Here is a 54,490-nt window from a genome sequence, read left to right as displayed (position 1 = left end):
TTGCCGCCACGCCGCCCACCACCCGCACGGATGTGTTGCTCGAACTCGCCGACCCACTCGACGACATCGTCGGCGCGGGTCATCCGCACGCTCGGATACAGCACGTCACCCGCGGGCCCGACACGGGCCGACGGCTCGAAGAAGCGGTGCGGGACTGGGGTGCTCGGCATGCCGGCGACTTCCGGGACACGCTCCCGGCCGCCTATGCCTGGATCGCCGGTGAATCGACCACGACGACCCGGATTCGTCGGTACCTCACACACGAACTCGGCATGGACAAGAACCACGTCGCGTTCCTCGGATACTGGAAACTCGGTGGGCCGCTGGTCGGATGAGGGGCGGGGTCGAGAACCAGATCGCCTCGCCGACCCTCCGAGTCACCGCCCCATGGAGTAGAACTCGTCGTTGGGTGCGACCGCCGTCAGGTGTGCGAGACGGTTGGATGCGGCGAAGAACGCCGTGATCGCACCGATGTCCCAGATCTCGTCGTCGGTGAGCCCCGCTGACCGAGCCCGGGCCATGTCACTGTCCGCGAACAATTCTGGTGTCCTGGTGAGGGCGAGACTGAGATCGACGATCGCGCGCTGGCGACCATCCAGGTTCGCGCCCGCCGGGTTGGTTGCGACGTGATCGGACAGGTGTGAGTCCTTGGACCGCACACGCAGAATGGCGCCGTGGGCGACGACGCAGTAGATGCACCGGTTCGCTCCGGACGAGGCGACCACGACCAGTTCGCGCTCGGCTTTCGACAGTGGCCCGGGTTGGTCCATCAGGACGTCGTGGTAGTCCAAGAAGGCTCGCAACTCGTTTGGTCGGTGCCCCAGTGCGCGGAAGATGTTGGGGACGAAACCCGACTTCGACACGATGGGTTCGATCCGTTCACGAAGGTCAGGTGGCAGGTCGGCAAGCTCGGTCAGGGGAAACCGACTCGTACTCATGGGCAACGCCTTCCGTCACAGGGGCAGACTCTGTTCGCTGCGCGACAAGCCAATGCTCGCGCCTGGTGACGTGACTCACCACCCCCGGAAGGAGGGGCGAAACCTTGCCAACGATCGATGTCACATATAGAGTCCCTGCCACTGGCAGTCTGAGTGTGGTCAGACCAGGGAAAGTCCAGGTCGAACCGCACGAGGGCTGATGTCGATGGGGGTCCGATGAAGAAATCCGGTGCACGTGGCGGCTCGCTGTGGATCGTTCTGGTGGTCATTGCCGTGATGGCGGTGTCGGCGTTCTATGTGGGCAAACTGCGTTTGAGTGAGATCCCGGACCGGGCGATCGGGCACTCACCCCCGGCGCCGCAGGCGGGCGTCGTGCGCGACAAGTCGATCGAGTACGTGGTGACCGGCCCGGCGGGATCATCCGCGCGGGTGTCCTACATCGAGCCCAGTGGGCGGGTCGTCGACGACAAGGTGTCCGTTCCGTGGCGGGTGGTGCTCCGAACGCGGGAACTGACGACATCCGTCGGGGTCCTGACCCAGTCATCGGGCCGCGGAACGGTGTCATGTGCGGTGCGGGTCAACGGATTCGAGCGCGCGCGGCAAGCCGGGTCGGGCGCCGACGGCAGCACGGTCGCCAACTGTCTGGTTCCGGTGGCGTAGATGAGCACCGACGACGGGGAACGGCAGATGGCCACCACACGCGGTCGGCTCGCGCGCCTTCGGCACGGGCTCTTCGAGGAGGTCCGGCGACCCGTGCACCACGAGGTGCTCCGTGACGGGGCATCGTCGCGTCCCCGGTTCGCGCGCTTCCTGTACGCCTGTTCGATCCCGGTCATCGCCATCTGGCTGCTCATCGCCGGTGGTCTCAACATCGTTGTACCGCAGCTGGAATCGACGGTCACCGAACACGCCCAGTCCTTCCTGCCCGACGAGGCGTCGTCGGTGCAGGCGCTGGTCAAGATGGGCGAGTACTTCGGCGGCGGGGGCAGCAACAACTTCGTCTACGTCCTGATGGAGGGTGACGAACCGCTGGGACCGGAAGCCCGCACCTACTACAACGAACTCCTGGCCGAGCTGACCGCGGACACCGAACACGTGAACTCCGCGATGGACCTGTGGTCGAATCCCGATCTCGCCCCGGCGGCGCAGAGTTCCGACGGTCATGTCGCCTATGTGCTGGTCAACCTCGCCGGCAACATGGGCACGGCGCTGGCCATGGAGTCGACCCAGTCCGCGCGCGACACGATCGCCGCGTCGACGCCGCCACCCGGCATCGACGTTCACGTCACCGGACCGTCGGCCGTCGTCAACGACGAGATGGTGGCCATCAACGACTCCATCATCCTGCTGGTGTCGGTGTGCGCGTTGCTGGTCGGCGCCGTGCTGCTGCTCGTCTACCGATCTGTGGTCACCGCGATGGTCCCCCTGTTGGGCGTGGGACTGGCCCTGGCGGTGGCCCGCGCGACCATCTCCTTCCTGGCCGAGAACGAGGTCATCAAGGTGTCGATCTTCGCCGCGGCGCTGTCGGCGGTGATCGTCCTGGGCGCAGGCACCAACTACGGGATCTTCCTGGTGGGCCGCTATCAAGAGGCCCGACGTAAGGGGCGCGACCGGGAGGACGCCTATTACGACGCGCTGGCCGGTGTGCAGCACATCGTCGTCGCATCGGCGCTGACCGTCGCGGGTGCGATGGCCTGCCTGGCGGCAACCCGACTCGCCATGTTCAGCACGTCGGGATTGCCCTGCACCATAGCAATTCTCATCACCCTCGCCGCTGCACTCACCCTCGGGCCGGCGGTCCTCGCGGTCGCGACCCGACTGGGTTTCGTGGAACCCCGGGAGTCGGCCTCACCGCGACGCTGGCGCCGCATCGGCACCACCGTCGCACGCTGGCCGGGTCCGGTACTCGCGGCGGCGCTCACCGTTCTCGCGGTCATGATCCTTCCGCTCGCCATGTACGCGCCGAGCTACAACGAACGCCGCGCGCAACCGGCGGACTCGCCCGCGAACGTGGGATTCGCTGCGGCAGACAGACATCTACCGCCCAACATCATGGCTCCGAGCGTACTCATCGTCGAATCCGACCACGACATGCGCAACTCGGCGGATCTGATCGCACTCGCGCAGATGACCGACGCGGTCGCCTCGATCGACGGTGTGAACGCGGTCCAGGGCATCACCCGCCCCCTCGGGCAGACCCTCGATCAGGGCACCCTCACCTCGCAGGCCGGGTACATCGGGAACCGCTTCGGGCAGATGACATCGCTTCTGCGCGATCGGATCACCGATCTCGACGCGATCGGCGCAACGGTCGACCGCCTGGACACCGCCATCGACGGCGTCGACGCCGCGCTGCGGCAAGGGGCGGCCGGCGCGGGGTCGCTGTCCGACGCCACCACGCAACTGCAGCAGACCAGCGACTCGACGCTGGCCAAGGTCGACGAACTCTCGGCGGGGATCGCACCGATGCGCGGGCTGGTCCGGTCGATCCCGCAGTGTGGGGATGTCGCCGCGTGCCGCACCGCCCTGACCGGGCTGTCCGTTCTCGACGACGTTCCCGCCCTCCGCGAATCGGTCCGGGATCTAGCCGACGGCACGCGGTCCCTGAGTGGCGCCTTGCCCACCGCCGCCGAGCAGATCCCGACGCTGCGCGCCACGGTCACACAGATCCGCGACCTGATCGGGCCGTTGCGCACGACCCTGGGGGCTCTCCTCCCGCAGGTGGGTGAGATCACCGACTTTCTCGACGAGGTCAGTGGCGCGTACTCGGCGGGCAGTCCCGCTGCCGGCGGATTCTTCCTTCCGAGCCAGGCGTTGGAGAGCCCGCTCTTCCAGAGCGGAATCCCGTACTACTTCTCCGACGACGGCAAGGCGACGCGGATGATCGTCACCCCGCAGCGTGAGGGATTCAGCCGTGACGCGATGGACGTGAGCGCGCACGTCATCCCGACTGCCCTGGGCGCGATCAAGGACACGTCCCTGGCCGGATCCACCGTCAGCATCGGCGGCCCCGGCGGGACCCTGCTGAACATCGAGTCGTTCGCGCACGAGGACTTCATCGCCATCGTCGTCGCCGCCTTCGCCTTCGTGTTCTGCGTCGTCCTGTTCCTGCTGCGCAGTCTGGTGGCGGCGCTCGCCGTGATCGGGACCGTCGGCCTGTCGTACCTGTCGGCAATGGGGGTGTCGGTGTTCCTGTGGCAGGGCATCATCGGCAATCCACTGCACTGGTCGGTCGCGCCGATCGCGTTCACCTTCCTGGTGGCCGTCGGCGCCGACTACAACATGCTGCTGGTCAGCCGCTTTCGGGAGGAGTACGGGGCCGGCGGCGGCACCGGACTGATTCGCGCCATGGTCGGCACGGGAAGTGTTGTCACGCAGGCAGGTCTGACGTTCGGGATCACGATGCTGGCCATGCTCGCCAGCTACGCCCACAATGTCGCGCAGATCGGCACGACCGTCGCCATCGGACTCCTGATCGACACTCTCATCGTGCGGACCCTGGTCATGCCGGCGATCGCACGTCTCTCCGGCCGGTGGTTCTGGTGGCCGACGCCGTTCGTGTCGCTACCTGCGCGACGGACCCGCCTGGAACCCGAACTCGACGAGCAGATGAGTCCGACCGTCGCGCAACGGCTCTGACGGTCGTTCGGATCCCGACCCGCTACTGCACCGGTTCGATGCGTAGCGAGCTGATGTGGCCGCCGGCGTCGACCGTGAACCGGTTGGCCAGATCCACTCTGCCGCCGGGGAAGTCGCCTTCGATGCGCTGGATGGCGATGACGGCGTCGCCGTCGCGCTCGATACGCATCAGTGTGGCCGTGTACGTGAACGCGTCGGCGACAGCCGCGCGCCACGAGGCGATCGCGGCACGCCCGTCGTAAGTGTGTCCGTCGTCGACGACGGTGGCGAACTCGGCGAACAGCGCGGAGATCTGGGTCGGATCTGTGCTCGGTGTCGCGTCGAGGTATGTCTCGACGGCCGGCGGGAGCGAGGGGATGGAAACCATCGTGATGATGCCTTTCGTTCGGTAGCTCGCGTCTCGTGTTCTTCTTCCGAACCCACACACTGGCCGTTCCCCCAAGGGGAAGGTCAAGCGCGGTCCATGAAGTCACCGACGAGTTGAGCTTCCCCCTGGGGGAAGGGGGAGGATGGCGAGGTGCCCAGCATGATGACCATCGGTGACTTCAGCCGAGCCACCCGTCTCAGCGCGAAAGCGTTGCGGTTCTACCACCGCGTCGGTCTGCTCGAGCCGGCTCGCATCGATGCCGCCACTCAGTATCGCTACTACACACCCGAGCAGATCGACGACGCACGTGTGATCCACCACCTCCGGTCACTCGACATGCCGGTCGAGGAGGTGCGCTGTGCGCTGACAGCGCCCTCCGCAGCTGCCAAGAACGAGATCATCGCCGATCATCTGCGTCGGATGGAGCAACGTCTCGCGGAGACGCAGTCCGCGGTGGAATCGCTGCGCCGACTGTTGACGGACTCGGCGCCCACGTCGGCGCCGATCGAGCGCCGTGTGGTCCCGGCAGTATCGGTCCTCGTCATTCGCGACACGATCGACCTGGTAGATCTCGGCGGATGGTTCACCCAGGCCAACGAGGACCTGGACGACGAGCTCGAGCGTTCGGCGCTCTCCGCTCAGGGACCTCGGGGTGGCCTGTGGTCGACGGAGCTGTTCCTCGACGAGCGCGGCGACTGCGCCGTCTTCTGGCCGGTGTCACCGACAGCCGCCGCAACGGGCGGCGGACGCGTGCGACGGGAGGTCCTGCCGCCGGTTCACATGGCTGTCGCCACTCACCACGGCGACGACGCGACCATCGGTGATGTCTACGCCGACCTCGGGGCCTACGTCAGCGAGCACGGGATCGGTGCGCCCGGGCCGGTCAGGGAGACGTATGTCGACGGCATCCCGGGCCAGAGCGGGACAACCGAGATCGCGTGGCCGGTCCACAGCTGACCCCGGTGGCGACAGGCCGCGGGTTTCACGGCCGTCGTCGAGGGGCACGCGGTGGACACAACCCGACGACAGGAGCCCGGCACATGAGTCACAAGCCTCCCAAGGACGTCCAGGAAGCAGCCCAGCGCGCGGTTCGATGGATCGACGACGGCAAGGCGGGCAAGGGATTCACCGACACCGGCCGCCATCGGGCCCACCAGTTGGCCGAGGGCAAGGACGTCGACGACGAGCAGATCCGCAAGATGCGCAACTACTTCTCCCGCCACGAGGTGGACAAGGACGCCACCGGGTTCAGCAACGGCGAGGACGGTTTTCCCTCGGCCGGACGTGTGGCCTGGGATGCATGGGGTGGCGACCCCGGACGCCGATGGGCGAACTCGCAGAAGATCGAGGGGGAGTGACCCAGGCCGCCAGGAGGACTCGGTGAAGATCACGGTGTTGGGGGCGCCGAGTAGTGCCGGTGCCTACTGCGTGGGCGTCGAACGTGCGCCCACCGCATTGCGGGATGCCGGCCTCATCGAGCAGCTGGCTGCCACCGGCGCGGAGGTCGTCGACGCGGGAGATCTCACGACCCGGTTGTGGTTTCCCGACCGGGAGAGCCCGTTCGCGCAGAACCTGGGTGACGAGACAGATGCACTCGAGGAACTCTCCGCAGCTGCTGCCGGCTTGCTCGCAGCCGGGCAGCGTCTGCTCGTGCTCGGCGGCAGCTGCACGGCTGCACCCGTCGGACCTGGTCTACCTCGGAGTGGATGTGACTCGGGAGACCACTCGGTGGGAACGCGATCAGGTTGCCGAGCTGGGACTCCCGATCGTCGATCAGCGAACGCTCTGCGACGACCCCGGAGATGCGGCCCGCACCGCCCGCAGCACTCTCGCCCCCGGTCCGTTCGTGGTGCACCTCGACGTCGACGTGCTCGACTTCCTGGACGCGCCGATCGCCGAGAACGTGAACGGACGCAACAGTGGCCCGACCATCGCGATCCTCGAACAGGCCCTGGTCACGCTGCTGCGAGACCCTGAGTGTCGGGGGATGTCGATCGGGCAGCTGGACCCCGCGCACGCCGCGGCGGATCGAACTGCGATACCGAGGCTCGTGTCGGCACTCGTGTCGGCACTGACCTTCACCTGAGCGGCCCGGGTCGGATCGGTGAGCCGGTCAGCCCAACGCGTCCACTCCCAGTACCGCGGCAGCGGCGTTGCGGCCCGGGATGCCGCTGACCCCGCCGCCGCGTCGAGCACCCGCCCCGCACAACAACACTCGCGGATGCGGGGTCTCGACGCCCCACTGGCCGACTTCGGCGGCGGTCTCGGCCCATGGCCACTGCAACGGCCGGTGGAAGATGTGCCCGCCGGGGAGTCCGATGGTGTCTTCGAGGTCTTGCGGCGTCTTCACCTCGATGCACGGACGACCGTTCAGGTCATGCGCGATGACCGACTGAACGGGTTCTCCGAGTACGGAGTTCAACGACGCGAAGGTTGCACCGACGGCGTGTTCGACGGCACCGGGTTCGTCGAACACCTCGGGCGGCATGTGCAGACCGAAGAGGGTCAGCGTGTGCTTGCCGGCCAGCTCCGGTCCCAGGATCGACGGATCGCTGAGGGTGTGGCAGTAGATCTCGCAGGGTGGGAGATCCGGCACCTCACCACGATTCGCCTGCCGCCACGCATCGCCTAGTTGGGTTGCGGTCTGGTTGATGTGGAACGTTCCGGCGAAGGCCGCCGCCGGCGAGACCGACCCGTCGCGGAGTCGCGGCAACCGGTCGAGCAGCAGATTGATCTTGAGCTGTGCACCCCGAACGTCGGGCTCGCAGGGGATCGGCACCCCGTCGAGAAACGTGTTGAAGACCTGCGGCGCGCACGCCGCATAGAGCATCGACCCGCGAAAGGTCCCGTTCGTCGTCTCGACGGTGCCGTCGTCGGGATCGACACCGGTGATCTCGACTCCCGTCACGAAGTCGGCGCCCGCCGAGTTCGCCGCCTGATACAGCGCTCCCGACACCGCGCCCATGCCGCCGACCGGCACATCCCAGTCCCCGGTTCCGCCGCCGATGACGTGGTAGAGGAAGCAGATGTTCTGGCGCAGGGACGGATCGTCGAGGTCGGCGAAGGTGCCGATGAGTCCGTCGGTCGCTGCGATGCCGCGGACGAGATCGTCGTCGAAGTACTGGCGCAGGAGCGTGCCCAGCGGCAGCGTCGTGAGCGCTTCCCACAGTTCGGCGGTCGAGGTGTCGGTGGTGAGCCCGTCTCGGCCGACGACGAGGTCGTGCATCTCGGCCGCGGTGCGTAGGGGTTGGGTCATGGTCGGGAACACGCGGTCGGCGACCACGCCGAGCCGACGGTAGAACGACCGCCATGCGGTGAAGCCGACGTCGGACCCGGTCACCTCCCGGAACGTCGCGGCCGTCGCGTCGTCGTCGAGGGTGTCGACCAGGATTCCGCGCGCCGGGTCCGAGGGCACCGGTGTGTACGACGAATAGCGTCGGCGGACGAGCGAGATGTCGAGGTCGAGGTCGGCGATGACCGCGCGCGGCATCAGCGAGACCAGGTAGGAGTACCGCGACAACCGCGCGGACAGACCGGCGAACGGTGTCGCGGACACGGTGGCGCCGCCGACGTGGTCCGCTTTCTCCAGGACCAGCACGCGGCGTCCGGCGCGGGCGAGGTACGCGGCGGCGGTCAGGCCGTTGTGGCCCGCGCCGATCACGATGTCGTCATACGACGAGTCGTCTGCGATGCCCATCGGTCCAGCGTTCCAGATCGACACACGACGCAGGATGCGGTTGTCGACATATCCTGATGCGGTGGACATCCCCTCGGTCGAGCTCAGCAACGGAAACTCGATCCCCCTGGTGGGGCTCGGCACCTACAACATGCTCGGCCGGCCGTGTGTGAGCGCCGTTGGGTCGGCCATCAAATCCGGCTACCGCCTCCTCGACACCGCGCCGCGGTACAGCAACGAGCTGAGCGTCGGAATGGGCCTGCACGGCACCGGTGTCCCCCGCGAGGACATCGTGGTGCAGACCAAGTTGGGTGGCGGCGACCAGGGTTTCGACGAGGCGATCAACGCCGCCAAAGAGAGCGCCCGGCGGCTGGGCGTCGCCCACATCGACGTCTACCTCATCCACTGGCCGTGCCCGAGCCTCGGCCGCACCGTCGACTCGTGGAAGGCCTTGCTGACGCTGGCCGACGAGGGATATGTCCGCACGCCGGGCGTGTCGAACTTCAAGCAGCATCACCTCCAGATGCTGTTCGACGAGACTGGGCGGTGGCCGGTGCTCAACCAGATCCAGTGCTCGCCGGTCCTGCCGCGCACCGAACTGCGAGAGTTCATGGCCGAGAAAGGCATTCACGCACAGGCATGGCATCCGACGGGCCGCAAGGAGGGGCTGCTCGCCGATCCGGTCATCCTCCGCATCGCGCGCAAGTACGGCAAGTCGCCGACCCAGATCGCGTTGCGGTGGTCGGTGCAGAACGGCATCAGCGTGGTTCCGAAGTCGTCGCACACCGGGCGACAGCTCGAGAACGCCGACCTCTTCGATTTTGCTCTCGACGACGCGGATCTCGCCGAACTCGCCACCCTCGACCGCGGCGAACGTGCCGCCCGCGACTCCGACGTCGACGAGGAGTTCTGACCCGCCTCGGCTAGGGTGTCAGCGTGTCTCGACCCGATCCCGGTGACCACGACGAGAACGCCGTCGGCGCTGACCACCATCTCCACGACGCCGATCACCCGCGTCACGAGGACTTCGCCACCCGGCATGCGCCGATGCCGATGGAGTTGCCGCTCGACGACGAAGAGGCATCGACCGACGTCGACCTGAAAACCCAGCTCATCCGGTTCGTCATCACGGGCGCGGGCTCAGCCGTCCTCGACTACGCCCTCACCATGTTCCTGCAGTACGTCGTCGGAGTGCCGGGGGGTGTGGCGAAGGCGGGCGGGTTCATCCTCGGCACCACCACGGCGTATCTCATCAACCGTCGCTGGACCTTCCGTGCCGAGCCGAGCACCGCGCGGTTCATCGCCGTTGTGTGCCTCTACCTCGTGACCTTCGTGGTGAACGTCGGGTTGTACGGCTGGTTGTCGCACCTGTGGGAGGAGACGGCCCTCTACTCCGCGATCGCCTTCGTCATCGCCCAGGGCACCGCGACCGTGATCAACTTCGTCGTCCAGCGGATGGTCATCTTCAAGATCCGCTGACCGACCGGGTTCGGCATGCAGGGTCCCGCGCCGCGTCTGCCGGTTACGGTGTCCGGATGAGAACAGCGGTCGTCGTCGGCAGCGGACCCAACGGACTCGCAGGCGCGGTGCGCCTCGCGCAGGCAGGTCTCGACGTCACGGTCTTCGAGGCTGCCGACGAGATCGGCGGCGGGACGCGGAGCGCAGAGTTCCTCGAACCCGGCATCGTGCACGACGTCTGCTCGGCCTTCCATCCGCTCGGCGCTGCCTCGCCCTACCTTCAGACCCTCTGACTCGAGCGGTACGGGCTACGGTTTCTCAATCCCGAGATCGACGCCGCGCACCCGCTCGACGACGGCACCGCCGGCCTGTTCTATCGATCCGTCGAGAAGACCGCAGCGGGGCTGGGTCCCGACGGTCGTCGGTGGCGGGCGATGTTCGGCTCGCTCGGCGAGCATTTCGGCACCATCGCCGACGATGCGCTCGGCCCGATGCTCAGGGTGCCGCGGCATCCGTTGCGCTTCGCCGGCTTCGCGGCCCGGTCGGCACTGCCCGCGACCACGCTGGCGAGAGCCTTCTCGACGCCCCAGGCGCGGGCCCTGTTCATCGGTATCGCGGCACATCCGTTCGTCCGCCTGAACCACATCGGCACGGCCGCGGGCGGAGTCATGCTCACCGCCGCCGGACATGTCGCGGGCTGGCCGGTCGCCGAGGGCGGTTCGGCGGCGATCTCCCGTGCGCTCGCGGCCCTCCTGGAAGATCTCGGGGGCAAGATCGTCACCGGCAACCCCGTGCACTCACGTGCGCAACTCGACGCCGACATCGTCCTCTTGGATGTCGATCCCACTGCCGCGCAGCGCATTCTCGGGACCCAACAGCCCGAGCGCGTTGCGCGGGGGTACCGGCATCATCAGGCCGGACCGGCAGCGTTCAAGGTCGACTATGTGATCGACGGCGAGGTCGGCTGGACCGCACCCGGTTGTGACCGGGCGGGCGTCGTGCATCTCGGCGGCACGATGGACCAGGTCGTGAGGTCGGAGAACGCTGTGCTCGGCGGTCGGATGCCCGACGATCCCTTCGTCCTCATCGGGCAGCAGTGGTTGGCCGACCCGGGCCGGGCAAAGGGTGACCTCAAGCCCTTGTGGGCGTATGCGCATGTGCCGCAGGGATTCAGCGGCGACGCGACGGAGGCGGTGACGGCCCAGATCGAACGCTTCGCCCCGGGGTTCCGATCGCGGATCCGGGCCACGCGGAGCGCAGGCCCAGCCGATCTGCAGGCCGAGAACGCCAACTACGTCTCGGGGGACATCGGCGGCGGCCGAAACGACCTGTGGCACCTCATCGCCCGTCCGCGCCTGACGCCGAATCCCTACGCCACGGGAGTCGAGGGCGTGTACCTGTGCTCGGCCTCGACCCCACCCGGCGGCGGCGTGCACGGCATGTGCGGATTCCGTGCGGCCGAGGCGGCGCTGGCTGCTCGCTGACGCACCGCAGGTCGGGTTCTGGTCGACGGGGTCGTCACGCCCGCTGCGGCACTTCGGGCGGGATCGCCGCGAGCAGCTTGCGGGTGTAGTCGGTCGCCGGGTCGTGCAGGATCTCCGACGCCGGTCCGCTCTCGACGACCTTCCCCTCCTGCATCACCGCGACGGTGTCGCTGATCTGCTCGACGACGGCCAGGTCGTGCGCGATGAACAGGTAGGTGAGGTTCTTCTCGCGCTGCAGCTCGGCGAGCAGGTCCAGCACGCTGGCCTGCACGGAGACATCGAGCGACGCGGTCGACTCGTCGAGGATCAGGATCTCGGGGTCCGAGGCCAGCGCACGCGCGATGCTCACCCGCTGCCGCTGTCCGCCGGACATCTCGTGCGGATAGCGGTCGAGGAACGACGCGTCCAGGCTGACGTCGGCGAGCAGCTGCTCGGCGCGTTGCCGCATCCCGTTGCGGCTGTCGGCCAGGCCGTGCGTCCGCAACGGTTCGGCGATCGACGCGGCCACGGTCATGCGGGGGTCGAGTGATGCAGCCGGGTCTTGGAAGACCATCGCGACCCGACGCCGGAGCAGGGCCTCGTCGGAGCCACCGACTCCGACGGCCTCCACCTGTCGGCCGTCGACGGTGACCGCGACGCTGCCCCGGACCGTCGTCCCCTGACCGGAGGTGATGAGTCCGGTGATGACACCCGCGATGGTCGATTTGCCCGAACCCGACTCACCGACGATGCCCAGGGTGCGACCGCGGGCGACGTCGAGATCGACACCGTCGACGGCGTGCACCACCTGCCGTCCCGACGGACCGCGGACCACGTAGTCGACGCCCAGCCCCGTGACACGTAACAGGGGGTCGGCATCGATCCGCTTCTCGAGGGCCGGGGCGTCGCCGCGCTCCACGACCTTGCTCAGCAGCGGACGCGAATCGAGCAGCGTGCGAGTGTAATCGTCCTGCGGATCGTCGAACAGCGTTGCGACGTCGCTGCTCTCGACGATCCGCCCCTCGCGCATGACCATCACGCGGTCGGCGATCCGACCGATGACGCCGAGGTCGTGGCTGATCCACAGGACCGCCATTCCGCGTTCGCGCTGGAGTTCGGCGACGAGGTCGACGATCTGCGCCTGCGTGGTGACGTCGAGTGCGGTGGTGGCCTCGTCGGCCATGAGCAGCTCGGGGTCACAGGCGAGCGCGATGGCGATCATCACGCGCTGCCGCTGGCCGCCGGACAACTGGTGGGGATAGGAACGCAGGCGGTTCTCGGGATCGGGGAGGTTCACGTCGCGCAGCAGCTTCAGCGCGCGCTCCCGCGCCTCGGCACGCGTGAGGCCGAGATGGCGGCGCGGGCCCTCGGTGAGCTGCTGCTCGACGGTGAGCAGGGGATTGAGACTCGACGACGGGTCCTGGAAGACGAATCCGACGCGCGAACCGTGCAGTGCTCGAAGTTTCGACGGTGTGGCGCCGACGATCTCGGTGTCACCGAGAACCGCCGAGCCGTGGACATAGGCGCTCGGCGCGTCGAACAGTCCGGTCGCCGACAGGACGCTCAGCGACTTGCCCGATCCGCTCTCCCCGACGATGCCGAGCGTCTCACCCGGCGCGACGGAGAAGCTGATGCCGTGCACGATCTCGCGCGGGCCGACACCGACGACGAGATCCTCGACGCGCAGCACCGAACCGTCGGGTTCGCGGCGCTTCCCGGTCGTGGGTCTTGTCACCGTCGGCGACCTGCGCTCGTGCCCCCGGTTGCGCAACAGCGTGCGCTGACGCGGGTCGAGTACGTCGCGGACCCCATCGCCCACGAGGTTGAACGCGAAGACCGTCACCAGGATGGCCAGACCGGGAAAGACGCCCATCCACCACGCGGTGGTGATGAATCCCTGTGCGTCGAAGAGCATCCGGCCCCACGACGGGTCGGGCGGTTGAACACCGAGGCCGAGGAACGACAGTGCCGCCTCCGACAGGATCGCGAACGCCAGCGAGATCGAGGTCTGGACGATGACCGGTCCGGAGATGTTCGGCAGCACATGGCGTGCCAGGATCGCCGGCGTTCGCACACCCATCGTGCGTGCCGCCTGGACGTACTGGGTCTGCCTCACCCGCAACGTGTCCGCCCGGGCGACGCGGGCGAAGATCGGTATGTACACGACGCCGATCGCGATCATCGCCGAGGTGACGCCTGGCCCCAGGACGGCGACGATGGCCAGCGCCAGCAGCAGGACCGGGAACGAGAACACGACGTCGACGATGCGCATGAGCGCCGTGTCGAGGACACCACCCGCGAAACCCGCGACCATGCCGAGGATCACGCCGACGGTGAGGGAGATGGCCACCGCGATGACCGCCACCCGCATGCTCACCGACGCGGCGAGCACGACCCGCGAGAAGACGTCGCGACCCAGGTCGTCGGTGCCGAACAGGTGCGACCAGCTCGGCGCCTGCAGCGCGTTCGGGACGTCGATCTCGTTGGCGCCGTAAGGAGCGATGAGTGGACCGAATACTGCACAGACCAGCACGACCGCGATGATGACGAGCCCGATCACCGATGTGCGATTGCGCAACAGCAGGCGCCAGGCCGAGTCGGTCGGCGCGCCGGAGCCCGATGCCCTGGTGGCCGACTCGTCGGCGGTGCCCGGCTCGGGAGGATCGGGTGAGGTGAGGGTCATGACAGTCGGATCCTGGGATCGATGACGGCGTAGAGGATGTCGACGACGAGGTTGACGACCAGGAAGATCACCGCGATGAGCAGGATCGCGCCCTGCAGGACCGGGTAGTCACGGGCGGCGACGGAGTCGTAGACCAGCAGGCCCAGCCCGGGCCAGGCGAACACGACCTCGACGACGATGACACCGCCCAAGAGGCCGGCGAATTGGATACCGGAGATCGTCAGGACGGGTACGAGCGCGTTGCGGCCGACGTGGTCGAGCATGACCTTTCTGGTGCTCAGACCCTTGGACTCCGCGGTGGTGACGAACTGCGCGTTGACCACGTCGAGCACGGACGAACGGACGTACCGGGTCATGATCGCCCCCGTGACCACCCCGACCGTGATCGCCGGGAGCACAAGGTGTTCGAGCCATCCGAGCGGGTCGTCGGCGAAGGGTTGATACCCGGCGGAGGGCAGCCAACCGAGCGCGGTGGAGAACAGCCCGATCAGCAGGATGCCCATCCAGAAGTCGGGCACGGAGATCCCGAACTGACTCACGACGCGAATGACGTTGTCGGCCATACGCCCTTCGCGCAGTGCGGCCCAGAATCCCAGCGGGACGGCGATGAGCAGCGCGACGACGATCGCCGCGGTCGCCAGTGTGATGGTGGCGGGGAGCCTTTCGAACAGCATCGTCGTCACCGGTTCGCTGTTGCGGAAGCTGACTCCGAGATCGCCGGTGAAGGCGTTTCCGACGTAGTTGACCAGCTGCGTGGCCAGTGGCTGGTCGAGACCCGACGCGCTGCGCAGCGCCTCATACGATTCCGGCGTGTAGCGGGTGCCCAGGGCGATGCGCACCGGATCGCCCGGGACGATCTGCATCAGGAAGAAGACCGCGACGATCACGCCGAGAAGCACTGCGACCGTGTAGAGAAGCCGCACGAGGATGAAACGCAGCAGCGGTGAATGCAGTGCTGTCACTCAGCTCCTCTCCAACCGGGCATCGCGGAACCGGATGGCCTTGTCGGGGCGGACGACGTATCCCTGCAGCTGTGTCACGAAGGCCTGTGTCGACGACGGGTTGTAGAGGTAGAGATAGCTGACGTCGTCGGCGATGATGCTCGCGGCGTCGGCATATGTCTGTTTGCGCGTCGCGACGTCGAGTTCGGTGCGGCCACGGTCCAACAGCGCGTCGACCTCGGGGTTCGAGTACTTCTGTGAGTTCGAGGTGCCCTCGGAATGGTGTTGGGCGTAGTAGAAATCGTCCGGGTCGATGTTGCCCAGCCAACCGAGTAGCAGAGCGTCGAAGTCGCCTGCCGCCTGACGGTCGAGCCACGCCCCGAAGTCGAGCTGTTCGATCTTGACCGTGATGCCCACGTCCTCCAGGTTCGAGGCGATCACCTGTGCCGCGGTCACCGTCTCGGGATACTCGGTGGTGACCATGAGCCGCATGTCGAGGCCGCGGATACCGGCCTGGCGCAACAGTTCTTTCGATTTCGCCACTGCGGCGTCGCGATCGAGGCCCGCGGTGTAGCGGTCATATGGGGCGAACCAGGGACTGGTCGACGGGATGGCGAGCTGATTCGGTGTCGCGGTCCCGTATCCCACGACCTGAGCGATGGACTCGCGATCGAGCGCGTAGGCCACGGCTTGCCGGACCCGGGTGTCCCCGAACGGTTCGGCGTCGAAGTTCATCGTGACGTACCAGTAGTCGTTGGCGACCACGGTGCCCACGTCGAGTGTGTCGTCGCGGCGCAGGATGCTCAGCTGCTGAGCGGGAATGGCGTCGGTCCAGTCGATCTCACCGGACCGCAGTGCCGATACCGCGGTGGTGCCCTGCGAGATGAAGCTGAAGTGGACGCCGTCGACGGCGGGTGCGCCACCCCAGTAGTCGGGGTTGGCCGCGAGGACGATCGAGGCGCCGGGGGAGCGGGAGACGAAGCGGAACGGGCCTGTTCCCACGGGTGTGGTGGCGATCTCGCCGGATTCGACGTTGCGGCGGTTCACGATGGCCAGGCCCTTGAACCCGCCGATGCTGGTGAGGAGATTGGGCGTGGGAGCGGTGACGGTGAACCTGACCCGGCGTTCGTCGAGCGCGGTGATCGAGGCGATGGCATCGAGTTTGTATGCGTTGGAGAGCTCTTCGTCGATGATCCGACGGAAGGAGTATTCGACGTCGGCCGCGGTGAGTGGGTCGCCGTTGTGGAACGTGACCCCGTCGCGCAGGGTGAAGTCCCAGTTCAACCCGTCGGCGTCGACCACCCAGCTCTCGGCCAGGGCAGGCCGCATCTGCAGCTTCTCGTCGGGCTCGACGAGGGTGTCGAAGACGTTCTCGAGAACTTCGAACGTGAAGTAGGAACTCGATTTCTGCGGATCGAGCTGATCGGGCTCACCCGCGATGGCTGCCTTGATCGTGTTGGCGGTGTCCGATGATCCACCACCGCATGCGGCCAGGAGTGACGCGCCGAGGATCGTCGTGCCCGCGACACCGGCGACCCGGAAGAATCCGCGCCTGCTCAGCGACGACGGCATCGACCCCGCGGCCGAATCGGTCATCGCTGTCCTCCCGCCCGAGGTGTTCACTCACCGGGGTGTGCGCACTTGTCCGTTCGTGCAGTCTGCCCCAGGGTCGGGGGTGGTGCAACAACGGTGGCGGTGGCGCGTCGGGTTCATGCGGTGCGTCGAGTCCGGTGGGCGGGCTCCAATTTCAGCCGTTGACCTTGGCGATCACGTTGTCGGCGTACCAGTTCAGGTGATCGATCTTGGTCTGCAGCGGCTCGGTGTCCTCGCCCATGACGTAGGGGAGCCGGAAGCCGACGATCACGTCGGTGATCCCCTTGTCTTCCAGTCGCTTACAACCATCGACCGTATAGGCGTCCATCGAGATGACGTGGATCTCGAACGGGTCGTTGGTCTTGCCCTCGGCCTTGCGGATCTCGGCGATCCGGTCGAGGAGCGTGTCGAGTTCCTCGGGCGGCCCGCCACCGTGCATCCAGCCGTCGCCTCGGATGACCGCACGACGCAGTGCGGCGTCGGCATGTCCGCCGACGAGCAGCGGGATGGGCTCGGTGGGCGCGGGGGTCATCTTGATCTTCGGGATGTCGTAGAACTCGCCGTGGAACTCGAAGTACTCGCCGGTGGTGAGACCGCGGATGATGTCCATGCACTCGTCCATCCGTTTACCGCGACGCTTGAAGTCCACGCCCATGAAGTCGTAGTCCTCGGGCCACGGGCTGGTGCCCACACCCATCGCGAACCGGTTGTTCGTCAGATAGGCCACCGAGCTCGCCTGCTTGGCGACGAGCGCCGGCGGCCGGACCGGCAGTTTCACCACGAAGGGCGTGAAACGGATGGTCGAGGTGACCGCACCGAGAGCAGCGGCCTGGATGAACGTCTCGATGAACGCCTTGCCGTCGAGGAACTCGCGGTTGCCGTCGGGGGTGTACGGATACTTCGCGTCCGACTCCTCGGGATAGGCGAGTGAGTCGGGAATGGTGAAACCGGCGTACCCGGCCGACTCCGCGGCCTGCGCGAGCGGCGCGTAATACGACGGATCGGTCATGGCCTCGGCGAAGGTGAACCGCATCATGCTCCTCGGGACGGCAAGTGGAACTGCCCTCACAGTAGAACACGTTCTAGTTACGTGGCATGAAGTTCGTCATTATGGCAGGTGGGCGCCGCCCGGACGGCACTCTTGCTCCAACTGACCGATCGGTCTAATATTCGTCCATGCGGTCAGGATCAGCTACGGGTCGGACGTTTGCCGACGAGGCAAGGCGACGTCAGATCGTGGCGTGTGCCATCGAGTTGATCGCCGAGGTGGGGTATCCGACGGCGTCGCTGGCAAAGATCGCAGAACGCGCCGGAATTGCGAAAAGTGCTGTCCTGTATCACTTTCGTGACAAGGACGAACTGGTTTCGGCGATCGTCGAAACAGTCTTCGAGGCGTCGGCCACGACAATGATTCCCCGTATCGTCGCGCAGACGAGCGCGACCGACCGTTTGCGCGCCTACATCGAGTCGAACGGCGAGTTCCTGGATGTCCACCGGCAAGAGGCCGTCGCGCTGTACGAGATCTCGGTGAGCTACCGGGACAAACGGGGTCTCCGGTTCGATCAGGCCGTGCAAGCATCCGTTGACGATGCCGGCGTCCCTCCGGAGCTCGCGCTGCTCGATCCGTTGTCCATCCTCGGCGACGGAATCCGAGACGGCGAATTCGATGCCACCGCAGCACCGGCGGTGGTGAAGAGCATCGTCCGCTCTTCTCTTGACGGCGTGGTCCGCGAACTGGCGCGTGACAGTGACTACGACGTCCTCGGTCACACGTCGGCACTGGCCTCGATCATCATCTCGGCGATCGGAAGATGACCATGAGCACACGAATCACCATCCTGGCTTTCGGCACGCGGGGGGACGTCGGGCCCATGACCGGTCTGGCGGCGGGACTCGCGGACCACCTGGGCGCGACAGTGGCGATCGCCGCGCAGCGTCCCTACGAATCGATGATCACCGGGTCCGGGTTCGAGTACCGACATCTCCCGCGGGACACCGAGGCCGATACTCGTGCGTCGACGTACGGACAGGCCATGGTCGACGGGCGCCGACTCAAACCCTCCAAGGAGGCGCTCGAGGGTATGCGCGAGGATCTCCGCGGCGTCGGCGAGGCGATGGCCGTTGCCGCTGAGGACGCCGACCTGATTCTCTGCGGCGGTCCGGTCGGCACGATGCTCGGTTGGCACGTTGCCGAGGCAAGCGGGCGGCCGAGTGCCGCGGTGGTCCTACAACCGTCGTATCCCACCGGGAACTTTGCGCCACCGCCACTCGGCACACGTTCATACGGTCGCTGGGGAAACCGTGCGGCGTGGAATCTGGCCGCCGCCGGTGAGAAGTTCTTCGCGCCCCTGATCGATGACCTCCGTCGGACCCTGGGTCTGCCCGCTCAGTCAGTCGGCGCTCGTCGGCGCCTGCAACGACGCTGGACCCAGCTGTGTGGGTTCAGCAGTCACGTTGTGCCGACTCCGCGTGATTGGCCGGCTCATGTGCACACGACCGGATACTGGTGGCCTGTGGACAGTTCCGTCGCGAAGCCTTCCGCCGAGCTACTCGACTTCCTCGACGACGGTCCTCCACCGGTATTCGTCGGCCTCGGCAGTACAGCCATCAGCAACGGCGAAGAAATCAGTACGATCATCGCGGACGCGCTGCGCCACACCGGTCGAAGAGGTGTCGTACAGCGCGGGTGGGCTCGACTGGATGGTGGCAACGACACCACAACACTGCACACCATCGATGATGTGTCCCATGCGTGGCTCTTTCCGCGGACTGCCGGGGTGGTACACCACTGTGGAGCGGGGACCACTGCCTCGACATTGCGATCGGCAACCCCCTCTATCGCCTTGCCCGGCATCATGGATCAGCCGTTCTGGGCTCACCGTCTGCAGCAACTGGGGTGTTCCCCCCGCTCGGTTCCGCGCAGCACACTGATCGCCGGGCGGCTCAGCGAAGCGATCACCGAGGCGGTCGACGATGGCCGATACCGCCACGCTGCGACCGAGCTCTCGGCCAAGCTGTCCTCCGAGGACGGGCCGCTGGCCGCGGCCCGGGTGGTGGAAGCTTTGCTCTAGCGCAGAGCCTTCAGCGGATTGGCTGCCGTCGCGCCGGGGCCGGCGTGCACGCGAAGGTCGCCGACGGCGATGTGCTCGCCGCACGCCGAGCACGTCGGTTCCACGGTCATGGTCTGCCCGCACGAATGGGTGGACACCACCGGCGCACCGTCTTCCGCGGTCCACTTGTCGCCCCACTGACGCAGCGCGGCCAGGACGGTCCAGAGGTCGCGCCCCTTCTCGGTGAGGCGGTAGTCGTAGCGCACCGGGTTGTCTTGATACGGCTCCTTGGTCAGGACGCCGTGCTCCACGAGGGTGTCCAGTCGCTGTGTCAGGACGTTCCGGGCGATGCCGAGGCGAGACGAGAACTCGTCGAAGCGCGTCACGCCGAACATCGCGTCCCGAACGATGAGCAGCGTCCACCATTCACCGACGACCTCCAATGTCTGGGCGATCGAGCAGTTCATCTCGGCGAACGAGGCGCGGCGCATGAAATCCAGACTAGTGGGTTGCGTGACGCAACTCAACCTGCTTGCATGAGTTGCGTGAAGCAACTCAGCAGGCACAGCCCTGTCGACGACGGATTGTCGGACAGTTTCGGAGCGACCCCGACCGGCGATGGCCGTTGGTCGGCGACCATCGACCCCTCCTGGTGGGGGTGGTCGGGTCCGCACGGCGGTGCGATCGCGGCGTTGGCCGTCCGGGTCGGTGCCGATGCGGCGCCCGACGTATCGGTGCGCGCTCTCGATCTGCGGTTTGTCGGCAAGCCGGACGGCGGGGAGTTGCTCCTGACGCCGTCGGTTCGGGAGGTCGGTCGGTACACCCGGATCGTCGATGTCACGGTCACGCAGGCCGGTGTCGAGGTCGCGACGGCGTCGGTCACCGCGGGACGCGTCGGCGATGCGGAGATCACGGATGTCGTCGATCGGATCTCGGGCGTGCCTGGTCCGGAAGGACTGGCCGCGTTCATGATTCCAGCCGACATCGTGCCCATGGGTGCGCATTTGGACCTGCGGCCGGTCGACGGTCCGCTGCCGCTCACCGGCGCGAGCGAGTCGTGGATGCGCGCCTGGATCACCACTCGCACCCCGATGGCCGTCGATGCCGCCTACCTAGCTCTGCTCGCAGACTGTCTGCCGCCCGCGGTGTTCCCGACTCTGACTGCGCCCCTGGCGCTTCCGACGGTCGCCTTCTCCATGCACGTGACCGCCCCGTCGGACGATCCGACCCCCGCGCCGGTTCTCGTCCACACTCGTAACACGTCGACGTCCGGCGGGTGGTCGGTGGACGACACCTCGCTGCGCGACCGCAACGGCCGACTCCTGGCCTCCGCACGCCAGAGTCGTCGCGTTCTCGGATGGCCGACCCGATGACCGCCACGCGTGTCGGAACATCCACCCCGGCCACACTTCACGCGCGTCCGGGCATCGTCCTGCTCATCCTGTCCGGGGCCGCGTTCATGGCCAGCCTCGATGTGTTCATCGTCAACGTGGCCTTCGACGACATCGGTGCCGACTTCGCCGACGCGACGCTGTCGCAGATGTCGTGGATCCTCAACGCCTATGCGATTCTGTATGCCGCACTGCTGGTTCCGGCCGGGCGGATCGTCGACCGGTACGGTCGCAAGGGTGGATTCCTACTCGGTCTGGCGATCTTCACCGTCGCGAGTGCCGCATGTGCTGCAGCGCAGGGGGTGTGGTGGCTGGTGGCATTCCGGGCGCTGCAGGCGCTCGGCGCGGCGATCCTGACCCCGGCGAGTCTGGGGTTGGTGGTCTCGACGATCCCGCCAGAGCGCCGCGCCCGGTCGGTCCGCATCTGGGCCGCCACCGGGGCACTCGCCGCTGCGTTCGGACCGGCTGTCGGCGGGTTGCTCGTCGAGGCGTCGTGGCGCTGGGTCTTCCTGGTGAACATCCCGGTGGGTGTGGCAGCCCTCGTCGCCGGGGCTGTTGTGCTGGCCCGTCCCCGGAACGACTCGGTCAGCGGCTTTCCGGATGCACTGGGTGCGACGCTGCTCGTCGTGTCGGTCGGTGCGCTCACGCTCGGCCTGGTCCAGGGAAGTGAGTGGGGCTGGTCGGACTTCCGGATCACCGGGGCATGGGTGATCGCCGTGGTGGCTCTGGTGGGGTTCATCGTCAGTTCGATGCACCACGACGAACCGGTCATCGCGCCGGCTCTGCTCCGGGTCCGGGCGTTCTCCGTCGCCAACGTGACGATGCTCCTGTTCTCGATCCCGTTTGCCGGCGCACTGCTCGCGAATATTCTGTGGCTGCAGCAGGTCTGGGGCTTCTCGCCGATCGCGACGGGGCTCGCGGTGTCGACCGGACCGCTGATGGTCCCGATCTTCGCGGCCGTCTCCCATCGTCTCAGCGCACGCGTGCCGGTCGGTGTGCTCGTCGCAATCGGGTGCGCATTGTTCGGGCTCGGCATCGTGCTCGTCGCCCTGTCGGTCGACGCCACATCCGATTTCGCATCGGAGATCCTGCCGGGGTGGTTGATCGGTGGCGTGGGAGTGGGATTCGCGTTGCCGTCGATCCTGTCGTCGGCGACCGCCGACCTACCCGCTGATCAGGCGGCGACGGGGAGCGCGGTGGTAAACATGAGTCGCCAGATCGGCATGTCCCTCGGCGTCAGCCTGCTGGTCGCGATCATCGGTACGTCGGTCGTGTACACAGACGTGCACCAGTCGTTCGTGACCGCGTGGTGGGTTCTCGCGGGAATCTCTGCGCTGGGGGCTGTTTCAGCGTTGGGGATGACCCCGCGTCGTCGTGCTGAGGAAGCGGCACCCACTGCTTCCTGAGGTGGCCGGACCCATTGCTCCCTGAGGTGCGAGGAGCGCAAGCGACGAGCCTCGAAGGGCTCGGTCACGTGCCTCGCGAGGCCCTTCGAGGCTCGCTTCGCTCGCACCTCAGGGAGCGTGGGCGGGCTCGTCTCACCTCAGGGAGCGGTGAAGGATCAAGCCCTCAGGGCCGCGTGAACCGTTCCCGGCGTCCGAGGCCGCGGAGGCGTACCCACTCGGCGAACCCCTTCGGATCGCGTTGCTGCACAAGGAAGAACCATCCGAATCGGGCGTACTCCTGGGGCAGCAGCTTCCGGAGTCCGGGCTGGCTCATCAGATAACCGCGGTTGCGGTACGTGAAGAACCGCTTGGTCTCGTTGTCCGGGTACTGGGTGTGCATGCGACCGCCGAGAATCGGGCGGAACTCTGCCGACCCGTCCGGGTGCAGGTAGCCCGCGCGCAGGCATGTCCCGAACCGCACACCGGATCGCACCAGACGACGGTGCACCTCGACCTCGTCGCCGCGGAAGAACAGTCGTAGGTCCGGAACACCCACTTGCTCAAGGCAGTACGCGGAGAACAGTGCACCGTTGAACAGGGACGCGATACCGGGCAGCAGGTCATCGGACTGCGCCTCATTGTCGGCAAAGAGCTCCGATCGCTTCCGCCGCCAGACGAGTCCACGACGCAGCGGGAAGGCGAGGGTGTCGGGGTCGTCGAGGTTGGCGACGACGGGCGACACCTCGTCGAGCTGATGCCGCTCGGCGCAGTCCAGGAGCGTCGAGAGCACGGTCGGTCCGTCGGGGCGCCCGTCGTCGTCGGCGCACCAGACCCAGTCGGCGCCGAGGGCGAGCGCGTGCAGCATGCCGAGGGCGAAGCCGCCGGCGCCGCCGAGGTTGCGCTGCGAACCGAGGTACGTCGTCGGAACCCGCTGTGCGGCAACCAGTGCGGCCACCTCGGGTTCGTCGGCGTTGTCGACGACGATCAAGTGGTCGACGGGCCGATCCTGTCCGGACACCACGGCAAGTGACTCCGCCAGCAACTCGACGCGACGGTGGGTGACCACCACGGCGATCACCTTCTGGCCGGCACCGGCGTCGGTCACTCCGGCTTCCCCTGCGCGTCGGACTTCTCGAGGTCGGCGATCACTTTCCGGACATGCGCCGCGGCGTCGGGTCCCTCATACGCGCCGACGACCTCTTCGATGCCGCCTTCCATCCTGACCTGACCGTGGTCGATCCACAGGGCGCGGTCGCAGAGCTGGGCCAGGAACTCGTTGGAATGGCTGGCGAACACCAGGATTCCCGACCGTTCGACGAGCGCCTGGAGCCGACCGCGTGCCTTGCGCATGAAGTCGGCGTCGACCGCACCGATGCCCTCGTCGAGGATGAGGATCTCGGGATCGATGGAGGTCACGACGCCGAGCGCGATACGCACGCGCATACCGGTGGAGTAGGTGCGCAACGGCATCTGCAGGTAGTCACCGAGCTCGGTGAACTCCGCGATGTCGTCGATCTTCTTCAGCATCTCCTTGCGGGTCATGCCCAGGAACATGCCGCGGATGATGATGTTCTCGTAGCCGGAGATCTCCGGGTCCATGCCGACGCCGAGGTCGAAGACGGGTGCGACGCGGCCGTGCACCCGGCACGCGCCGCGGGTGGGTTCGTAGATGCCGGAGAGCAGGCGCAGCAGCGTCGACTTGCCTGCGCCGTTGTGTCCGACCAGGCCGACCCGGTCGCCGTGCTTCAGATGCAGGTTGATGTCCTTGAGCGCCTCGACGACCACCACGTTCGACTCGGTGGAACCGATCACGCCGCCGGCGGCGCCGATGACCGACTTTTTCAGCGAGCGCGTCTTGGCGTCGAAGATGGGGAAGTCGACGCACGCATCCCACGTGTCGACCCGGACCCGATCGTCGACGGGGTTGATGTTCTTGGCCATCTCGATTCCGTCCCTACACCCAGTACGCCACGCGGGCCCGGTAGTTGCGCATCACCATCATCGCCAGCACCCAGCCGACGGCGGTGCAGCCCAGGACGACGGCCCAGTGATAGAACTCCACCGGCTCACCCAGCAGCGGCCCACGTGCGATCTCCAGGTAATGGAACATCGGGTTCAGCTCGACGAGCTTCAGCCGCGACGACGTCTCGCCCGTCGAATTGCCCAGGCTCTGGGTGGTCCAGATGATCGGCGTCATGAAGAACACCAGCTGCACCACGGTGGTCAGGAGTTGGCCGATGTCGCGGAACCGCGTCGACAAGATACCGAAGACGATGGTCACCCAGATCGAGTTCAGCACGTAGAGCACCAGCGCGGGGACGATCAGCGTCACCGTCCAATTGAGCGGCGGCGGAAAGATCAGGAACAGGATGACGATGATGACGACGTTGTGGGCGAAGATGATCAGCGCTCGCCACACGACCCGGTAGACGTGCACGCTCACCGGGGCCGGGAGCTGCTTGATCAGGCCCTCGTTCTTCGAGAAGACTTCCGCACCCTCGAGGATCGAGCTCGAGATGAAGTTCCAGAAGATGAAACCGAGTGCGACGTACGGCAGGAACACCTTGATGTCCATGCCGAACAACTCGCCGTAGAGCAGGCCCATCGCGATGGCGGTCACACCGGTTGCGATGACGATCCACAGCGGTCCCAGCACCGAACGGCGGTAACGCTGCTTGATGTCCTGCCAACCGAGATGGAACCACAGCTCGCGGCTTGCGAAACCGTCGCCGAGGTCCTTGACCGCGCGCGCGAAGCTGCGCGAATCGGACCCCTCGGGACGCGCCGGAATCGCGTCGTCGTCTACTACCGCTGACACGAGGAGTCAGCGTACCCGTCGGCCCATTTGCTGCTCCCCGCTGGTTGAGCAGGCGACGAGCGCAGCCGCCGGGGCGAGCAAGCGGCCAAGGAGCGCGTCGAGGTCGAGGAGCCGTGTCGAAGCCACTCGACCCGACCCACAGCTGTCAGAGGTACTGCCCGGTGCTGTGACCTGGACCGCCGGGCGCGGGCATCCCGGGCGGGAGTGCGCCCTGTCGCATCTGCTCGAGCTGCGCGCGGGCGGCCATCTGCTGGGCGAACAGTGCGGTCTGGATGCCGTGGAACAGGCCCTCGAGCCAACCGACGAGCTGGGCCTGTGCGATACGCAGTTCGGCATCCGACGGGGTGCCCTCGTCGGAGAACGGGAGGGCGAGCCGCTCGAGCTCTTCACGGAGCTCCGGCGCCAGCCCCTCTTCGAGTTCACGGACCGACGACTGGTGGATCTCACGCAGGCGGTTGCGCGACGCGTCGTCGAGCGGAGCCGCGCGAACCTCTTCGAGCAGCTGCTTGATCATCGTGCCGATCCGCATGACCTTGGCGGGCTGCTCGACCATGTCGGCGACGCTGGTCGATTCCGACGACTCGTCGCCCGTCTGCCCGTCCGTCCCCGCGCCGACGATGATCACGTTGTCGGAGTCGCCGGCCGAGCCGAACGGTCCTGGGGTCGGGCCGGGTCCTGGAGTGCCTTCGATAGCCATGGGCTCCATTGTGCCCGGACACCGCGAAACGGCAGATCGCCGACGTCTATCCTCGTGCCCATGGCTTTCGACGTCGCCTATGTGCGTGGATTGATTCCATCGCTCGGCGACGGCTGGATCCATCTCGACCCGCAGGCCGGGATGCAGATCCCGGATTCGGTCGCGACCGCGGTGACCACCAGTTTCCGCTCGCTCTCCGCCGCCCCGGGAGGGGTGTATCCATCGGCTCGGGCGAGCGCCGAGGTGGTCGACGGTGCGCGCCGGGCGATCGCCGATCTCGTCGGCGGCGACGCCGCGGGTGTGGTCCTCGGACCGTCGCGCTACGCGCTGTTGTCCGGTCTCGCCGATGCGCTCGCGCCGCACGCGTGGTTGCGCGGCGATGTCGTCGTCACGCGCCAGGACGACGAACCGAACATCGTGCCCTGGCTCCGTGCCGCCGATCGGTACGGCGGCCGCGTCCGCTGGGCCGAAGTCGACGTCGAGACCGGCGGCCTCCCGGCCTGGCAGTTCGGCGACCTCGTCACCCCGGAGACGGAGGTTGTCGCGGTGACGCTCGCGTCGTCGACGACCGGGGCGATCACCGACATCAGCGAGATCGCGCCGCTGGTCCGTGAAGCAGGTGCGCTGCTTGTTGTCGACGCCACCAACGCTGCGCCGTACCTCAGCCTGGACATCCACGATCTGGGTGCCGACGTGCTCGTCGTGTCGGCCGAGCGCTGGGGTGGTCCGCGGATGGCGGCCATGGCCTTTCGCGAGCCCCACCTGATCGACCGCTTGAAGCTGATGGCCATGGATCCGGCCGCGCGCGGGCCCGCCCGGCTGGAACCCGAACCGCACCAGGGCGCGATGCTCGCGGGGCTCGTCGCATCGGTGGAACATCTGGCCGGACTCGACGAGGCCGGCATCGGCAAGCGGCGGCGCCGCCTCGTCACCTCGATGGACGGTGTCTACGAATATCTCCAGCGCCTCACCTACTACCTGGTGACGACACTGTCCCAGCTCAACCACGTGAACCTCGTGGGCACCGAGGACAACCGGATACCGCTGGCGAGTTTCACCGTCGAGTCCGTGGGTGCGGACAAGGTGGTCCGACGCCTGGCCGACAACGGTGTCTGCGCACTCGCCGACCTCCCCAATCGCGCGCTCGCGCGCATGGGCGCACCCGATTTCGGCGGGGCCGTGACGGTCGGGCTGGCCCCATACTCGACGCCATACGAGGTCGACCACCTGGTGCGCACGCTCGGTTCACTCGCCTGACAGCGCGCCGGTAGCGTGCCGGTATTCACTATGGTGTTGTTTGAGTTAACGACAATGTATGTTGTCATGCTGTGTCGGCAAAAACGATTGATGGTCCAGACAAGGGCCCACCCCGGTCGCTCACCGCTGCCGAGGCGGAGAGTTGGAAGAACCTGGTCGACGGCGGCTGGGCGCTGTTCGCCCGCGTCAACGACGAGTTCACCAAACGGAGCCTGTCCGTATCCGACCTGCGCATCCTCGAAGCGGTCTGCACCAGCCGGCAGTTGGGCGTGAGCGAGGTCGCCGATGCGGTGCACATGCGCGTCAGCACGGTGTCGCGCATGATCGCCCGCCTCAGCAACGACGGCGACATCGAGCGCCTCGAGTCCAAGGTCGACGGGCGGCATCGGCTCGTGCGTCTCACCGATCAGGGACGACGCACCCTCGCCGACCACGTCAACGTCCGCGATCGGGTGATCCGGCAGTTCGTGGTCGACGCGATGAGCCCGGACGAGTTCGCCGCGCTCGGTGCCGCGTTCCGCAAAATCCGCGCGGCGGAACCTCCTACTGCTGGTTGAGCAGGCGACGAGCGCAGGGGACCCCCCCTGCTGGTTGAGCAGGCGACGAGCGCAGGGGACCGCCCGCCCCCCTGCTGGTTGAGCAGGCGACGAGCGCAGCGAGGAGCCGTGTCGAAACCACACCCTCCGCACTCGATCACCCCTCGACGCTCAGCAGCACCTTTCCGACGACGTCTCCGCTGTTGAGGTGATCATGCGCGGCAGCGGCGTCGGCGAGCGGGAACACGCGGTCGACGACGGGAACGACCTCCCCGGCTTCGATGAGCGGCCAGGTGCGGGTCAGCGTCGACGCGACGACCTCGGCCTTGCCGCCGGGTCCGTGCACGGGCCGGGCGCGCAGCGTCGTGCCCATCACGGACAAACGCTTCGCCAGCAGATGCCCGAGGTTGATCTCGGTGGTGGTGCCGCCCTGCATGCCGATGATGACGAGGCGCCCGTCGGTACGTAGCGCCTTCAGGTTCGACTTCAGGTATTTCGCGCCGATGATGTCGAGGATGACGTCGGCGCCGCCGGCGTCCTTGAGGACCTCGGCGAAGTCCTGGCTCGAGTAGTCGATGAGGATCTCGGCTCCGAACTCGCGGCAGCGTTCGAGCTTGTCCGGGGTGCGAGCGGTCACCGCGACCCGCGCGCCCATCGCATGGGCGATCTGGGTGGCATGCGTGCCGATACCGCTGGACCCGCCGTGGACCAGCAGGAGCTCGCCGGTGGTCAGGTGAGCGGTGTCGAAGATGTTCGACGACACCGTGCAGGCGACCTCGGGCAGCGCCGCCGCGGACACCAGGTCGACGCCCTTCGGTACCGCGAGCAGCTGCTCGACCGGCACGGCGACCTTCTCGGCATAACCGCCGCCGGCGAGTAGTGCGCACACCTCGTCGCCCTCGGACCAGCCGGAGACGCCATCGCCGAGAGCCGATATCTGCCCGGAGACCTCCAGGCCGAGGGTGTCCGACGCACCGGGCGGCGGGGGATAGTTGCCCGCACGCTGCAAGATGTCGGCGCGGTTCACGCCGGCCGCGACCACGTCGATCACGACCTCACCGGCAGCGGGGGTCGGGTCGGGCACATCGGAGAGGGACAGGTTCTCGGATTCGACGACGATGGCTTTCACCTCTTCGATGGTGTCACAGCGCACCGGAGTGCCAGGCGAGGTCCGTTCCGGCGTCGCTGTGTAACCTTGCTCGTCAGGGAAGCGTGGCAGAGCGGCCGAATGCACTCGCCTTGAAAGCGAGCGTGGGTAAAACCACCGGGGGTTCAAATCCCTCCGCTTCCGCCAGGGGCCCTCACCTCCTCAGCCGGGTGGGGGCTTTTTCGTGGGACCGCGGCGCCGGCCGGCTCGTCGGGGACCGAGACCGTGGAAGGCAGGACACATGGGTGCCGGTGATTTCACCGTTGCATCGTTCAACGTCAACGGGATTCGGGCTGCGCGTCGTCGTGGCTTCGACGCCTGGCTCGCCGGACGGCAGCCCGATGTGGTCGGACTGCAGGAGTTGCGGTGCGGCATCGACGACGTCGGCGACTTCGACGGTTATCACGCTGCGATCGACGTCGGCTCCATCGCGGGACGGAACGGCGTCGCGGTGCTCACCCGAGACGAACCGGCCGCGGTGCGCACGTGGGTGAGCCATCCGCCCAAGGCCCGCGGACTGCCCGCCTTCGCCCACGAGGGCCGCTACATCGAGGTCGACCTCGCCGATCGGCCGCTGACCGTTGCCAACATCTACCTGCCCAAGGGTGGGCTTCCCGCCGAGTTGCAGCGTCCCGGTTCGTCGCGCGAGCCGCTCGACGGTGGCGCCAAACACGCGCGCAAGCAACGCTTCCTGGCCGGGTTCACGCGTGAGCTGGCGCGCAACCGGCTCGCCGCACGCCGCGCCGGCCGGGAGTTCCTCCTCCTCGGTGACCTCAATGTGGCGCACCTCGAACACGACGTCACCAACTGGCGCGCGGCCCGCAAGATGGAGGGCTTCCTGCCCGAAGAACGGGCGTGGTTCGGCGAGATCACCGGGCCGCGCCGGCTCGTCGACGTCGTCCGCGCACTACACGGCGACCGCCCCGGACCGCTCACCTGGTGGAGCTGGGCGGGCGAGTCGTTCGTCAAGGACGTCGGATGGCGCATCGATCACCAACTCGCGTCGCCCGCACTGGCCCGGCGGGCGCGCACCGTGGTCGTCGACAAGGAGGCATCGCCGGACGCTCGGCTGTCCGATCACGCCCCGCTGGTCGTCGAGTACGCCGAGCTCTGAGTCCGGGCGCTCGGCGCCATCCGGATCACGCAAGCCGATTGTGGCCCAGTGGCTTCGACTCGGCGCCTCGACCTCGACGCGCTCCTTCGTCGCTTGCTCGGCCCGGCGGCTGCGCTCGGTGCCGGCTCAACCAGCGGTGGGGTGGCTCGGCGAGTGGCTTCGACTCGGCGCCTCGCTGGCGCTCGGTGCCGGCTCAACCAGCGGTGGGTGCGGCGCTGGCTCAACCAGCGGTGGGGTGGCTCGGCGAGTGGCTCCGACTTGGCGCCTCGACCTCGACGCGCTCCTTCGTCGCTTGCTCGGCCCGGCGGCTGCGCTCGGTGCCGGCTCAACCAGCAGAGGGGCGCCGGGTCAGGTGACGGTCAGCACAGCTCGGAGGTACTCCCACTCCATCCGTCCGTCGGTGAGGTAGCGGTCGGCGTGGGCGGCGATGGCGGCGTCGAGTTCGGCGACCCGCGCGGGGTCGTCGCCGATGTTGCGGTACGCCACGATCGTCGGTCCATAGTGGGCCTTGAAGAACTCGCGGAACGCCGCGCCGTCGTCGAACTCGCTGATCTCCACGGTCTCGGTGACGAACTCATGGTTGGTGACACCGGAACCGAACAGCGACCGCACGTGGTCGGCGTCGCCCCAGAGCGGACCCGGCTGCGCCCCGGGCGGCGGTGGCGGGGCGTACGGCTTCATGACCACGAACAGTTCGCCGATGAAACCTGTTGGCGTCCAGTTGATCAGCCCGATCCGTCCGCCGGGTCGTACGATGCGAACGAGCTCGTCGGCACACTTCTGATGGTTCGGCGCGAACATGACCCCGACGCACGACGTCGCGATGTCGAACTCGTTGTCGTCGAACGGGAGATCCTCGGCGTCGGCGGTACGCCAGGTGATCGGCAGGTCGCGGTGCCGGGCTTCGCCCACGGACAGGAGCTCGGGTGTGAGGTCGCTGGCGACGACGTGCCCGCCGGCCTCGGCCGCGGGTACGGCCACATTCCCGGCGCCGGCGGCGACGTCGAGGACCTTGTCCCCGGCGGTGACGTGCATTGCGTCGACGAGGCGTCGACCCAGCGGTGCGATGAGGTCGGCGACGGCCGGATAGTCGCCGGAGGCCCAGAGCTTGCGGTGGCGAGCCTTGATCTCGGCGTCGAACGGGGCGCGTTGCGAAGTGGTCATGATGGAAGTCCCTCGAGTCGTCGGATGGCTGTTGTCCGTGACCGGACACAACGAGCATCCGACGAAGCCCGGCCCGGGCTCTAGACCAAGATCTGTACCGGTGGCAGTTCAGTTTCTGTACTGGTCATCAGTCGACGACGGGTGTGTACTGGGTCGAGGAGGGTTTCGACACGGCGCCTCGCTTCGCTCGGGGCCGGCTCAACCAGCAGCGGGGAGGCTGCGATGACATCGTATGGACAGTTCTGTCCGGTGGCCAAGGCGATGGAGTTGCTCGACGAGCGGTGGACAATTCTCATCGTTCGCGAACTCCTCCTGGGTAGTAGACATTTCAACGAGCTACGACGCGGCGTGCCGAAGATGTCGCCGGCACTGCTCACCAAACGGCTGCGAAGTCTCGAGCGCGCGGGGGTGATCAACCGCTCGGAGGTCGGCGCCGGGAGCGGAGCGAGCGGGCCGAAAGGTGGCACAGTCGGCGGACGTTCGGTGTACACACTGACGGCGATGGGCGAGGAGCTCACGACGGTCGTGGAGGCGTTGAGCGCGTGGGGTATCCGCTGGATCGGCGAACTCGGCGACGCCGACCTCGACCCCCATCTGCTCATGTGGGACATGCACCGCACCGTCCCGATCGACCGGTGGCCGCGCCGACGAACCATGGTGCAGTTCGTCTTTCGAGACGTCATCGGCAAGGCGAGTACCTGGTGGCTGGTCGTCGCCGGCGGTGAGGCGCAGGTGTGCGACTTCGACCCCGGCTACGAACTCGACGCCACCGTGGTGACCGATTTGCGTACTCTCACCGAGATCTGGCGTGGCGACATCGACTGGCGTCTCGCGCTCACGAGCGATCGGGTCGAGATCCACGGTCCCGCGGAGGTGGCTCGGGACGTGCCGTCGTGGATCGGTCAGAGCCTCACCTCGGCGATTCCGCGGCCGGCCTGAGCACGGCTGACCCGGTTCAGGCGATGTCGCGCCGGAACGTCGTGTACCGACCGATGATCGCGAACGCGGCGATGTAGGCGAGCATCACGAGCGCGCCGGCCCACTGCGGGAGCAGGTCGTCGCTCCCGCCGCCCATCGTCGCGAAGAAGCTCGATCCGACAAGGGCGTCGGCGGCCGACCCGGGCAGGAACTTCGACACCGAGGACGTGACGTCGAACGTCGCGAGTGCGATGCGCGCGATGGGTTCGACGAGCTGGGTGAAGGCCAGCAGGATCACGATCGCGGCGACCTGGTTGGACACCACCGCGCCGAACGCCACGCCCATCGCCGTCCACAGCACCATCACCAGCATCGAGAGACCGATCACCTCGAGGGTGGAGCTGTCACCGAGGAACGCGCCGTCCCCGACCGTGGCGAGGATCGGGGCTGCCGTCGCGACGACCGCCAGCGTGCCCAGGACGCCGTAGAGCAGGCCCATCGGGATACCCGCGATCAGCTTCGCCACCAACAGGACTCCGCGTCGGGGCTCGACGAGCAGGCTCGCGGTGATGGTCTTGTGCCGGAATTCTCCGGTCACCGCGAGGCTGCCGATCACGAGGGCGAACACATAGCCGATCGGGCTGGTGAGCGCGTAGATCGAGCGTGCCAGGTCGGCGCCGACGAGGGTCGTGGGTTGTTGCATCGCATTCTCGGTGGTCATCGAGAAGGCCAGTGCCGCACCGATGAAACCCAGGTAGACGACCATGGCGATGAGCAGAACCCACCACATCCTGGTGGAGGTGAACTTGCGGTACTCGGCGATCAGCGCGGCCCTCATCGGACAGCCTCCGGCGACGTCGGGCCAGCGGCCGGGGGACCGGGTGGACCGCTCGGGAAATGACTCGTCGGTGCGTCCGACGACCTCGTGAGGTTCAGGAAGACCGCCTCGAGGTCGGCGCCGACGTCGGCGAGCTGGTGGAGTTCGATGCCCGCGGCGAAGGCCGCCGTACCGACCGTGGCAGCGCTCACGCCGGGAATCCGGAAACCGTCGTGGGTGTCCTCGACCTGCCAGCCGCGCTCACCCGCGAGCGCGACGAACGACGCCCGCGACGGGGTCCGCACGACGACCGCGTGCTCGGCCAGCGCCTCGAAGTCGGCGAGCGTCGACGCCCGGACCAGCTTGCCGTTACCGATCACCACGACGTCGTCGACGGTGCTCCGCACCTCGGCGAGCACGTGGCTGGAGACGAGAACCGTCCGTCCCTCGTGGGCCAGTGAACGGAGCAGTCCGCGCAGCCACACGATCCCCTGCGGATCGAGTCCGTTCGCCGGCTCGTCGAGCAGGATGATCTGCGGGTCGCCGAGCAACGCGGTGGCCAGGCCGAGGCGCTGCCGCATGCCCATCGAGTAACCGCCGACGCGGCGGTCCGCGGCCTGGGCGAGTCCGACGAAGTCGAGCACTTCCCGGCATCGTGACGTCGGGACGCCGACCTGTGGAGCGAGTGCTTTGAGGTGCCCGAGTCCGGTGCGCCCGGGGTGGAAGCTCGACGCCTCCAGTGCCGCGCCGACGTGCTGGGCGGGTTGCGGGATCTGCCGGAACGGACGGTCGCCGATCAGCGCCCGGCCGGTGGTCGGTTCGACCAGGCCCAGGAGCATCCGCAGGGTCGTGGTCTTGCCCGAACCGTTCGGTCCGAGAAACCCGGTGACGCGACCGGGCGCAACGGTGAACGAGAGGTCGTCGACCGCGGTCAGGCTGCCGAACCGCTTGGTGAGACCGTCGATCGTGATCGCGGGTGACTCCATCGGTGCCTTCCGTTGGTGGGTTGGCCACTTACGCTATCAAACGCGCTCGTAATCAACCGGATTCGCGAGAATACGCCGGAAAGAGCCGGGAGTTGGTGCGCAATCTGTTGCGGCGCAGTCCAATCGGAGTTCAGCTCACAGCCAGTCGCGTTTACGGAACGAGAGGTAGAGGCCGACGACCACCACGACGATGAGCGTCGTGCTGGTGATGAAGCCGAGTAGTCGCTCGAAACCGGGGAACGGCACATTCTGTCCGTAGAAGCCGGTGATGGCGGTCGGCACGGCGATGATCGCGGCCCACGCGGTCAGCTTCTTCATGACCGTGTTGAGGCGCGCGTCGGCGAGGGTCAGGTTGGTCTCGAAGACGGTGGTGATCATGTCGCGCAACGACTCCGTCCACTCCGATGCGCGCAGCGCGTGGTCGTAGAGATCGGAGAAATGCGGATCGAGTTCGGGCGGCGCGTGGTTGTCGAAGCGTCGTCGCTGGATGCCGGCGATCACCTCGCGCATCGGCAGGACCACCCGCCGTAGGACGACGAGGTCCTTGCGCAGGTCGTAGGTTCTGCGTTGCAGCTCGCGCCCCGGGATGCGCTCGTCGAAGAGCAACGCCTCGAGATCTTCGATCTCGTCGTCGAGGCGCTGCACGGCGTCGAAATGTCCGTCGACGACGACGTCGAGCAAGCCGTGCACGAGCGCGCCGATCCCGTATTGCATGGCCCCGCTGTCCGACCACCGCCGCATGACCTCGTCGATGTCGAGCGCCGGGGTCGGTCGCACGGTGATCAGTGCGTTGCGTTTGACGAAGACGGAAATGCGGTGCAGGTCGAACATTCGCGCCCGTCCGTTCGCAGAGGGGCGGAAATCGGTCGCCGCGGAGCCGTCATCGTCATCGTCCCGGTCCTCGGACGGTGCGTCTCCGTTGTGCAGCGACACCGCGTAGACCATCACGAAGGTGTGCCCGGTGTACGTGACGGTCTTGACCCGCTCGGCCGCCGCGACGGTGTCCTCGATCGCGAACGGGTCGAGTTCGAGTTCGTCGGCGAGCCGGGACAGCGTCTCGTGGGTGGGACATTCCAGATCCGCCCAGATCAGCTTCTCGGGATCCTCCAGGCAGTGGGAGATCTCGCCGAGGTCGAAGCCGTCCACCGGGTCACCGTTCCGCCAGATCTGACCGCGGATGCGTTCGACGCCGCGAGGTTCCGACACATCCGAGGGCACTGTCATGTGGCCATCGTGACACCGTCGGACGTTTTCCGGCGGTTCGACAGGCAGTGGCGACGTCGGTCACGCCGGGTGGTCGTCGTCCGCGGGTAGCATCGAAATCGGTGTCTGTGACGGGAACGGACACCGAATCTCCAGGTAAGGCGGCGACGACATGGTCGACAGCAGTTCCCGCGGACATCGGTTGATGCCCGCGCGCACGAGCGAACAGATCCGCGAGTGGTGCGATCGTTCCGCGGTGCCGGGCGAGCGGCGCGAACTGTCCGACACCGCGGCGCTGCTCATCGCGTCCGGATATCTCACCCCGGGTGGGCGGGCGATCGTGGTGCGCCGGATCTCCACCGGCCGGCCGATGCCGTCGATGTCCGCGGGCTTCGGCGACCTCCGGCGCATGCAGCGCGCGATCGTCCAGATCGAACACCAGTTGTCGAGTCCGGTGGTGCCCGGCGTGGTCGGTGCCGTGATGCGCAACCGGCTCAACGGTCTGCAGCGCCGCCGCGAGGACGCCCGCAAGCAGATCGTCGCCGCCAAGGGTGTGTTCGCGTCGGGAACGAGGGCGATCCGGCGCGAGCGGCGCGAGAACGTCTATCTCGAGATCGAGGAACGGGACCGGCTCTTCGCCGGCCTGCTGTGCACGCCGACCCCCAACGTCAACACGTCGAGCTATGTCCGTCGCGCCGGAACCGCGGCGTTCGACCGGATCGCCGGCGTGGTCGGGCAGGTGGCCGCGAAGTCGGGCAACTCGCAGGCGGGGCAGTGGGCCGACCAGTTCCTGTCCGGCGTGCGCGAGGCGCCGGGCGGTGCCGCGCAGGCCGGTGCGCCTCGCGCCGCGACCTTCGTTGACGGTTACGAGACGCTCTTGTTCATCACCGGCCACTACTACGACCGCATCCTCGGCAACCCCGCGTGGCGTTCCGACCACTTCGAGGTCCAGCGCACCCAGGTGAACCTGCATGCCGAGGTCGCCGAGATCGCCGCCGACGTCATCGCACTGCGAGCTGTCCGCATCGACCTCGATCGGGCCAAGCGCAACGGCGGCTTCGACCGCACCTTCGCCGCGCAGATCGATCAGCGTGAGACGACGCTGCGACCGGTGTGGACCGAGCTCATCGACCGCGTCCAGGCGCTCGGCGAGGTCGCGCACGTCGTCGAGTCCGCGGCCGTCGAGTTACAGGTCCTCGCCGAGTACAACAAGGCGGCCACGCTGGATGATCGCATCGACGCGCTGATCGCGAGATCAGGCGACCGGGAGATCTCCGTCGACAACGCCAAGCGACTCACCGAGCAGGTCCGCAGCGGTGAAGAGCAACTGCGGATCTATCGAGATGTGTTGCAGGGCAACATCGCGCGGATCTCGCCGGCGGTGCCTCGCGAGCTACCCGCCCGCTACGAGCCCTCGTGACCACGCGCTGAGGTAGTCCTTCTCGGCGGGGGTGGGCCTTCGCAGGGTGTGCTTCTCGATGTCGACGACGGCCATCTGCGTACTCGCCACACATGCCGGACGACTGTCGGCTTCTGCGCCGGCACTGCGGATCTCGTAGCCGATGGTGAAGTCCACCGAACGAAAACCCTTGATCCACATCCCGATTCGCAGTGGCGAGTCGTCGTGGCGCAGCTGCGCCTGGTATCGGATGTCGACGTGCACGATCATCGCGCTGGTGATCAGCGGGGCGTGGTCCTCGCCGGCGCTCAACAGCCACGCGATGCGCGCCTCCTCCATGAGCGTGACCATCCGCGCGTGGTTGATGTGACCGAACGCGTCCATGTCCGACCATCGCACCCCGACGTCGGCGACGTACGCGAAGTCGTGTCGTCCGAGCCTCTCGGTCGACGGTGCGTCGTCTGGCTGGGGAGGCTGGGGGTGAACAGCAGGTGAACTGGGCATCGTCGACTTTCCTCGGCGGTCCCGGTGACCGTGAGACGCCGTGGTCACGGCCTTCCACTCCGCTGGACGCCGGGTAGTCTGTGAGTCTAGATGTCCGCGCCGCGCCGATCCGACCGGCGCGGACGCGTACGTGGTGACACGACGGGTCCGAGTGCGCTCGGGGGGACTGTCGGCGAGGGAGTTGGCTGGATGTCGAGGCGATTGATCGCAGGTCTGGTGTGCCTGATGGTGGGGATTCTGTCGACCCCCGCCATTGCCGACGCGGCTCCCAAACAGGTGGCGCGGATCGCCAAGTCCGAGAAACTGAGCGCTCTGCGCACCGACATCTGGGTGTTCTCGCCGGCGATGAACGAGCGGATCAAGCTCTCGGTGCTCACGCCGGTCGGCGGTTCGGCGCCGCGCTCGACGGTCTACATGCTCGACGGCGCGGGTGCCGAGGGCGAGGTCAGCGACTGGATCACCAAGGGTCGGGCCGGGCGCTTCTTCGCAGACAAGAACGTGAACGTCGTGCTGCCCACGGGCGGCAAGGGCACCTTCTACACCGACTGGCAGAAGAAGGACGCGGCGCTCGGGAAGCCGATGTGGGAGACCTTCCTGACCAAGGAGCTGCCCCCGCTGATCGACGAACGGTTCGACGGCAACGGCCGCAACGCCGTCATCGGGCTGTCGATGGGCGGACAGGCCGCCTTCTCGCTGGCCATCCGTCATCCCGAGATGTACACCGGGGTGGCCTCGCTCAGCGGTTGTCCGCCGGTGTCCGGGCCGGTCAACGAGGCGTATGTCCGGGGGACCGTCGGCCGCGACGGCGGCGACGCCACCAACATGTGGGGCCCGTTCGGTTCCGCGGGCTGGCGCGCGCACGATCCGAGCCTGCATCTGGACCGGTTGCGGGGGAAGAACATCTTCATCTCCGCCGGGTCGGGTGCCGTCGGTCCCCTCGACCTCCAACGACAGATCGATCCGGAAGAGGGGCCGCGCGAGGTCGTGACCGCGTCGTCGTCGGCACTCGAACTGGGTGCATACCGGTGCTCGCTGGAATTCGCCATCACGCTGCGCGCGGCGGGGGTGCGCTACACGGACGGGTTCCGGCTCATCGGGACCCACACGTGGGCGTACTGGGAGCGCGATCTCGAGGTCCTCTGGCCGACGATCGGCCGTGGGCTGTAGTCGACCGCGGGCTCGCGATCGCGACGACAGATCGTCAGGCCCGCGGGCCCTCCCAGTTCTCGGCGAACCGTAGGAACACGTCGTCCTCGGTGGCGTTGGTGACGGTCACCCGGACGCCGTCACCGTCGAACGGGCGGACCACCACACCGGCGTCGACGCAGGCGCGTGCGAATTCCATCGACGCCGCCCCCAGCTCGAGCCACACGAAGTTGGCCTGCGAGTCCGGCACCCGGTATCCGGCGTCGCGCAGTCGAGCGGTGACGCGGGCACGTTCGGCGACGACCGCGTCCGTGCGGGCCAGCAGCTGCTCGCCGGCGTCCAGGCTGGCGAGCGCTGCGGCTTGCGCCACGCTGCTGACCGAGAACGGGATGTGGACCTTTCCGAGGGCTGTGATGACCTCCGGGTCGCCGATGGCGTACCCCACCCGCAACCCGGCCAGTCCGTACGCCTTGGAGAAGGTCCGCAGCACCACCAGGTTGGGGAACTCGCGGCGGAGCTCGAGTGCGTCGTACGCCTGATTCGACGGCAGACGCAGGTACTCGAAGTACGCCTCGTCGAGGGCGACGACGATGTCCGACGGCACGCGTTCCAGGAACTCGCGCAGATCGTCCGCTTCGACGACGGTGCCGGTCGGGTTGTTCGGGTTGCACACGAAGATGAGCCGCGTGCGGTCGGTGACCGCGTCGGCCATCGCGCGCAGGTCGTACGTCAGGTCTCCGGTGAGCGGGACCTGCACCGGTGTCGCGCCCGCGACGCGGGTCGCGAGGGGATAGGTCTCGAACGACCGCCACCCGAAGACCACCTCGTCGCCCGGTCCGCTCGTGATGAGGATCAGGTTCTGGCAGAGGATGACCGATCCGCAGCCGACCTGGACCTCGTCTTCGGTGACACCGAGACGCTTGGCCAGCGCCGCGGTCAGCTCGACCATCCCGTTGTCGGGGTAGCGGTTCACGGCTGCGGCCGCGGCGCCGATGGCGTCGACGACGCTCGGCAGCGGACCTTCGGTGACCTCGTTGCTCGCGAGTTTCACCGCTCCCGGAAACGTCTTGCCCGGCACGTACACGGGAAGGTCGTCCAGGTCGGGGCGGATTCGCAAGCTCACCCGACCAATGTAGGCCGCGACCCCGGAGACGCAGAAACCGGCTCTGACCAACCGGTTTGCTTGTGGACGCGAAGGGTGTGTAACCTTTCGACTCGGCAGTTCGAAAGGACTCCGCCAGGGAGGCGTGCCAGAGCGGCCGAATGGGACTCACTGCTAATGAGTTGTTCCGCTTAAAACGGAACCGGAGGTTCAAATCCTCTCGCCTCCGCCACCGCAGTCGGCCGACGGCGGTACAACTGAAGAGCTGTACAACTGAATATCACGCGCCCGTAGCTCAACGGATAGAGCATCTGACTACGGATCAGAAGGTTTGGGGTTCGAATCCCTACGGGCGCACCACAGAGGCCCGTCACCGATCCCGGTGGCGGGCCTCTTCTGTGTGCGCCGGACCCTGGGTGGGTGGACGAGGTGCCGGGGCACACGCTCTGGGGCACGGCGGCTGTCAGGCGGAGGCCGATGAGCTCGCGGATGATCCGTCGTGGTGCCATCCATCCTCGCCGGGGATCACGGCGTCGACACGAGTACGGCACTACCCCACTCGGCGAGGGGGTGACTACGCGCGCAGAATCACCAGCTGCTGGGTCGCCCGGGTCATCGACACGTAGCAGTCGACCGCACCCTCGATGCCCGTGCCGAAGGAGTCGGGCTCGACGAGCACGACGAGATCGAACTCGAGTCCCTTGGCGAGGGTCGGGGTGAGCGACCGCACGCGGTCGGTCCCGGCGAACCCCGGTTCGCCGATCACGCAGGCGATCCCGTCTCGATGCGTCGACGTCCACTCGCCGACCACGGCGTCGAGGTCCGCGCGGTAGCCGTACGTGACCGGAATGTCCGCCCGCCGAACAGAAGTCGGCACATTCGCGTCGGGGAGAACCGCGCGGATGACGGGTGCAGCCGCGTCCATGATCTCCTCGGGGGTTCGGTAGTTGATCGTGAGTCCCGCCGCTGTGACGTCGCGCAACCCGACCCGCTCGAGTCGCTCGGCCCAGGACTCGCCGAATCCTCGGCGGGCCTGTGCGCGGTCGCCGACGACGGTGAAGCTCTTCGACGGGCAACGATCGATCAGCATCTGCCACTGGGCGTCGGTCAGTTCCTGGGCCTCGTCGACGACGATGTGCGCGAACGGCCCGGCCAGCGGGCCGGTGGTCTCACCGTCGAGGTCGTCCCCGAGGTTGTGGCGCAGGTTCCCGTGTCGCAGCATCGCCATCAACCCCTCGCCGTCGTCGTGGACCTGGGCGGCGATCAGGTCGTCGACCACCTGGTCGATCTTCTCGCGCTCCGCCTCCCGGTCGGAGCGCTGCCTACGACGACGGGCCGACGCCGCCGGGTCGCCGATCCGGCGGTGGGCGCGGTCGAGGATCGGCAGGTCGGCCTCGGTCCAGGCGTCCGGGGTGCTGCGCTGGAGTGCGCGGACCTCGGTGGCCGCCAGCCACGGCGCGCACATGCGGAGGAAGGCCGGCACCGACCACAGGTCACCGACGATCTCCGTGGCGTCGAGCACCGGCCACGCTCGCGAGAAGGCCGTCACGAGTTCGTCGTTCGCCGCCAGTGCACGACGCAGCGCGTGGTGCGGCACGTCGTCGTCGTGTCGCGACGCGATGATCGACATCAGCTCCTCCCAGACCTCGTCGCGGGCATCGTTGTGCGCCGTGCCGCGTTCCGGTACGTCGAAGGCCTCCGCCCAGTCGGTCGGGGTCAGAGTTGTCTCGGCCCAGGGCGTTTCGACGACAAAGGGTGCTGTGGGTGGTTGTTCGTAGAACTTGACCGCCGGTTCGACGGCCTCGACGATGCGAGCCGACGACTTCAACCGTGCGACGGCGGCGTCGGCTTCGGTTGTCGCCGAATCGCTTTCGGTAACCAGATCGGCGAGAGTGCATGTCTGGACACTCACCTCGCCGAGGCTCGGCAACACATCGGCGACATACGAGAGGTAGGGCCGGTGGGGCCCGACGACGAGCAGCCCGCCCCGATTGCCGGCGAGGCGCGGATCGGCGTAGACGAGGTAGGCGGCACGATGCAGCGCGACGACGGTCTTGCCGGTCCCGGGCCCGCCGTCGACGACGAGGGCGCCGTGCGATCCGGCGCGGATGATCGCGTCCTGATCGGTGGCGATGGTGCCCAGGACATCCCGCATGCGCGGAGAACGACTGGCACCGAGGTCGGCGAGGAAGGCCGACTGGTCGTCGAGTGCCGCGTGTGAGGCGAGCACCGCCGGGTCGTCGACGAAGACCTCGTCCCAGTAGTCGGTGATCCGACCGTGTGTCCAGCGGTAGCGGCGTCTGCTCCGCAGCCCCATCGGGTCACGCCGGGTGGCGGCGAAGAACGGCGCGGCCAGCGGCGTGCGCCAGTCGACGAGCAGGGTGTCGCCGGTGGGATCGGTCAGACCGAGCCGGCCGATGTACAGGGTCTCCCCGTCGTCGCGGACCAGGCGGCCCAGGCAGAGGTCGAGGCCGAATCGGCGCAGAGATCGAATGCGCGCCCCGAGCTGGTGGATCTCCATGTCGCGGTCGACGGCCCGGCGGCCCTTGCCGCCGGCTTCGCGCCGCAGTCCCTGCAAGCGTTCGTCGGCGTCGGCCAGCGTGCGGCGCAGATTCGTGGTGATCGAGGTGAAGTGTCGAGCGTCGTCGGCGATGAGGGCGGGATCGTTCTTCGGGGAGAGGCGGTGAGGGAGGTCGAACACCGCGGTGGTCGTCGAAGTCGCGTCGGAGGGGGCGTCGGGGGCTGAGGTCACAGAGAGGGGCTCCGAATCGGCAGGCGGCAGGGTGGTCTCGGCAGGTGAGACAGCGATTCTGCACCGCATGGGGGGCCTTGCGGCAAGCCCCTGTCCAGGGCTTATGGTGAAAGGGGAAGAGCGATCGTCGGGCGCGCGGGTGAAACGGACCCCGGTTTCATGTGATCCGATGACCCATCAGCTGTTGCGGGCCGCGATGGTGTGTGTGAAAGTACTTTCAGTTCACTACGGTGAACTCCTATCGGTGGGGCCTGTCAGGGGGCTGCCGCCCCCGAGCGCACGGGGGCGGGGCGGCAGCGCGGCCACAGCCTGCATTTTCCGGTCTCCCGGGTCGCGACTCATTCGACCGACTGGTCCGCTTCTCAGCACCGCATCGACGTGACCTGCGGCTTTCCGATCGTCGGCGTGAGCACCAGACCTCGCGCCGTAAGGTCGGAGGTGGAATGACACGCGGCGTCGCCCCGGTCCGCCGGTTCGGGGTGGGTGCTTCGACGCGTCGACGACGACGCAGGATCTCGACCGGAGGCCGACGATGGGACAGCCGTACGGGGAGCCGAACCACGGCGCCCGTGATTCGCGGCACCGCGGCGAGGCCGGCGGCCTGCCCGCCGGGTCGCCCCGCGACCTCTACGGCCTGCCCGGCGCGCCACAGCTCTATCCCCCGCTCGGGTACGCCTCCGACGGCACCCCGATGTTCCGTCCCGGCCAGCCGACGAACACCGAACTGAGCCTGGCCGAGCGCGCGGAGCGCGCAGAGGCGGAGCGCATCGCGACCGCCGAGCGCGAGGCCGACAGCTCAGCCGGTGAGTCCCGTTCGCGCATTCTCGACGTGCCCACCGCGACACTGATTCTGACGCTCGGGGTGGTGGTGCTGCTCGTGGTGGCCTTCGTCGGTTTCCTCGGTCTGCGCAACGGGTCGTCGGACGAACCGGTCGCGGACTCGCCGCTCATCACCGACACGATGCCGATCCCGCGCACTTTCGAACCGCCCAGCCTCACCCCGCCCGAACCGGGACAACAGCTTCCGGGTCAGCCCGGTGAGCGAATCGACCCGCAGAACAAGCCGGTGACCTACGAGGCGACCATCGACGGGCAGGCCACCATCCTGTACGTCGACGACGCCGGCCTGCGCTCCGAATTCGCCCCGACGAATCCGTGGACGGTTCGCTTCACCGGCGGGATCAACCCGCTGCGTCTGTTGGTGATCGCGGGGACGGGTAGCTCGGTGAGCTGTTCGATCACTGTCGACGGCGAGAAGGTGGTGGAGGACACGGTGACGCCGTCGTCGACGCGCCGAACCGCGTCCTGCATCGCCTAGGTGTTCACGTCCCCGTCACCGCGAATACCGCGTGTCGGTCGGATGACCTGCTCGTCCGATGTGTGATCGGGGCCGTGGCTCGCTACCGTGGTCTCGTGAGTTCTCCGCAGACAGCCCCTGACAGCGGTCAGTCCTCCGCCTCCACCGACGAGTTCAAGACGATGCTCACGTGGCGAGGCGAGGACACCGATCGACTCGAACAGGTCCGCCTGGTCGTGTCCGGCACGCGCCTCAAGGCATACGGACGGATCATCGCCGCGGCGACCGCCGACCACGAGGCGTTCTCCGCGTCGTACGAGCTGCAGACCACCGATGCCGGTGTGGTCAAGCGGCTGACCGTGCACCTGGTGCGCGCCGATGGCGAGACGCAGTTCGGCATCACCCGCGACGACGAGGGCACGTGGCTGATCCGTCGCCCCGACGGCGAGACCACCCGCTCGGACTTCGGCGGCGCGCAGGACGTCGAGCTTGCCCTGTCGCCCATGTTCAATTCCCTGCCGATCCGTCGCGGCGATGTGTCGGCCTCGTCGACCGAGGCCGCCGAGGTCCCCGTCGCCTACATGTACCTGCCGAGTGGTGAGGTGAAGCCGGCGACGATGTCATACACCGCGGTCCAGGGCGGCTTCGAGGTGGACTCGCCGCTCGCGACGACCACGATCACCGTCGACGACAACGGTTTCGTCCTCGACTACCCGGGTCTCGCGCGCCGGGTCTGAGGGCGGTCGGTCCCGACCTCAGCCCACCCACACCCGGCCCTGGTGGGCCTGACGACGCAGTTCTTGCTGCCAGCCGTCGTCGCCGACGGTCACCCCGCTGATGACCTCAGCGGTTCCGGAGTGCAACTGCTCGTAGGCCGACCGGGCACGGTGCCCGTCGTCGACGAGCACTTCGACGGTGCCGTGGTCGCGGAGTTCGTCGCGCGCTGCGATGAGACGGTCGATGGTCTCACTGAGGACGTTGAGCACCGCGATGCCGTTGGCCTCGATCATCGCGCGTTGCAGGGCCGGTGCCGTGCCGGCGACCCGGGTTCCGTCGCGGAAGCTGCCCGCCGCCAGCCGCAGGGCGAGATCGCTCTCCCCGGCTCCGACGGCGGCGGTGGCCGCTGCGGTCAGATGCGGCAGGTGAGAGATCGCGGCGACCGCCCGGTCGTGCGCGTCCGGAGCCACCGGCACCACACGTGAGCCGACGGCCACAGCCAGCGAGGCCACCGTCAGCCAGTCGTCCGACGCCGTGTCGTCGGTGGTGGTGACCGCCCACATGGCCCCGTCGAAGAGGGCGGCGTCGGTCGCTGCCCAACCCGACGAACTGGTTCCCGCCATCGGATGGCCGCCCACGTACCGGCCACCGGGGTGGAGGTGGGCGAGCACGCGCGCGACTTCCTGCTTGACGCTGATGACGTCGGTGACCAGGACGCCGGGGGCGTGTTCGGCGAGAGCGGTCACCAGCGGCTCGATGGTCGTCACCGGCGTCGCCAGCACGACCAGCGCGTCCGACGCCGCCGCCCGCTGAAGTGTCGCAACGAGATCCGCAGACGCGTCATAGCCGTCGCGGGTGGCGGCGTCGACCGTCGCGGTGGACCGGTTGTAGCCGAATGCGTCGTGTCCGGCGTCGTGCAGGGCCCGCAGCAGTGACCCGCCGATCAGCCCGAGACCGAGCACGCACACCGGTCGGGGGAGGACGGGAGCGGGGGACGACGGCGCGGCAGACACCCTGACACGTTCCCATACCGGTCACGCACGGTGAACCGGGACTTGGGAGTACCGGTGATAGGGGCTACGGTTTGCTGCATGGCCGGTGCCGGATTTGGGAAGTCGGGGTCGAACGCGCAGGACGTGGACGACGACATCGACGGTTTCGCCGTGGCGGTCGTCCGCGACGAGAGTGGCTGGAAGGTCACCGCGATGAAACCGTCGGCGCTCTCCGACCTCGAGGACGCCGAAACCCAGTTGCGTGAGCTGCGTTCCGCGGGCGCGGTGTTCGGGCTGCTGGATGTCGACGACGAGTTCTTCATCATCGTGCGGCCGTCCCCGACGGGAGCGCGTCTCCTGATCTCCGACGCGACCGCCTCCGTCGACTATGACATCGCGGTCGACGCGCTGGACGCGCTGAACGTCGAGGTGCCCGACATCGATCCGGACGAGCTCGACCAGATCGATCCGTGGGAGGAAGGGGACCTCGGGTTGCTCGCCGATCTGGGACTGCCCGACGCGGTGATGAGCATCATCGTCGGCGACACCGATCTCTACGCCGACGAACAGCTCGGCATGATCGCGGCACGGCTCGGCTTCGCCGACGAGCTGGGCAAGGTCCTCGACTCCCTCGGCCACTGAGTCGGCACGAACTCGTGCGATGAGTGCGCCCGCCTGGGAGGCCATGGTCCGTGCGGCGCTCGACGCGGCAGCACTCTCGGGGACCGACGACGTTCCCATCGGCGCGGTCGTGTTCGACCCGGAAGGCATCGAACTGGCTCGCGGCGCCAACCGCCGCGAGGCCGATGGCGATCCGACGGCACACGCCGAGGTGCTCGCTCTGCGTGCGGCGGCGCGGGCGTTCGGTGACGGCTGGCGCCTGCCCGGATGCACGATCGCGGTGACCGTCGAACCCTGCACCATGTGCGCGGGCGCGATCACGCTGTCCCGGGTCGACGCCGTCGTGTTCGGAGCATGGGAGCCCAAGACGGGCGCGGTCGGCTCGCTGTGGGACGTCGTGCGCGACCCGCGGCTGTCGCATCGGCCCCAGGTGAAGGGTGGCGTGCTCGAACCCGAGTGCCGCGCCCTCATGGTCGACTTCTTCGCCACCCGACGACATCCGTGACCGCGGCGTCTCGGGGTCGCGAGACATCAAGATCGGTGAGATCTCAGGGTTCCGTCCGGTGGTCGTGGCCGCTCGGTCCTGGCAGATTGGACTGCAGTACCCCCGACCCGCGAGGAGTAGTCATGACCGATCCGTCCGACAAGGTGACCGCGGCCTTCGACACCGCGAAGGCGAAGATCAACGAACTCGCCGAGAGCGGCAAGGTCCAGGAGGCGCTGGGTACCGCCCGCGACAAGATCGACGAGTTCGTCGAGAGCAAGCAGGTGCAGGACGCCCTGGGCACCGCGAAGGACAAGCTCAACGACCTCGCCGAGAACGAGAAGGTCCAGGAGGCGTTCACCACCGCCAAGGACAAGCTCAACGAGGTGTCGCAGAAGTTCAACAACCGCTGACCTGGGGTTCTGCAGACCATCGTGGTCCTGTGGCACGGTGGAAGCAGGAGTCAGCTCCTGAGCGGCGGCGTTGGCGTCGAGCCGTGGCGCGACGAACGTCGTCGAGTTCTTCCACTCGGCCGATGGGCCGAACCCTATCGAGGAGGCTTCATGGGAACCACTGACGACGCACAGAACAAGGCCGAAGAGCTGAAGGGTCGCGGCAAGGAAGCTGCCGGCAGCCTCACCGACAACCAGGACCTCAAGAACGAGGGCAAGGGTGACCAGGCGCAGGCCCAGGGCAAGCAGAAGATCACCGATGCCGCTGACGCCGTCAAGGGCAAGATCGACGACGTCAAGGACAAGCTGACCGGCCACTGATCCAGCCGGCCGCCCGGCGGTGCTCGCCTGACCAGCCGATTTAAGTCTGACCGCCCCTCTGCGGTACAGTCTTCGGCGGTGGCGTGTCCGAGCGGCCGAAGGTGCAGCACTCGAAATGCTGTGTGCGGTAACCCCGTACCGAGGGTTCAAATCCCTCCGCCACCGCCAGAAATGGCCCCCCATCCTCACGGATGGGGGGCCATTTCGATGTTGTGGCCGCGGTTCCGCGGATCAGCCCATGCTGAACGGCTTCCCGTACACGGCGATCGATTGCGACACCTTGTCGGTGGTGATGCTCACCTTGGCGTAGGAGCGGGCCTGTGCGTAGCCGGCACAGCCGTTCACCATCATCGTCTCGTTGGTGTACGCCAGGGTGCCCTTGCCGCCGGCGAAGCTGATCGACGACGAGTGTCCGGCTGCACCGAACGCGTCCTTGTACTCACGGTCGTTGATGACGTAGTTGACCGCCTGGCCGGGGCCGATGGTCACGCCGGCGCCGGTCTCGGCCGTCGTGGTCGCACTCTGGAGGTCGAAGTCGGGTGCGGTCGCGCCGGCCCGGCTGTTCGAGTTGCCGCCGAGGGTGAGCTGGCAACCGACGATGTAACCCGCGCCGACGCCGATCTTCGCCGCCTTGTCGGAGGTGGTCACCACGTACTTGCCGGAGACCCATGCATTGCGGTGCAGGGGCGTGCCGCCCATGGAGGGGTTGATCCGCGCGGATTCGTTGCTGCGTGTGATGGTCACCGTCGTACCGTCTTTCAACTTCTTCGTGACGGACTGTCCGGGGAGTTGGACGGCGGTGTCGGCCTGCGCGGGTGCGGCGGTCAGCGCGGGCACCAGTGCCGCGCAGGCGATTGCGGTTGTGGCCGCGATGATCCGGGTGCGCGCGGCGGGGCGCTGGGGGACGGTCATGGGAGCTCCGATTCGGCGAGTCTTGGTCATTGTCAACGGGTTCGCGGTCAGCCGATGGAGAACGGCTTGCCGTAGAGGTTCACCTTCTGGTGCACCTCGCCGGTGGTCTCGATCGTGGTGAAGGCACGGGCCTGGGCGTACCCGCCACAGTTCTGCACATCGATCTGGGCGTCGTCGTAACCGAGATGGTAGGTGCCGGCCTTCTCGATGTTCTTGGTGTTCAGCACCACGAACGTGACGTCGCCGGCGGCAAGTGGAACGGTCAGGGTGCCCGAGAGCGACGGCGCGGTCGGGGTCAGCGAGCCGGACAGCCCGCCCTGGAGGCCCTTGATGTTCACCTGGCATCCGATGATGTAGCCGGTGGACAGTGTGGCGGCGGCGCCGTTCGTCGCGGTTCCGTTGCTCCCCGGTAGTGTCGTCTCGCCGGCCGCACCGACACTCGGCCCTGCCTTGGCGGGCTTGAGATGTGGTGCGTACAAGGTGATCTGGCCGCTGACCCAGGTGGTCCTGGACACGCCGTTCGCGGCCATCGACGCCGAGACCCGGGCGCTCTCCTCGGACCGGACGATCTGGATGCCCTCACCTTTCGCGGTGCCGCCCGGAAGTCGGACGAATGCGTCTGCGCCCGCCGACGCGGAGCCGGCGAGCAGCGCGGCAGTCACCGATCCGCCGATGAGTGCGGACAGTCCGACGGCCCGCAAGGTTCGTTGTGTCATCTCGTGCTCACTGGAGTGCAGGCGGGTTCTGTGTCGGACCGAAGAGGACGGTGGTCAGGTTGTTCCTGGTCTCGGGCCCCTTTGGTGGCGCAGGGAGAGCGCCGAAAATATGGCGATTACTGCGAGATTCTGACAGTTGGGGGCATATAGTGCGAGCTTATGGCAGATTTTCGAACCCGCCGAGCGGCTGCGGTTGCCGCCGAGGCGCCCGGGTCTGTCATACCCACTGGGTTGGCGGACGTCGAGGAGATACAAGCTGCGCGCTCTGATGCGGCTGATCTTGCCGATGAGTCGGCGTTCTTCGTCGAGACGATCGCGGAGTACGGCTGGGCGCGCGACGTCTCAGGACTGGCGCCTTCGACGTTGCAGTCGTTGGTCAGGCCCGTGCTGGAGGTATGTGACCATTATGGCTGTGTGCCTTGGCGTTTGACGTCTCGGCAGTTTGATCAGTACTTCTCCGGGCCGGGTAAACGCCACCACTCGACGATGCGTAAGAAGGCTAGTCAGGTCGACACGTACTTCGCCTTCCTCGAGCAGCGATACGGTGGTGAGATCGCACGTAGATTTGGCGTGACGGTTCGTTCGCCGGTCGACCCGTTCAACCGTCCCCGGCACCGCGGCGACTTCGCGTTGCGCATCCCTCCCTCGCAGCGGGCGATGACTGAGTTCTTCGCAGTATGGCGAGCGGATCTGGTCGAGTCGCGCAAGTACCCGGTCGCGGTGCGCGACTACGTCATGGCCAAGATTGCGTACTTGTCGGGGGTCCGAGCGAAAGAGCTGTGCGCGGTCAAGATTGGTGACGTGCACTGGGAGCGAGGGCACTGGGGCCGGTTTGTCGTGACCGGCAAAGGTGCACGCGGTTCGGGCCCGCGGCAGCGTGAAGCATTCCTCTTCGCGGAGGGACGGGAACTGCTCTGGTGGTACATCGAGAACATACGCGGCCAGTTCTGCGACGACGCCTCCAACGACTCGGCCCCGCTGTGGCCTTCAGAACGCCTGCCGACCGCGGTCGCGGCCTTGAACATGGCCACAGCATCGCCGATCCGCCCCGAGACTTTCCGCAAGGCACTCAAGCGAGCATCGCGAATGTATCTACCCGGGCCGGTCGATGAGCTGTTTCCCCACCTCCTGCGCCACGCCTGCGCGACGCACAACTACCAGAACGGTATGCCGCTGTGGGATGTGCAGCGGCTGCTCGGGCACCAATGGCCGAGCACCACGGTGGGTTATCTGGCATCTACGAGTGCCGATCCGGAGCACGCTGTGTTGACCTCCACGCAGCGCGCGGTCCGACGTCTGGGAATCGAGGGTTAGATGAAGTGGAATCTGAGAATGGTTGCCGCGCAACGGGACATATGGAGGCCGACACAACTCCTAAAGGCGTTCGAAGACGTGGGGTTTGAGCCATCACTGAGCAAGGTAGCGTCACTCTGGTCCAAGTCGCCGGTCACGATCCGTCTCGACGATCTGGACAAGATCTGCGCCGCGCTCGACTGCACCGTCGATGAGCTCATGCAAGCAGAACCCGTGCCGAGCCGCGCCACTCCCAACCAGGAGCAAAACGCTATCGGGCACAACCCCACGGCCGGCCGGCCGGTGCCACGCACGTCCGGTGGCCGATCGTTGCCGCCGAACTGACGACACGCACCCGGACATGGACCCCACTCCGACGCCACCGCCGGCGACGCCTGGCCGCGATGAGCGATCGGTACACCGCTACCTTCACGACGATGTTCCGCCCCAGTTTCGAGACGACATCACAGTCTGGATCCGGTCGCTACGCGGGGACGGTTCCCGACCCTCGATCCCCGTCCAGTGGGTCACAGTCCGAACTTACCTGGCCTTCTCCCTTCCAGCTCTACGTAATTGGGCGACCCGATACCAGTCTCTGCGAGAGGTCACACGGGACGACGTCGAGTCGGAACTCGAGGCACACCTCGGCGGCTCTGCGCCCAACGTGCATGTCGCACTACGATCACTGTTCGGTCGGTTACAGCGAGAGAATCGGATCTTCGCCGACCCAGCGCGAGGACTCGTCGGGCGGTACGCACGCCGGGTGCCGCAGTCGCTGCCCAGCAGTCAGTTACGTGCAGCGTTTGAGGTCACCCATTCGCCACGGGACCGGCTCATCCTGGCACTCGCTGCGGTGCACGCCTTGGGAGTGAAAGAGATACAGCAGTTGTCGATCGACGACGTCGACTTGGCCGGCGGGACGATCGCGATTGCTCGCCGCTCCGGCCGGCACACCGTGCCGCTCGATGAGGCCGTGCATCGGCTCATGCAACAATGGCTCGATCATCGTCATCGTCAATGGCCGCGAACGCAAAACCGGTACCTGATCGTCAGCAGAAACACAGCGCTACAACCAGATCAGGCGATGAGTCCTTACGGACTTACTGCCGTCTTCCGGAGAGTCGGACTCAGTGCCAGCAGACTTCGCGCTGACCGAATCTACGACGAAGCCACCCACACCGCCGACCCGGTCGTCCTGATGAAAGTGTTCGGCATCGGGGTCGGCACAGCAGTGCGCTACGTGCGGGCAGCGCACCCGACCCGCTTCCACCCCGACCCTGTCGCGGACTAGCAGCGGGACCGCCTGGCGACAGCTCGCCTAGTTCGTAGCCTGGTTGAGTGCGTCGGTCAGATCGTCGATCGAGGTGGGCTCTAGCCGCTGGTCGTCGAGGAAGAATGTGGGGGTACCCTGCACGCCGAGAGCCAGTCCGTCTGCGACGTCGGCGCGGATCCGGGCGAGCGTAGCCGGACTGTCATAGACGACATCGAAGGCCGTCATGTCCAGACCGAGGTCGACCGCGAAGCTGCGAAACAGATCGTCGGCTGGGGTTCGTTGTTCACCCCACTGAGCCTGTGTGGTGAACATGCGCTGATACATCTGCTCGAATCGTCCCTGTTGGGCGGCGGCTTCTACTGCACGAGCGGCCCGTTCGGCGTTGAAGTGACCGGGCATGGGGAAGTAGCGCACCACGAAGGTGACGCGGTCACCGTAGGTGCGCCGCATGTCCTCGATGATCGGATAGAGCGCGCCGCAGGCCTCACACTCGAAGTCGAGGAACTCGACGAAAGTGGCTTTGCTCTGCGGTGGCGAGGTCAGTCGATGGCTATCAGGTCGCACCACCAGATCTGAAACCAGTGCGGTGTCAGTCGGTGTAGGTGTGTCTTCTCTGTCGAGGAGCACCGCGACGCCGATGGCGAGCAGAATGGCAGCGAAAATCGACCACGCGATCTTGGTAGGTCTGCTGGTGTTCATGACTGCAACCGCGAGGCGATGTCGGCGGGAATCGGCATCGGGCGCATCAGGCCGGCGTCTACTCGTCCGGTGTTCCCTTCGGGGTAGCGTCCGCTCAGCGATCCTGGGGCAGCGACGATGATGCGCAAGACCTGTCCGAGCGCTTCGCGCCGATCATGCTGACGCACAGCGAACCTGAACATCGCGACGTGATTTTGGGTGTGCAACCAGGGGTCCGGCTGGGACACGATGTGGGCGCGTTCGAGATGATGCCACCGCTGCTCGGCCACCTCGGTGACAGCCGCAGCCGCCATCTCAGAACGGTAGAGGTCACGGGCGGAGTCACTGATGCGAGCCATCACGAGCCTCCTCAGCGCAGCAAGAACACCCGTGATCCTCGCCGGCACCGGCGAGCTGGCCAACAGGTGCGCAGCAGGCATCGCCCTTCCAAGCGTTGACGCCCTCACGCACCGCGATTGCGGCGATCACCAGCGCGGCGACCGGATCCGCCCATGACCATCCGAACAAACTGTTGAGCAACAAACCGACCAGCAACACCGCCGACAGGTACGTGCACAACAGCGTCTGCTTCGAGTCGGCCACAGCGCTCAACGAGCCGAGCTCGCGACCTGCGCGGCGTTCTGCCCACGACAGCAACGGCATGATCGCCAAACTAACCGCGGCCAACACGATGCCGATCGACGAATGCTCGGCCTCGCTACCTACCCCCAGCAGAGTGCGAATCGAGTCGACGCTCACGTACGCAGCCAACGCGAAGAACGAGAACGCAATGATCCGCAGCGCAACCTTCTCCCGCCGTTCGGGATCCTTGCCGGCAAACTGCCAAGCAACTGCCGCGGCCGAGGACACCTCGATCACCGAATCCAGGCCGAACCCAATCAACGCCCCGGACGAGACCCGCGCGCCTTCGCTGATCGCGATCACGGCCTCGATCACGTTGTAGGTGATGGTCGCTGCGACAAACCAACGGATACGACGCTGCAACAGCTCCCGGCGTTCGACACTCAGCGACGGACGGCCAAGACTCGGTAGGCCCAGCTCGGCGGCCATCAGCAGCACCCCTGGTCGCCGGAGTCGGGGCAGCACGACGGGTCCACCGCGAGCACCAAGCCGAGTAGATCGTCGAGCGCGTGCCCAATCCGGCTGTCAGCCAGTTCATAACGACTACGCCGGCCCACCGGCACTGCAACCACCAGACCGCAACCCCGGAGGCATGCCAGGTGGTTCGACAATGCTTGCCTCGACACCCCGATCGTGTCGGCCAAGTCCGCCGGATAGGCCGGACCGTGCCGCAGCCGCAACAGCACCTGCGTGCGGGTCGAATCAGATAGCGCGTAGCCGAACCTCGTCAGAGCGTCCCGCTGTGCAGTCACAACAGTTCCCATGACGCGTACTGTACATGGATCTGTGTATTCAGAAAATAGTGAACATCGACGTGCTGGGCGGCCGTAGGAGCGGGCGGCAGGTGCAGGTCGCGTCCGTCATTCAGAACCGGCGCGTTCCATCACGACACGAGCGGCACGATCAAATCTGGCGGCAAACAGAGAGTTGTCTTTTCGACGATGAAACCCCCAGGTGTCGCGGTACTCGCGGTAGAAGAAACCCATCGCGGTCAGGTAGTGACGCTCAACGGTCAGAAGCTTCGCGACGACGCGACGCAGTTGGTCAGCCGAGGCAGGTGATGAAGCGTCAGGGGCCAGCCGGTAGGCCGCCAGACGATGAGACCACGTGCCCTCGAGGTAGTCCGCCCAGTCGACCTGGTGTTCCGTGAGCACGTCGACAGTTTCAGGCATCGCGTCTGCGGCAACTGCCGCCGCGATGTAGGCCATCTTCTTCGACGACCAATTGTGAACCGCAGCGATATCACCAGCAAGCCGTTCGACGTCGTTGGCGTTTGTCTTGTCAACGACTGCCTCCATTACATCTAGATTCACGTCGGTAGCGACCTGGCCCGCGGCGGGCCAGTCCACCTCCTGCGCGAGCGGGAAGCCCTGCGCGTAGACCGCCCGCTCCACCCGGTACTCGTCCAGCGCGGTCGTTGCCAGCGCATAAAGCACCTGTTCGCCCATCTGCGGCGAACGAAGGTCAAGGTCGGGATGGCCCTCCATCCGCGAATGGATCAGAGCATGTCCGGCCTCGTGCGCCAGTAGTCGGCCGAGCTGTGCGAGTTCCAACCCGCGCACGGGTTCAGCGTTCACCACGATCACCTGGCAGTCGTCAGATACCGGGATTGTCTTCGCAGCAACGACATTCGTTCCACGGGCAGTGTCGTACGTCGTTGAACTCAACAGATCGCGAACCTCGCTGACGAAGTCGTCACAGATCACAACCTCCGCGGACGCAGGACACGACATTCGATCCAGCCCTTCGGACATCGTCGCTAGCTGATCGCTGGAGAAGCCGGCACGGTTGTCAATGCGAATACCCACGCTGAGCAGCCTAAGCGTCACCTACGACATGTTCAGACGCGTCACTTCGCCACGAACTTGCCCGCCCATCGACCTGAGCTCGATCTTGTGCCGCCAGTTCATCTCGGACGCAGGTGCAGAATTCCGGAACCCACCCGACT

The 54,490-nt window shown here is 67.1% G+C and carries 55 protein-coding genes, 4 tRNA genes and 2 pseudogenes (1 of these 61 cut by a window edge); 33 read left to right on the top strand and 28 right to left on the bottom strand.

Features of this window, described 5'->3' with window-relative positions; translation table 11 throughout:
* Positions 1-335: the end of a siderophore-interacting protein gene (locus AB4Z55_RS00830; RefSeq protein ID WP_369518928.1), read on the top strand. It extends 532 nt beyond the left edge of the window; the window shows 335 of its 867 coding nt (coding positions 533-867); the start codon falls outside the window, past its left edge; the stop codon is at positions 333-335.
* Positions 336-377: 42 nt separating this feature from the next.
* On the opposite strand, the gene AB4Z55_RS00825 is transcribed toward AB4Z55_RS00830, so the two are convergent.
* Positions 378-938 (bottom strand): peroxidase-related enzyme, encoded by a 561-nt coding sequence (locus AB4Z55_RS00825; protein ID WP_354561558.1) that lies wholly within the window; start codon positions 936-938, stop codon positions 378-380.
* Between the two features lie 216 nt (positions 939-1,154).
* Here AB4Z55_RS00825 and AB4Z55_RS00820 point away from each other — a divergent pair, with 216 nt between their 5' ends.
* Both AB4Z55_RS00820 and AB4Z55_RS00815 read left to right on the top strand, forming a co-directional pair.
* On the top strand, positions 1,155-1,598 hold the full coding sequence (locus AB4Z55_RS00820; RefSeq protein ID WP_004021830.1) for an MmpS family transport accessory protein: 444 nt from the start codon (positions 1,155-1,157) through the stop codon (positions 1,596-1,598).
* A gap of 27 nt (positions 1,599-1,625) precedes the next feature.
* Positions 1,626-4,577, top strand: coding sequence for an RND family transporter (locus tag AB4Z55_RS00815; RefSeq protein WP_369520963.1), 2,952 nt, complete (start codon positions 1,626-1,628; stop codon positions 4,575-4,577).
* A gap of 22 nt (positions 4,578-4,599) precedes the next feature.
* On the opposite strand, the gene AB4Z55_RS00810 is transcribed toward AB4Z55_RS00815, so the two are convergent.
* A complete protein-coding gene (locus AB4Z55_RS00810) occupies positions 4,600-4,944 on the bottom strand; it encodes a nuclear transport factor 2 family protein (protein ID WP_354561556.1) in 345 nt (114 codons plus the stop codon).
* Between the two features lie 159 nt (positions 4,945-5,103).
* Here AB4Z55_RS00810 and AB4Z55_RS00805 point away from each other — a divergent pair, with 159 nt between their 5' ends.
* From AB4Z55_RS00805 to AB4Z55_RS00790, 4 genes and pseudogenes are all read left to right on the top strand, one after another.
* Positions 5,104-5,901, top strand: coding sequence for a MerR family transcriptional regulator (locus AB4Z55_RS00805; protein ID WP_369518927.1), 798 nt, complete (start codon positions 5,104-5,106; stop codon positions 5,899-5,901).
* An 83-nt stretch (positions 5,902-5,984) separates the two neighbouring features.
* Positions 5,985-6,302, top strand: coding sequence for a hypothetical protein (locus AB4Z55_RS00800; RefSeq protein WP_004021827.1), 318 nt, complete (start codon positions 5,985-5,987; stop codon positions 6,300-6,302).
* Positions 6,241-6,546, top strand: a pseudogene (locus AB4Z55_RS00795) (hypothetical protein); the annotation flags it as partial. The gene AB4Z55_RS00800 and the pseudogene AB4Z55_RS00795, both read left to right, overlap by 62 nt.
* 106 nt (positions 6,547-6,652) lie before the next feature.
* Positions 6,653-7,030: a hypothetical protein gene (locus tag AB4Z55_RS00790; protein WP_369521066.1), complete on the top strand. Its 378-nt coding sequence runs from the start codon at positions 6,653-6,655 to the stop codon at positions 7,028-7,030.
* Between the two features lie 27 nt (positions 7,031-7,057).
* Here AB4Z55_RS00790 and AB4Z55_RS00785 read toward each other — a convergent pair whose 3' ends face one another.
* A complete protein-coding gene (locus AB4Z55_RS00785) occupies positions 7,058-8,641 on the bottom strand; it encodes an NAD(P)/FAD-dependent oxidoreductase (RefSeq protein WP_354561553.1) in 1,584 nt (527 codons plus the stop codon).
* Between the two features lie 61 nt (positions 8,642-8,702).
* On the opposite strand from AB4Z55_RS00785, the gene AB4Z55_RS00780 reads away from it, so the two are divergent.
* The 3 genes and pseudogenes from AB4Z55_RS00780 (at position 8,703) to AB4Z55_RS00770 (ending at position 11,562) form a co-directional block, all read left to right on the top strand.
* The gene (locus AB4Z55_RS00780; protein ID WP_101820644.1) at positions 8,703-9,533 is read left to right on the top strand and encodes an aldo/keto reductase; all 831 of its coding nucleotides are present in this window, start codon (positions 8,703-8,705) and stop codon (positions 9,531-9,533) included.
* Positions 9,534-9,667: 134 nt separating this feature from the next.
* On the top strand, positions 9,668-10,099 hold the full coding sequence (locus AB4Z55_RS00775) for a GtrA family protein (protein WP_110117457.1): 432 nt from the start codon (positions 9,668-9,670) through the stop codon (positions 10,097-10,099).
* A gap of 56 nt (positions 10,100-10,155) precedes the next feature.
* Positions 10,156-11,562, top strand: a pseudogene (locus AB4Z55_RS00770) (phytoene desaturase family protein).
* 34 nt (positions 11,563-11,596) lie between these two features.
* Here AB4Z55_RS00770 and AB4Z55_RS00765 read toward each other — a convergent pair.
* The 4 genes from AB4Z55_RS00765 to AB4Z55_RS00750 form a co-directional block, all read right to left on the bottom strand.
* The gene (locus tag AB4Z55_RS00765) at positions 11,597-14,224 is read right to left on the bottom strand and encodes a dipeptide ABC transporter ATP-binding protein (protein WP_354561550.1); all 2,628 of its coding nucleotides are present in this window, start codon (positions 14,222-14,224) and stop codon (positions 11,597-11,599) included.
* Positions 14,221-15,186 (bottom strand): ABC transporter permease, encoded by a 966-nt coding sequence (locus AB4Z55_RS00760; protein WP_064571941.1) that lies wholly within the window; start codon positions 15,184-15,186, stop codon positions 14,221-14,223. Before AB4Z55_RS00760 ends, AB4Z55_RS00765 begins: the two co-directional genes overlap by 4 nt.
* Positions 15,187-16,761, bottom strand: a complete 1,575-nt coding sequence (locus tag AB4Z55_RS00755; RefSeq protein ID WP_369518926.1) for an ABC transporter substrate-binding protein — start codon at positions 16,759-16,761, stop codon at positions 15,187-15,189. It abuts the gene before it with no gap.
* Between the two features lie 151 nt (positions 16,762-16,912).
* A complete protein-coding gene (locus AB4Z55_RS00750) occupies positions 16,913-17,791 on the bottom strand; it encodes a TIGR03619 family F420-dependent LLM class oxidoreductase (protein WP_101820724.1) in 879 nt (292 codons plus the stop codon).
* Between the two features lie 143 nt (positions 17,792-17,934).
* Between AB4Z55_RS00750 and AB4Z55_RS00745 the strand changes: the two genes are divergently transcribed.
* Both AB4Z55_RS00745 and AB4Z55_RS00740 read left to right on the top strand, forming a co-directional pair.
* Positions 17,935-18,573 carry a helix-turn-helix domain-containing protein gene (locus AB4Z55_RS00745; RefSeq protein WP_354561546.1) on the top strand — a complete coding sequence of 213 codons (639 nt, stop codon included), beginning with the start codon at positions 17,935-17,937 and terminating at the stop codon, positions 18,571-18,573.
* A 2-nt stretch (positions 18,574-18,575) separates the two neighbouring features.
* Positions 18,576-19,829 (top strand): glycosyltransferase, encoded by a 1,254-nt coding sequence (locus AB4Z55_RS00740; RefSeq protein ID WP_354561545.1) that lies wholly within the window; start codon positions 18,576-18,578, stop codon positions 19,827-19,829.
* On the opposite strand, the gene AB4Z55_RS00735 is transcribed toward AB4Z55_RS00740, so the two are convergent.
* Complete coding sequence (locus AB4Z55_RS00735) at positions 19,826-20,299, bottom strand: helix-turn-helix domain-containing protein (protein ID WP_354561543.1); 474 nt, start codon at positions 20,297-20,299, stop codon at positions 19,826-19,828. The genes AB4Z55_RS00740 and AB4Z55_RS00735 overlap by 4 nt on opposite strands.
* Positions 20,300-20,353: 54 nt before the next feature.
* On the opposite strand from AB4Z55_RS00735, the gene AB4Z55_RS00730 reads away from it, so the two are divergent.
* Positions 20,354-21,181, top strand: a complete 828-nt coding sequence (locus tag AB4Z55_RS00730) for a thioesterase family protein (RefSeq protein ID WP_354561676.1) — start codon at positions 20,354-20,356, stop codon at positions 21,179-21,181.
* Entirely contained in the window at positions 21,178-22,605 is a 1,428-nt protein-coding gene (locus tag AB4Z55_RS00725; protein WP_369518925.1) for an MFS transporter, read from the top strand. Before AB4Z55_RS00730 ends, AB4Z55_RS00725 begins: the two co-directional genes overlap by 4 nt.
* Before the next feature lie 163 nt (positions 22,606-22,768).
* On the opposite strand, the gene AB4Z55_RS00720 is transcribed toward AB4Z55_RS00725, so the two are convergent.
* The 4 genes from AB4Z55_RS00720 to AB4Z55_RS00705 all read right to left on the bottom strand — a co-directional run bounded on the left by AB4Z55_RS00720 (position 22,769) and on the right by AB4Z55_RS00705 (position 26,099).
* Positions 22,769-23,689 carry a glycosyltransferase gene (locus tag AB4Z55_RS00720; protein WP_369518924.1) on the bottom strand — a complete coding sequence of 307 codons (921 nt, stop codon included), beginning with the start codon at positions 23,687-23,689 and terminating at the stop codon, positions 22,769-22,771.
* On the bottom strand, positions 23,686-24,525 hold the full coding sequence (locus tag AB4Z55_RS00715) for an ABC transporter ATP-binding protein (protein ID WP_004021813.1): 840 nt from the start codon (positions 24,523-24,525) through the stop codon (positions 23,686-23,688). The genes AB4Z55_RS00720 and AB4Z55_RS00715 overlap by 4 nt, the downstream gene beginning before the upstream one ends.
* A gap of 13 nt (positions 24,526-24,538) precedes the next feature.
* Positions 24,539-25,402, bottom strand: coding sequence for an ABC transporter permease (locus tag AB4Z55_RS00710; protein ID WP_369518923.1), 864 nt, complete (start codon positions 25,400-25,402; stop codon positions 24,539-24,541).
* 145 nt (positions 25,403-25,547) lie between these two features.
* Positions 25,548-26,099, bottom strand: a complete 552-nt coding sequence (locus AB4Z55_RS00705) for a bacterial proteasome activator family protein (RefSeq protein ID WP_101820726.1) — start codon at positions 26,097-26,099, stop codon at positions 25,548-25,550.
* A 60-nt stretch (positions 26,100-26,159) separates the two neighbouring features.
* Here AB4Z55_RS00705 and AB4Z55_RS00700 point away from each other — a divergent pair, with 60 nt between their 5' ends.
* Both AB4Z55_RS00700 and AB4Z55_RS00695 read left to right on the top strand, forming a co-directional pair.
* On the top strand, positions 26,160-27,356 hold the full coding sequence (locus AB4Z55_RS00700) for a cysteine desulfurase-like protein (RefSeq protein ID WP_101820655.1): 1,197 nt from the start codon (positions 26,160-26,162) through the stop codon (positions 27,354-27,356).
* A 71-nt stretch (positions 27,357-27,427) separates the two neighbouring features.
* Positions 27,428-27,913, top strand: a complete 486-nt coding sequence (locus tag AB4Z55_RS00695) for a MarR family winged helix-turn-helix transcriptional regulator (RefSeq protein WP_369518922.1) — start codon at positions 27,428-27,430, stop codon at positions 27,911-27,913.
* A 136-nt stretch (positions 27,914-28,049) separates the two neighbouring features.
* On the opposite strand, the gene AB4Z55_RS00690 is transcribed toward AB4Z55_RS00695, so the two are convergent.
* Positions 28,050-29,021: an NAD(P)H-quinone oxidoreductase gene (locus AB4Z55_RS00690; protein WP_369518921.1), complete on the bottom strand. Its 972-nt coding sequence runs from the start codon at positions 29,019-29,021 to the stop codon at positions 28,050-28,052.
* A gap of 77 nt (positions 29,022-29,098) precedes the next feature.
* On the opposite strand from AB4Z55_RS00690, the gene AB4Z55_RS00685 reads away from it, so the two are divergent.
* A tRNA-Ser gene (locus AB4Z55_RS00685) sits at positions 29,099-29,186 on the top strand.
* Positions 29,187-29,280: 94 nt separating this feature from the next.
* Complete coding sequence (locus AB4Z55_RS00680) at positions 29,281-30,153, top strand: exodeoxyribonuclease III (RefSeq protein ID WP_369518920.1); 873 nt, start codon at positions 29,281-29,283, stop codon at positions 30,151-30,153.
* Positions 30,154-30,501: 348 nt separating this feature from the next.
* Here AB4Z55_RS00680 and AB4Z55_RS00675 read toward each other — a convergent pair whose 3' ends face one another.
* Positions 30,502-31,317 (bottom strand): class I SAM-dependent methyltransferase, encoded by an 816-nt coding sequence (locus AB4Z55_RS00675; protein ID WP_369518919.1) that lies wholly within the window; start codon positions 31,315-31,317, stop codon positions 30,502-30,504.
* 222 nt (positions 31,318-31,539) lie between these two features.
* Between AB4Z55_RS00675 and AB4Z55_RS00670 the strand changes: the two genes are divergently transcribed.
* Positions 31,540-32,256, top strand: coding sequence for a winged helix-turn-helix transcriptional regulator (locus tag AB4Z55_RS00670; protein ID WP_369518918.1), 717 nt, complete (start codon positions 31,540-31,542; stop codon positions 32,254-32,256).
* 16 nt (positions 32,257-32,272) lie between these two features.
* Here AB4Z55_RS00670 and AB4Z55_RS00665 read toward each other — a convergent pair whose 3' ends face one another.
* From AB4Z55_RS00665 to AB4Z55_RS00655, 3 genes are all read right to left on the bottom strand, one after another.
* Positions 32,273-33,073: an ABC transporter permease subunit gene (locus tag AB4Z55_RS00665; protein ID WP_101820658.1), complete on the bottom strand. Its 801-nt coding sequence runs from the start codon at positions 33,071-33,073 to the stop codon at positions 32,273-32,275.
* Entirely contained in the window at positions 33,070-34,038 is a 969-nt protein-coding gene (locus AB4Z55_RS00660) for an ABC transporter ATP-binding protein (protein WP_004021801.1), read from the bottom strand. The genes AB4Z55_RS00665 and AB4Z55_RS00660 overlap by 4 nt, the downstream gene beginning before the upstream one ends.
* 135 nt (positions 34,039-34,173) lie before the next feature.
* Positions 34,174-35,262, bottom strand: a complete 1,089-nt coding sequence (locus tag AB4Z55_RS00655) for a magnesium transporter CorA family protein (RefSeq protein ID WP_369518917.1) — start codon at positions 35,260-35,262, stop codon at positions 34,174-34,176.
* A gap of 151 nt (positions 35,263-35,413) precedes the next feature.
* On the opposite strand from AB4Z55_RS00655, the gene AB4Z55_RS00650 reads away from it, so the two are divergent.
* Positions 35,414-36,661: a hypothetical protein gene (locus AB4Z55_RS00650; protein WP_004021799.1), complete on the top strand. Its 1,248-nt coding sequence runs from the start codon at positions 35,414-35,416 to the stop codon at positions 36,659-36,661.
* On the opposite strand, the gene AB4Z55_RS00645 is transcribed toward AB4Z55_RS00650, so the two are convergent.
* On the bottom strand, positions 36,635-37,144 hold the full coding sequence (locus AB4Z55_RS00645; protein ID WP_369518916.1) for an acyl-CoA thioesterase: 510 nt from the start codon (positions 37,142-37,144) through the stop codon (positions 36,635-36,637). The two genes, AB4Z55_RS00650 and AB4Z55_RS00645, sit on opposite strands and share 27 nt — an antisense overlap.
* Before the next feature lie 189 nt (positions 37,145-37,333).
* Between AB4Z55_RS00645 and AB4Z55_RS00640 the strand changes: the two genes are divergently transcribed.
* The gene (locus tag AB4Z55_RS00640) at positions 37,334-38,311 is read left to right on the top strand and encodes an alpha/beta hydrolase family protein (RefSeq protein ID WP_101820662.1); all 978 of its coding nucleotides are present in this window, start codon (positions 37,334-37,336) and stop codon (positions 38,309-38,311) included.
* A 34-nt stretch (positions 38,312-38,345) separates the two neighbouring features.
* On the opposite strand, the gene hisC is transcribed toward AB4Z55_RS00640, so the two are convergent.
* Positions 38,346-39,413, bottom strand: a complete 1,068-nt coding sequence (gene hisC, locus AB4Z55_RS00635) for a histidinol-phosphate transaminase (RefSeq protein WP_369518915.1) — start codon at positions 39,411-39,413, stop codon at positions 38,346-38,348.
* 118 nt (positions 39,414-39,531) lie between these two features.
* On the opposite strand from hisC, the gene AB4Z55_RS00630 reads away from it, so the two are divergent.
* Positions 39,532-39,624: transfer RNA gene (locus tag AB4Z55_RS00630), tRNA-Ser, on the top strand.
* A 52-nt stretch (positions 39,625-39,676) separates the two neighbouring features.
* A tRNA-Arg gene (locus tag AB4Z55_RS00625) sits at positions 39,677-39,752 on the top strand.
* 214 nt (positions 39,753-39,966) lie between these two features.
* On the opposite strand, the gene helR is transcribed toward AB4Z55_RS00625, so the two are convergent.
* A complete protein-coding gene (helR, locus tag AB4Z55_RS00620) occupies positions 39,967-42,144 on the bottom strand; it encodes an RNA polymerase recycling motor ATPase HelR (RefSeq protein WP_369518914.1) in 2,178 nt (725 codons plus the stop codon).
* A 532-nt stretch (positions 42,145-42,676) separates the two neighbouring features.
* On the opposite strand from helR, the gene AB4Z55_RS00615 reads away from it, so the two are divergent.
* Together AB4Z55_RS00615 and AB4Z55_RS00610 are read left to right on the top strand one after the other, a co-directional pair.
* A complete protein-coding gene (locus tag AB4Z55_RS00615) occupies positions 42,677-43,462 on the top strand; it encodes a hypothetical protein (protein ID WP_369518913.1) in 786 nt (261 codons plus the stop codon).
* A gap of 161 nt (positions 43,463-43,623) precedes the next feature.
* On the top strand, positions 43,624-44,178 hold the full coding sequence (locus AB4Z55_RS00610) for a putative glycolipid-binding domain-containing protein (protein ID WP_239402192.1): 555 nt from the start codon (positions 43,624-43,626) through the stop codon (positions 44,176-44,178).
* Positions 44,179-44,196: 18 nt separating this feature from the next.
* On the opposite strand, the gene AB4Z55_RS00605 is transcribed toward AB4Z55_RS00610, so the two are convergent.
* Positions 44,197-45,171 carry a prephenate dehydrogenase gene (locus AB4Z55_RS00605; RefSeq protein ID WP_369518912.1) on the bottom strand — a complete coding sequence of 325 codons (975 nt, stop codon included), beginning with the start codon at positions 45,169-45,171 and terminating at the stop codon, positions 44,197-44,199.
* A gap of 78 nt (positions 45,172-45,249) precedes the next feature.
* Here AB4Z55_RS00605 and AB4Z55_RS00600 point away from each other — a divergent pair, with 78 nt between their 5' ends.
* The 5 genes from AB4Z55_RS00600 (at position 45,250) to AB4Z55_RS00580 (ending at position 47,196) form a co-directional block, all read left to right on the top strand.
* Positions 45,250-45,792, top strand: coding sequence for a tRNA adenosine deaminase-associated protein (locus AB4Z55_RS00600; protein WP_004021790.1), 543 nt, complete (start codon positions 45,250-45,252; stop codon positions 45,790-45,792).
* Between the two features lie 19 nt (positions 45,793-45,811).
* Entirely contained in the window at positions 45,812-46,276 is a 465-nt protein-coding gene (locus tag AB4Z55_RS00595) for a nucleoside deaminase (RefSeq protein WP_369518911.1), read from the top strand.
* A gap of 122 nt (positions 46,277-46,398) precedes the next feature.
* Positions 46,399-46,668, top strand: coding sequence for a hypothetical protein (locus AB4Z55_RS00590; protein WP_004021788.1), 270 nt, complete (start codon positions 46,399-46,401; stop codon positions 46,666-46,668).
* A gap of 150 nt (positions 46,669-46,818) precedes the next feature.
* A complete protein-coding gene (locus tag AB4Z55_RS00585; RefSeq protein ID WP_004021787.1) occupies positions 46,819-47,028 on the top strand; it encodes a CsbD family protein in 210 nt (69 codons plus the stop codon).
* Positions 47,029-47,105: 77 nt separating this feature from the next.
* Positions 47,106-47,196: transfer RNA gene (locus AB4Z55_RS00580), tRNA-Ser, on the top strand.
* Between the two features lie 63 nt (positions 47,197-47,259).
* Here AB4Z55_RS00580 and AB4Z55_RS00575 read toward each other — a convergent pair.
* Positions 47,260-47,940 carry an MspA family porin gene (locus AB4Z55_RS00575; RefSeq protein ID WP_369518910.1) on the bottom strand — a complete coding sequence of 227 codons (681 nt, stop codon included), beginning with the start codon at positions 47,938-47,940 and terminating at the stop codon, positions 47,260-47,262.
* 47 nt (positions 47,941-47,987) lie between these two features.
* Positions 47,988-48,656, bottom strand: coding sequence for an MspA family porin (locus tag AB4Z55_RS00570; RefSeq protein WP_369518909.1), 669 nt, complete (start codon positions 48,654-48,656; stop codon positions 47,988-47,990).
* A gap of 231 nt (positions 48,657-48,887) precedes the next feature.
* Here AB4Z55_RS00570 and AB4Z55_RS00565 point away from each other — a divergent pair, with 231 nt between their 5' ends.
* From AB4Z55_RS00565 to AB4Z55_RS00555, 3 genes are all read left to right on the top strand, one after another.
* The gene (locus AB4Z55_RS00565; RefSeq protein WP_369518908.1) at positions 48,888-49,970 is read left to right on the top strand and encodes a tyrosine-type recombinase/integrase; all 1,083 of its coding nucleotides are present in this window, start codon (positions 48,888-48,890) and stop codon (positions 49,968-49,970) included.
* Positions 49,971-50,294, top strand: a complete 324-nt coding sequence (locus AB4Z55_RS00560; protein WP_369518907.1) for a helix-turn-helix domain-containing protein — start codon at positions 49,971-49,973, stop codon at positions 50,292-50,294.
* Between the two features lie 418 nt (positions 50,295-50,712).
* A complete protein-coding gene (locus AB4Z55_RS00555) occupies positions 50,713-51,240 on the top strand; it encodes a site-specific integrase (RefSeq protein WP_369518906.1) in 528 nt (175 codons plus the stop codon).
* Between the two features lie 27 nt (positions 51,241-51,267).
* Here the strand turns inward: AB4Z55_RS00555 and AB4Z55_RS00550 are convergent, their stop codons facing one another.
* From AB4Z55_RS00550 to AB4Z55_RS00530, 5 genes are all read right to left on the bottom strand, one after another.
* On the bottom strand, positions 51,268-51,921 hold the full coding sequence (locus tag AB4Z55_RS00550) for a DsbA family protein (protein ID WP_369518905.1): 654 nt from the start codon (positions 51,919-51,921) through the stop codon (positions 51,268-51,270).
* Positions 51,918-52,259 (bottom strand): DUF3703 domain-containing protein, encoded by a 342-nt coding sequence (locus tag AB4Z55_RS00545; RefSeq protein WP_369518904.1) that lies wholly within the window; start codon positions 52,257-52,259, stop codon positions 51,918-51,920. Before AB4Z55_RS00545 ends, AB4Z55_RS00550 begins: the two co-directional genes overlap by 4 nt.
* Positions 52,243-52,971, bottom strand: coding sequence for a cation transporter (locus AB4Z55_RS00540; RefSeq protein WP_369518903.1), 729 nt, complete (start codon positions 52,969-52,971; stop codon positions 52,243-52,245). Before AB4Z55_RS00540 ends, AB4Z55_RS00545 begins: the two co-directional genes overlap by 17 nt.
* A complete protein-coding gene (locus tag AB4Z55_RS00535) occupies positions 52,971-53,306 on the bottom strand; it encodes an ArsR/SmtB family transcription factor (protein WP_369518902.1) in 336 nt (111 codons plus the stop codon). Before AB4Z55_RS00535 ends, AB4Z55_RS00540 begins: the two co-directional genes overlap by 1 nt.
* Positions 53,307-53,402: 96 nt before the next feature.
* Complete coding sequence (locus AB4Z55_RS00530) at positions 53,403-54,350, bottom strand: hypothetical protein (protein ID WP_369518901.1); 948 nt, start codon at positions 54,348-54,350, stop codon at positions 53,403-53,405.
* Between the last annotated feature and the right edge of the window lie 140 nt (positions 54,351-54,490).

Source organism: Gordonia sp. ABKF26 (assembly GCF_041103195.1).
In the GTDB taxonomy this organism is placed as follows: domain Bacteria; phylum Actinomycetota; class Actinomycetes; order Mycobacteriales; family Mycobacteriaceae; genus Gordonia; species Gordonia terrae.
This window is presented reverse-complemented; position numbering and strand designations above follow the sequence as displayed.

Excerpts from the sequence above, each read along its gene's own strand:
- AB4Z55_RS00680 (WP_369518920.1), top strand. The coding sequence starts at position 29,281 with ATGGGTGCCGGTGATTTCACCGTTGCATCGTTCAACGTCAACGGGATT.
- AB4Z55_RS00705 (WP_101820726.1), bottom strand. The coding sequence starts at position 26,099 with ATGGCTATCGAAGGCACTCCAGGACCCGGCCCGACCCCAGGACCGTTC.
- AB4Z55_RS00645 (WP_369518916.1), bottom strand. The coding sequence starts at position 37,144 with ATGCCCAGTTCACCTGCTGTTCACCCCCAGCCTCCCCAGCCAGACGAC.
- AB4Z55_RS00745 (WP_354561546.1), top strand. The coding sequence starts at position 17,935 with ATGCGGTCAGGATCAGCTACGGGTCGGACGTTTGCCGACGAGGCAAGG.
- AB4Z55_RS00775 (WP_110117457.1), top strand. The coding sequence starts at position 9,668 with ATGCCGATGGAGTTGCCGCTCGACGACGAAGAGGCATCGACCGACGTC.
- AB4Z55_RS00810 (WP_354561556.1), bottom strand. The coding sequence starts at position 4,944 with ATGGTTTCCATCCCCTCGCTCCCGCCGGCCGTCGAGACATACCTCGAC.
- AB4Z55_RS00535 (WP_369518902.1), bottom strand. The coding sequence starts at position 53,306 with ATGGGAACTGTTGTGACTGCACAGCGGGACGCTCTGACGAGGTTCGGC.
- AB4Z55_RS00595 (WP_369518911.1), top strand. The coding sequence starts at position 45,812 with ATGAGTGCGCCCGCCTGGGAGGCCATGGTCCGTGCGGCGCTCGACGCG.
- AB4Z55_RS00570 (WP_369518909.1), bottom strand. The coding sequence starts at position 48,656 with ATGACACAACGAACCTTGCGGGCCGTCGGACTGTCCGCACTCATCGGC.
- AB4Z55_RS00665 (WP_101820658.1), bottom strand. The coding sequence starts at position 33,073 with ATGAGGGCCGCGCTGATCGCCGAGTACCGCAAGTTCACCTCCACCAGG.
- AB4Z55_RS00670 (WP_369518918.1), top strand. The coding sequence starts at position 31,540 with ATGACATCGTATGGACAGTTCTGTCCGGTGGCCAAGGCGATGGAGTTG.
- AB4Z55_RS00600 (WP_004021790.1), top strand. The coding sequence starts at position 45,250 with ATGGCCGGTGCCGGATTTGGGAAGTCGGGGTCGAACGCGCAGGACGTG.
- AB4Z55_RS00675 (WP_369518919.1), bottom strand. The coding sequence starts at position 31,317 with ATGACCACTTCGCAACGCGCCCCGTTCGACGCCGAGATCAAGGCTCGC.
- AB4Z55_RS00800 (WP_004021827.1), top strand. The coding sequence starts at position 5,985 with ATGAGTCACAAGCCTCCCAAGGACGTCCAGGAAGCAGCCCAGCGCGCG.
- AB4Z55_RS00700 (WP_101820655.1), top strand. The coding sequence starts at position 26,160 with ATGGCTTTCGACGTCGCCTATGTGCGTGGATTGATTCCATCGCTCGGC.
- AB4Z55_RS00575 (WP_369518910.1), bottom strand. The coding sequence starts at position 47,940 with ATGACCGTCCCCCAGCGCCCCGCCGCGCGCACCCGGATCATCGCGGCC.
- AB4Z55_RS00655 (WP_369518917.1), bottom strand. The coding sequence starts at position 35,262 with ATGACAGTGCCCTCGGATGTGTCGGAACCTCGCGGCGTCGAACGCATC.
- AB4Z55_RS00785 (WP_354561553.1), bottom strand. The coding sequence starts at position 8,641 with ATGGGCATCGCAGACGACTCGTCGTATGACGACATCGTGATCGGCGCG.
- AB4Z55_RS00615 (WP_369518913.1), top strand. The coding sequence starts at position 42,677 with ATGGGACAGCCGTACGGGGAGCCGAACCACGGCGCCCGTGATTCGCGG.
- AB4Z55_RS00550 (WP_369518905.1), bottom strand. The coding sequence starts at position 51,921 with ATGAACACCAGCAGACCTACCAAGATCGCGTGGTCGATTTTCGCTGCC.
- AB4Z55_RS00640 (WP_101820662.1), top strand. The coding sequence starts at position 37,334 with ATGTCGAGGCGATTGATCGCAGGTCTGGTGTGCCTGATGGTGGGGATT.
- AB4Z55_RS00610 (WP_239402192.1), top strand. The coding sequence starts at position 43,624 with ATGCTCACGTGGCGAGGCGAGGACACCGATCGACTCGAACAGGTCCGC.
- AB4Z55_RS00650 (WP_004021799.1), top strand. The coding sequence starts at position 35,414 with ATGGTCGACAGCAGTTCCCGCGGACATCGGTTGATGCCCGCGCGCACG.
- AB4Z55_RS00715 (WP_004021813.1), bottom strand. The coding sequence starts at position 24,525 with ATGGCCAAGAACATCAACCCCGTCGACGATCGGGTCCGGGTCGACACG.
- AB4Z55_RS00660 (WP_004021801.1), bottom strand. The coding sequence starts at position 34,038 with ATGGAGTCACCCGCGATCACGATCGACGGTCTCACCAAGCGGTTCGGC.
- AB4Z55_RS00545 (WP_369518904.1), bottom strand. The coding sequence starts at position 52,259 with ATGGCTCGCATCAGTGACTCCGCCCGTGACCTCTACCGTTCTGAGATG.
- AB4Z55_RS00825 (WP_354561558.1), bottom strand. The coding sequence starts at position 938 with ATGAGTACGAGTCGGTTTCCCCTGACCGAGCTTGCCGACCTGCCACCT.
- AB4Z55_RS00755 (WP_369518926.1), bottom strand. The coding sequence starts at position 16,761 with ATGACCGATTCGGCCGCGGGGTCGATGCCGTCGTCGCTGAGCAGGCGC.
- AB4Z55_RS00765 (WP_354561550.1), bottom strand. The coding sequence starts at position 14,224 with ATGACCCTCACCTCACCCGATCCTCCCGAGCCGGGCACCGCCGACGAG.
- AB4Z55_RS00750 (WP_101820724.1), bottom strand. The coding sequence starts at position 17,791 with ATGCGGTTCACCTTCGCCGAGGCCATGACCGATCCGTCGTATTACGCG.
- AB4Z55_RS00740 (WP_354561545.1), top strand. The coding sequence starts at position 18,576 with ATGAGCACACGAATCACCATCCTGGCTTTCGGCACGCGGGGGGACGTC.
- AB4Z55_RS00540 (WP_369518903.1), bottom strand. The coding sequence starts at position 52,971 with ATGGCCGCCGAGCTGGGCCTACCGAGTCTTGGCCGTCCGTCGCTGAGT.
- AB4Z55_RS00725 (WP_369518925.1), top strand. The coding sequence starts at position 21,178 with ATGACCGCCACGCGTGTCGGAACATCCACCCCGGCCACACTTCACGCG.
- AB4Z55_RS00560 (WP_369518907.1), top strand. The coding sequence starts at position 49,971 with ATGAAGTGGAATCTGAGAATGGTTGCCGCGCAACGGGACATATGGAGG.
- AB4Z55_RS00735 (WP_354561543.1), bottom strand. The coding sequence starts at position 20,299 with ATGCGCCGCGCCTCGTTCGCCGAGATGAACTGCTCGATCGCCCAGACA.
- AB4Z55_RS00590 (WP_004021788.1), top strand. The coding sequence starts at position 46,399 with ATGACCGATCCGTCCGACAAGGTGACCGCGGCCTTCGACACCGCGAAG.
- AB4Z55_RS00815 (WP_369520963.1), top strand. The coding sequence starts at position 1,626 with ATGGCCACCACACGCGGTCGGCTCGCGCGCCTTCGGCACGGGCTCTTC.
- AB4Z55_RS00820 (WP_004021830.1), top strand. The coding sequence starts at position 1,155 with ATGAAGAAATCCGGTGCACGTGGCGGCTCGCTGTGGATCGTTCTGGTG.
- AB4Z55_RS00805 (WP_369518927.1), top strand. The coding sequence starts at position 5,104 with ATGATGACCATCGGTGACTTCAGCCGAGCCACCCGTCTCAGCGCGAAA.
- AB4Z55_RS00585 (WP_004021787.1), top strand. The coding sequence starts at position 46,819 with ATGGGAACCACTGACGACGCACAGAACAAGGCCGAAGAGCTGAAGGGT.